The sequence below is a fragment of the Chitinophaga sp. CCNWYY40 genome (assembly GCF_037483205.1).
In the GTDB taxonomy this organism is placed as follows: domain Bacteria; phylum Bacteroidota; class Bacteroidia; order Chitinophagales; family Chitinophagaceae; genus Chitinophaga; species Chitinophaga ginsengisegetis.
Map to the genome: position 1 here is coordinate 695,458 of NZ_JBBHLF010000005.1, position 57,671 is coordinate 753,128.

The window sequence follows — 57,671 nt, forward strand, 5'->3', positions numbered from 1 at the left end:
AACACTTTTGTGGACTATGTAACATTCACAGGTTTTCCACATGACGGGCTTATTAACAACCTCTTCTTTTTCAAGGGCTAAATATTTTTAAACGTCGATTACAGCAGGTATTTCGCCTAAATTAAGTGTCAAAATCTAAAAAAAGGTTATTCACAAATGTTAAAAAAGCGGATTCTCTAATCCACATAAAATTGTGAATAAAACAGGGCTAATTTAAGCCTGTATGCATTTTGACCATTTTTCATCTCCAAGAGTTTCTTTTCCACAATTGATGTGTAAAAACCCCTGTAAAACGCAAAATAAGGTGGGAAAAGGTGCCTCTGCTCACAGGTAAAACTAATTTTGTTATTGTGGTTAAATTTACCCTTAAAAATCAAAGCGTGGAAATGTGGATAGCAAATGCCTTCTTTTAACATTTTCCTAATACACAGTTGACGAAAAAGATTTTCACCTAGAAGGATATCCACGTATGTGGATGAAAGTAGGAAAAGCCAGTATTGGCGCGGAAATGGCATGTTAATTTCGTGTGGAAAGCGTAATAAAAAGGAATAACAACTACATTTGTACGTGAGCCGGAAATTAAATTTCCACATATTCACAGCCCTAATAGTAGTGGGCTTTTCTTTTAAATATTTAAAGAAGTATATAGCTATGATTATGGAAATCGCTGACGCGAAAAAAAATTTGCAACGCAACGGATTTTTGGATATATCAGTCGATCCCTCCCTGGATTTGTTTGAAGCGATAGAAAATTTGAAAAAGAAGAAAAACGCTATCGTCCTGGCGCACTATTACCAGGAACCGGATATCCAGGATATCGCAGATTACATCGGAGACAGTTTGGGACTCAGTCAGCAGGCTGCCAAAACAGATGCGGACATGATTGTTTTTGCCGGCGTACATTTTATGGCTGAAACCGCAAAAATTCTCAGTCCCCAGAAGAAAGTGCTGTTACCCGACCTGAAGGCGGGTTGTTCCTTGGCCGACAGTGCCCCTCCGGAGCTGTTTAAGAAGTTCCGGGACCGTTACCCTGACCATATCGTGATTTCGTATATCAACTGCTCTGCGGGTATCAAGGCGCTCAGCGATATCATCTGCACGAGCTCCAATGCCGAGAAAATCATCGAAAGCGTTCCCCGCAACCAGCCGATCATATTTGCCCCCGACCGGAATTTAGGGGCCTATCTGATCAAAAAAACGGGTAGAGACATGGTTTTATGGAATGGCGCCTGCATGGTACACGAGATTTTCTCCCTGGAAAAGATTACAAAACTGAAGATTCGTCATCCCAAAGCCAAAGTGATTGCCCACCCGGAATGCGAACCGGCGGTTCTGGCCATTGCGGATTATATCGGATCCACCACAGGTTTACTGAAGTTTAGCCAAAAGGATGATGCGCAGGAATATATCGTTGTTACTGAAACGGGCATACTGCACCAGATGCAGAAAGAGAATCCCGGTAAAACATTTATTCCCGCTCCACCCAATAATGCGTGTGCTTGTAACGACTGTCCACACATGAAATTGAATACGCTTGAAAAATTGTATTTGTGTATGGAATATGAACAGCCGGAAATTACAATGGAAGAAAGCCTGAGAATAGCCGCTAAAAAGCCAATTGAACGCATGCTGGAAATTAGTGCACAGGCTGGACTTTAATATAACTGGTTGATTTACATAGCTATTTAGATTTTACTTTTTACATATAGGAAGTTGATAGTTTACGGAAGGCCGTGAGAATTTAATATTCTCACGGCCTTCGTATTTAGGTACGAATCAATTAATTCTCAGCGCGTTATGAAGGCCGTGAGAAACTTATATCCATGACGTAACTGTACCATTCTTCGTAAAAGCCAATGCAGCGCAGTATTTTTTGATGTTAGAAACCCTTTGAAATTGTTTTTTAGTGCCCTGAGAATTGAAAAAAAATAATCGGCATTGGGTAAGTGAAGGATTTAGAAGAATATTTAATTGTCAGCGCACTGATATTGGCCTGAGGATATGATATTTCTTTTTTATCACGCAATAGTGTGCGAAATTTTCTTCCAGGGAACTCTCCGTTGTTATTTTTTAAAGGCATTGACAATTCAATATTTTCTATAGTGATGGGGTTTCCCCATGCTTTCCATTTTCGTTACATTCTCAAGCCTTTTATTTTTTCACAAATAATTTAACGAAGGCTTTTCTCTCCTCTTTTAGTGGCTTCTTTTCGGAGTTGTTTGGAGATCTTTATCCATCTTTTTTGGGGCAAATGAGAGCTTTCCAACTGAGCAACCATTTGATTTTTAAAGAAGGCTATGAGGATTGAATATTTCTCTTTTTGCTGGGGTTACCCCGGGATTTTAAGTTTCATCCAATTCTCAGCTGACTTGTAGTTTGCTGAGAATGAAGTGTTGATTGGGCTACCCCGGATAGGTCTGATTTCATTCAATTCTCAGCGCGTTGTCAATGCGCTGAGAATTGGATATTTAACTTCGCTTTGCAGCTGTTCCTGCTTTCCTGAATTATATCGCAACTAGGCCGCACTGTAAGTGCGCTGAGAATTGAGTATTTAACTTTCCACTTTTAGAAATACGGAGAAATATTTTTCAGACGATTGTCAGCGTATAAGCAAGGCTCTGAGAATTTAATATTCAGAAAGGTTCGCGGATTTATCCTGGGATCAGATTTTTGAGCATACGTCAGCGGCTGACGGAGGCGCTGACAATTGAATTTTTTTATTTTTCCCGGAGACATCCTGGTTTTCTTGAGTGGCTGGATGCTCAGGTCACTGGGTATGCGCTGAGAATCGGACATTTTTTACTATGCCGGATAAATGTATGCTTGTGTTTAATTGTAAGCGCTTTGCCAGGGCGCTGAGATTTACATTTTCTTAGATTCTGCGGGGGAATGCTGGAAAAATTCAAAAGAATTCATTCTTAAAGCGCTCAAATTTTTACATCCAAAGCGGAATTTATTGGAAAAGTGAATGCCGGAAGAGGGGCTTTATTGAAAATTTGGTGAAAAAATTGAGAAAAAGGAGAAAAAAAGGAAAATTTGTTAACAAATCGGGGTAAAAAGCACCAAATGATGCTCCTGGAAATATGAAGAAAGATGGTTTGGAAGATTTGTTGATAAGTGAGGTGATCCGGTCAAAATTTCTTTTGAAAGGACTAAAAATCCCGGAAATATGTGGAAAAGTGGGGTTAAAAGTGTGTTTTTTCCGAAAAAACGCTCTTTTTTATAAAATTTTCTTGGTTTTTGGGGATAAAAAAATAGAGGAAAACTAAATTTCCTCTACCCAAATATGATCTGCTTCTGTTTTTCTAAGTGACAAGTTATAGCCGGCCACCATAATTGAAATTGGATCTCCTAAGGGAGCAATTTTTTCAATTTTTACTGTTTCACCTGGTACGCAGCCCATTTCCATCAGTTTAATATGAAGATCGTCTTTCGCAAATTCTATAATTACCGCACTTTTTCCTGTTGAGAGGGACGATAGTTTTATAATGCCTTTTTTCATTTCCTGCTTGTTAATCTGTTTAAACTTTGTACCAGCACAATGGGGATGCATACTTATGAATGATAAGCAAAGTTACCTCTGTATAGCCAATATGCAAAAAGAAAGGTCATCCAATCCAAAATTTCACTTTACTTTTACATCCACATAAATTTTTTGATTATAGATGGCTATTCAGTTTACATCGCATGAGGTGAAGGATTATTTAAAGGAAAAGAGGAAGTTGAAATTGTTTCTAAGTGATCTTTTCTCCGCAGAAGGGCAGGGTTTACGGAGTTTACATTATATTTTCTGTTCGGATGCTTACCTACTGGAGATTAACAAGCAGTTTTTGCAACACGACACCTATACGGATATCGTAACTTTTGAGATGGGAGAGGATCCGGCCATTACGGAGGGTGAAATATATATTAGCGTGGATAGGGTGTTGGAGAATGCAGACAAATTTAAGGTGCCTGTAGCACAGGAACTGCACAGGGTTATTTTTCACGGCGCGTTGCATTTATGCGGTTTCAAAGACAAAAGTAAAAAGGATGCCGCCCTGATGAGAAGTAAGGAAGATGAATACCTGGTAAAGTATTTTGGTAAATAAAATAGTCTGAGGATGTTCCACGTGGAACATTTCTTATTTAGGGATAGTTGATCTAAAAGACCAGGTGATTACAGGTTGAATTTATATCCTGGATACACTATTGTTACTTCTCGGATACTTCTCACATACTTGTCCGATACTTAGGACTCGTATATGCGTTGTACTCCCTATACTGTCCCTATATAGTTCCTATACCGTCCCCATACTCTCACAATACACTTACCATACAGTCCCTATACACTCCCCATACACTCACAATACACTTGGCATACACTCCCCATACACTATGCCCCTCATGAAAACGGGTAATTTGGGTGTAAGGTGGTGGGAAGCCCAAAGTTATGTAACCATTTTTTGGGTATTCGAAAGAATTTAATCATCTCTCGACAGAGACCTGTTTTATAGTACATATCAGGTTTTAGGACCTTATTATCCCAATGAATATATTGGGGGCATCTATAATGAAAGAGATTTAAAAGGTAAGAACTTATTTTTGGGTATAGATGTTCCACGTGAAACATTTGTACCATTTTGAGGGTGGTATTTTTCCTGGACTGCCTTTGAATATTTTTCCTGTTTAACGAGGATTGGCTGTTTTTAATCTTGCAGCAGTTTATTGTGCGTGCAAGCACGCGTATTGATCCTGTATGATTAGATTGATTGTAGCATGGCTCAATCTTTATTTTCTATCAGGTGGTTAACAATAGGGGATTTGTTTGTGCAATTAAGGGGAATAACCTTTTTAGAGGATATCCCTTGAAAGAGATACGATGTGATTGATTTCCTCTACAGCATGGCTACAAAAGCACTTCTGTGTCGAAGTAGGTGTAACAACATTTTCTTTCACCCGTCTATATCTAACCTTGAGGCAGCTGATAATCTGTTTTCCATATAGATTTAGTTTGGAGAAGATACACATGGCTCTTTAGAAGGTAGAGAATGCTTATGCAGTGTCCTCTTGGTTTGTCCTTCCTGATGCGCTAAATATTTATACCCGCGAAATAGCTGTGTTTGGGATTTGATTGGTATTTACCTGCTTTTATGTTAGGGTACTACAAATGAGAAGGGGAGCTGCCATATGCGTATTTAGGGACGACTTAATTAAACAGGTTCCTGGATTAAGGAAACCAGCATTAAAGAAATAGAAATTAACTGGTATTAATAGAGCTTTATAAGAAGTTGTTTTCCGCGTGGAAGAGAATCGATGAGTAATGTGTTATACTCGGAAGAATAAAAAGAGTTGAATGGTATTTATGGCTTTTGGATAACGTCTCTTTATGAAGACAAAGAATTAAGCTTAGGGGGCGGTTTCCGGAGCGCCACCAAACAATATCCAGTACTTGTAATGAAGAAACGTAGATGTATATAAAAGGGGAAAATGACGATCTTCAAAAGAACCACCTTCTTGTGTGACTTGAATCCTTTTTATTTGGAGAGTCTTGGTCAGAAATGAAAGGCATCAGCATGGCGATTTATTTACTTCTGTGAATGGAAGTACTTGAGGAAAATTGCTTGCAGGAAGGGATATAATGCAGGAAACTGATTGGCAATGAATGAATCAAATTTACCAACTTGTTTTCCGGTGTTTAATGTGAGTTTTGAGAGCGCCTGGCTCACATGCCGCCGGCTTTCTGATTTCAAGAAACCCTTAAGTCAGAAAAAGAGGGATTAGACTTTTGTCTGGATAGTTTATAATAAATGTTCCACGTGGAACATCCTTTCTTTAGTGAACAGTATATACGATCCTTGTAAAGGCGAGCATTAATTCTTCCTTATCAATGTTCCACGTGGAACATTCCACATTGGCAACCACATTCTCCTTACTTCTACGTAATTTTGCACTTTCTAAAGTTATTATGTTTCCATCATACGATATAATTGTTGTAGGCGCAGGACATGCAGGTTGCGAGGCCGCTGCCGCTGCTGCCAATATGGGGTCCAAAGTTTTATTGGTAACCATGAATATGCAAACCATAGCTCAAATGAGCTGTAACCCTGCTATGGGTGGTATTGCCAAAGGACAAATTGTAAGAGAGATAGATGCCCTCGGAGGATATTCCGGAATAGTAACGGATCAATCTATGATCCAGTTCCGTATGCTCAACCGTTCAAAAGGTCCTGCAATGTGGAGCCCCCGCACACAGAATGACCGCATGCTTTTCGCTGCAAAATGGAGGGAAGCACTGGAAAAAACACCGAATGTTGACTTTTACCAGGATATGGTAAAGGGCCTTTTAGTGAAGGATGGAAGATGCCACGGTGTTATCACCGGATTAGGGCATGAAATTCAGGCGAAGGCGGTAGTACTCACCAACGGAACATTCCTCAACGGGGTAATTCATATCGGGGACAAACAATTTGGCGGTGGCAGGGTAGCAGAGAAAGCGGCTACCGGTATTACAGAACAACTCGTTTCCCTGGGTTTTGAAAGCGATCGTTTAAAGACAGGTACCCCTCCACGTATTGATGGAAGGAGTCTCGATTATTCCAAAATGGAAGAACAGAAGGGGGATGAAGAAATTGTAGGATTCTCTTACCTGGATGTCGAAAAAATTAAACCGGCGCAACAAAGAAGTTGCTGGATCACTTACACCAGCGATGCCGTACACGAAATGCTGCGTACAGGTTTCGACAGATCACCTATGTTCCAGGGACGTATTCAGGGAACAGGACCCCGGTACTGCCCAAGCATTGAAGATAAAATAAACCGCTTCGCGGAAAGGGAACGCCACCAGTTATTTGTAGAACCGGAAGGTTGGGATACCGTGGAAATATATGTAAACGGGTTCTCTACCTCTTTGCCGGAAGATGTGCAAATGAAAGCACTTCGCCTGGTACCAGGGTTTGAAAACTGCCGGATGTTCCGTCCCGGATATGCCATTGAATACGATTTCTTTCCGCCAACACAGCTCCAGTTTTCCCTGGAAACAAAGCATGTTCAAAACCTCTTCTTTGCAGGCCAGATTAACGGCACTACCGGATATGAGGAAGCTGCATGCCAGGGTATTATGGCGGGCATAAATGCACACCTGAAGGCCCGGGAAGAGGCGCCTTTTGTATTGAAAAGGAGTGAAGCATATATTGGTGTGCTGATCGATGACCTGATCAATAAGGGTACCGAAGAGCCGTACCGTATGTTTACCTCCAGGGCAGAATTCAGAACCCTGTTACGCCAGGACAATGCCGACCTCCGCTTAACGGAAAGGAGCTATAAAATGGGACTGGCGTCTGAAGAAAGGATGCAGAAAGTGCAGGAAAAAAGACAAGGAGTTGAACAGATAAAACGTATCCTGAAAGAATTATCAGTAGAGCCGGATGAAATCAGCGGACTACTGGCTGAGAAATCTTCTGCTCCGTTAACGCAGAAACAAAAAGCACATCAGATTTTGTTACGCCCCGGACTCGACATTTTTGCCATGAAAGACCAGGTGGAAAAAATCGGACAGGCACTCTCCGGATTTAGTAAGGATATTCTGGAACAGGCAGAAATCCAGATTAAGTATGATGTATACATTGAAAAAGAAAATGAACTGGTTCAGAAAATGAGCCAATTGGAAGATCTCGTAATACCTTCCAATTTCGATTATGCTAAACTGGTTTCCTTGTCAAATGAAGCAAGACAGAAATTTAATAAAATCCGTCCGCATACTTTAGGTCAGGCAAGTCGTATAAGTGGAGTTAATCCAAGTGATGTACAAATCCTGATGGTTTATATGGGACGATAAAAATAAAAAGTTTTACAAAAGCGGGTAACGTTGTTTTTTACAATCTACCCGCTTTTTTATTTTTAACGGGCACAAACAGAAAAAAATGGCAAAAATGCCGCAAAATCGACCTCCAGAAATGGGGTAAATTTTAATTATCTCTAATGAGGTGGATGTAAGTGTTAAAAAAGGGTGAGAGGGGATAAAAGGGGCTAAAAACGCATATTTTTTGAGGAAAAGTTTATTTTTGTAGCGAAAGCAACCTTTTTTGATTGCCAAGCGTATCTATCTTCAGTTTGGAGTTTTTATTTAAACAATCATTTCCTGATAAGAAAATTATAACGCACCTAATACCAAAAAAGCAGGCAAGAATATTTTTGTGCATGAGCTGAATAATATTAATGAACTGATTGCTGGTTGCTGCAGAAAAGAACGCAGCAGTCAGGAAGCGTTATACCGGAACTTTTTCGGATATGGACTCAGCATTTGTTTGCGATATGCACAAAACAGAGATGAGGCAGTTGAAATCATGAATGACGGATTCCTTAAAATATTCCAACACATTGAAACATTTGATACCTCCCGGCCATTTAAAACATGGCTGGCAAAAATTATGGTAAATACTGCCATCGATTTTTTAAGAGGTAAAAAGAAACTGGTTTTTACGGATGATATCAACCAGGTACCAGAACCCGGAACAGATGAAAAAATAATTGATAAACTATCCTATGATGAATTGCTGAAGCATGTTCAGGCTTTGCCTCCGGCTTACAGAACTGTTTTCAATCTGTATGTGATGGAGGGCTTCCAACACCAGGAAATAGCAGGTATGTTGCGAATCTCAGAAGGAACTTCCAAATCAAATTTATTCAAAGCAAAGAAAATACTGAAAGACAGAATTATTAAAGCATCCATGAGTACTACTGATGGAATAGACATAAATATGCCCTTATACAAAAATGAATGACGCGTTTGAAAATAGTATCCGTAACAAGCTAAATGAAGCTGATATTCCTTTTGACCAGGATGCCTGGAAAAAAATGGAATCAAAGCTGGATGCAGGCGATAATAATAAACGCCCGGCCGGCTGGTGGTGGCTGTTATTATTGCCCGTTCTGGGCGGCTTAGGCTGGTGGATCATGCAACCATCAGCTACGGATAAAGCTGTTTCACGTGCAACAGTAGCTTCCCCACAACAACAGGACTCCGTTATAACAAACGGACAGCGCATGGCCACTCCGGATAGTAATGCGGCTCATTTAAGGGAAATACCTACGCCAACTAAAATACATCAGGGAAGTAATTCATCGTTAGAAAAACAACAGCCAGCTGCGAATACTACAACAGGAAATTCCTCCCAACAGCAAACGGTATCCCCGTCAGGAATCCATCTGTCAAAAACAAATGCGGCGGCCGTAAACACCGGCCGCCAGCAAACCTCTTCGCATGCAGATACCTATCTGCCGAAGGCAAATAAAACAACAGATCAATATATACCGGAAAAAAGAACGATACCAGATATTCCTGTTGAATCAGGAAAAACAACGGGCAATGATAATGGTGATGAGTCTACTATAAAATACTCCGTTTTCGATTTGCTGAAAACAAAGAATGCTAATAACTATAACGTATATACGAAAATAGGAATACCCCGCGAAATACCTATAAACAATGAGATACAGCCGGATCAGGAAAAAAAAGTTGCACGACGAAAGATTAACTCAAAAGGACTTTATGTCGGTGTAACATTCGGACCAGATCTGAATGTTGCGCCTTCGTTTAATTATGGAAAGATCGGTTTTAATGCTGGCGTACTGGCGCACTATTATTTTAACAAGCACTGGTTTGTTACAAGTGGAGTAGTATACAGTAAAAAATTATACGGTGCTACGAGCAGCGATTATAGAAATCCCAACTACACCAATCCGTATGATCTTGTGAAAGTGAATGCGAATTGTGATGTGCTCGATATACCCGTGAATATAAATTATACCTTCTTACAGGTAAAAAATAATACGGTGAGCGCCACACTCGGTATTTCCAACTATATTATGCTGAAAGAAAAATATCAGTATATCTACAAATACACTCCTGAAAAGGAAAGAACAGTAGAAAATGAAAATCAACATTATCTCGCCATCCTGAATGTAGGCGCCCTTTATCAGCATCCCGCCGGAAGAAGATTAATTGTTGGGGTACAACCATATGCAAAAATTCCCCTGCATGGGGTAGGATTGGGACAGGTGAAACTGTACTCTGCCGGCTTATCGCTGCAGTTAAACCTGGTAGGAAAAAAACGCTGATCAATCCTGTAAACAAACATTCTTCTGCTTTGTTATGTTCCTGATACAATGCCTGCTGCTTTATGTGGCACGGCATTTTCTGCTTTCGTATTTAATAAAAGGTTTGATTATGAGCAACAAGAAAAATAAAACCAACAAGGAAGACCAACAACTGCCAAAAAAAGAGGAAGATCAATTTCCGGGATACCCGGAATACCCTGCCAGCGAAGATATCATGAATAAAAAGAACCGGGATAAAGAAGTAGACCTGGATATCAACGAGGTAACCGGCTCTTTCCGCAGAAACAGTGAATTGCCACCGGATAAAAAGAGGTCCAGGGAAAACGATGAACAGGAAGAAACCTGGCGCCAGGATAAAGTAGGAGATGACCTCGATATTCCCGGTGCAGAACTGGACGATGAAGCAGAAGCCATTGGGGAGGAAGATGAGGAAAACAATATTTACAGCATAGGAGGCGACAGACACGAAGATCTGGAAGAAGACAACGGAGAGTTCCTCGATCTGGATGAAGACAAGGATTAGGGCTTATAACAATGGTGTAAGAAGACGACACACTGCGTCCATAAACCGTTTTACAACATTGCGCCTGTTCCAGCGGGTTTCCTGTACAGGAACGGAATATAAAAGGTCTTCTTCAAACACTTTATTAAGCCGGGTAGCCACCTCATTATCATAGATCAGAGCGCCTATTTCACAATTCAGGTAAAAGCTGCGGTTGTCGAAATTAACGGAGCTTACCCATGCAAGATTATCGTCTATTACCATCGTTTTAGCATGAATAAAACCACGGGTATAGAAGAATATTCTTACACCCGCAGCCAATAATGGTTTCAGGTAGGAGAGGGCAGCATGTTGTACAATATAGGAATCACCTTTCAGCGGTAATATCAGCTGTACGTCTTTCCCGGCGAGGGAAGCCATTTGCAGCGCCGTGAGCAGTTCTTCTGTGGGAATAAAATAAGGGTTAGTGATCCGGATCCTTCTCTTGGCAATGTTAATAGCCATGAGAATACTTTGCATGGCAACAGGCCATTCTGAATCGGGACCACTGGCAACAATATCCACAAAACAGGTACCCGTGAGATCAGACCGGTGAAAGAACGGCTCTGCAAAAGGGAATACTTCTTTACTGCAATAACGGTAACTCATCAGAAACTGCAACTGCAGGATGTTCACGGCATCGCCTTCGATTTTCAGATGGGTATCCCGCCAGAAAACAGGATGCTTGCCGTTGTTGATGTATCGTTCATCGAGATTGATGCCGCCGACAAAACCAATCCTGCCGTCTACCACAATAATTTTGCGGTGATTTCTATAATTGGCGTTCAGATAAAAATCTACCAGTACGGGAGAAAAAGGGTATACGCTGGCGCCATGTGCTTTTAAGCGATCAGGAATATCCCCGATCCGGTCGCTGCCCATATCATCATACAGAAAGCGCACCTGTACGCCCTGGTTTAGTTTTTCTATCAGGATGTCTGTCACTTCATTACCCACATCATCCGCTGAAATCATGTAGTATTCGATATGAATATGGTGTTTCGCGGCACGCAGCGCACTGAAAACGGCCGGGAATTTTTCTTCTCCGTTAATCAGTAGTTGTACGCGGTTATTTTTACTGAGGATAGACTGCCTGGTATTGAGCAACATGGCAGAAATCTCCTGTTTATTTCCTGCCAGTCGGCGTAATTCCACCTGCATTTGTTCTATCAGCGGTTTCTGGGACTCCCAGTACCTGGAAAATAACACCTCATCTTTACTGCCTTTCAGGGTAAACCGTCTTCTTTTGCGCAGATCACGTCCCAGGTAATAGTAAACAATCAAACCAACCACCGGAATAAACACCAGCACCAGGATGTAACCGATAGCCTTTACGGGGTTGCGGTTTTCCAGCAGAATAGTAGCAATCAAACCAATGAAAATAAGGATCAGTAAGACAATACTGCCTATTTTGATATAAATATGCCATTCAGCACCTGTTAGATAACCGATCAGTGTTGTCACCAGTAAAAGTTATTTAAGCTGTAAAACAAGGTATTAATATTAACATGTTTCCGTTAAAATAGTTATGGGTCGCTTTTTTATCAGCATAGGTAAATGAATCAGTATACCGACTGTTGCATTTAACAAAGAGAAAGCCGTCATCCGGCTATTTTCCCGGGAGAACCCACCCAGGAATAACCAAACCAGGAAATACACGTGGAACCATAATGGAACAATCCACGCTGCCAGCGGAAAATAATGATCGCTGATTTTATTTCTCCTGGCAAAGCCTGTTGCTACCATTAACGCCAGTAATATTATTAATGCAATAAGCCGGTGCATGCTGCTGCTGCCAAATGCCTGCTTCAGTAAATCGGCCAATGGGAACAAGGATACCCACAGGGCGGCCTGTGAAAGGATAATGGAAAGTAAAGGCAACACGGCTTTCCATAGCCGGGTAACCGCCACTTTTTCCAGCAGCCGGCCAAAGAGCGAATAAAAAAATACTACCAGCAGCCAGCCATAGAAATTAGCGTATGGCACACCAAACCACTGCCCCGTAAGTGTTTCTGACGGGTACCCCCTGCCCACCCAATCCCAATGCCACATATGCAGGCGATACGCCACTACGTCCATACTTCCGTCGATGTTTAAAGCCAGCAGGCTATCTAATGCAGCAGCGGCCCATAGCGGCAGCCCGAAATTATCTGTAAATAAACGCGATGAATAAATGATGACTGCCCAGCCACAGCCAATACAAAACGGAATATTATGAGGCGCCTCACCCAGCATAAGCCAGAACTGCCCGTATACATAACCGCTGCTGGTGGCAACGTTCACATATTCCAGGAGCAATCCGAAGCATAATGCCCCCAGCAACCATGCAATGTTTGCCATACCCTTTTTAAGGGCATGCCAGCCACAAATAAGCAGCAGGGCGTACATACAGATCTCCGTTAACGGAAAACAGTATCCGGGTGCATCACCGTAAGGCATATTGGCAAAAGGAAGCATATCCCTGTAGTTTGAAGTACTGAAGATAATAAATCAGCTGCGATTCGTTTTTCCTCAAAAGAAAATGCGCTGTTTCCCGTATTGTTGGAAACAGCGCATTTAAATATAACGTACTTATTCGGCTGTTATTTCAAGGATATTACTGCTCAGCGATCTGCCATTCCCGGCCACCAGCTGAATACCTTCTTTCATCAGGAAATCGCCACTGTAGAGCTTATCAAAGTGGTATGAAGAATGTGTTCCGGGAAAGAGATTTATTTCGTTGATGCGATAACGTTTTTGAGGATCCAGTCCCTGTAGTTTCACCATTGTGAATACGTCGTTTTTTGCGATGTTCATCAGGTAGCTGAAAACGATGCTTTTCTGCTGATCGTCGCTGGTATACTGGAATACCGCCCTGTTTTCTTTATAGGGAGAAATAAGCCGGTAAAGACTACCATACCACACTATATCACTGATACGCTTATACGTAGTTACGGCATCACGACTGAACTGTAATTCTTTCTCTGTAAAATCATCCACCTTGATATCGTATCCCAGTTTGCCCATCATGGCCACATCAGTGCGGAATTTCAGGGATTGGTTTCCCCAGTTGGTAACATGTGCTGCCATTGTATTGGCCGGGAAGAAGTGTGAATATCCGTACTGGATATAAATTCTTTCCAATCCGTCGGTATTGTCGCTGGGCCAGAATTCGGTGAAATATTTCATGGCGCCATAATCTGTACGTCCGCCACCGCCGGAGCAAAGCATGATCGGCAGGTGAGGATATTTTGCTCTTACCCTGTCGAGTACTTTATATAAGCTGCGGGTATAATCAATAAAAAGATTCGATTGTTTTTCTTTCAGATAAGGAGAATAAGTGTTGGTCAGCATCCGGTTACAGTCCCATTTGATATAAGCGATGCCCGGGTTTTCAGACATGGTTTTGTCTACCACACTATATACGAAATCCTGCACAGCAGGGTTGGTAAGGTCCAGCACCATCTGGTTGCGGTAATAGTTTTCCGCGCGGTTTGGCAGGCGAAGTACCCAATCCGGATGCTTCGTATATAATTCACTTTGTGGATTTACCATTTCCGGTTCCAGCCAGATGCCGAATTTAATGTTTTGTTTTTCTGCTTCCTGTACGAGGTAACCTAATCCATGCGGAAGTTTGGTGGTATTGTGTTCCCAGTCGCCCAGACCCGCATTGTCTGCATTGCGGGGAAATTTATTGGCAAACCAGCCGTCGTCGAGCAGGAACATATCTACGCCCAGTTTTTTAGCACCGCCGAAAAGACTGGTCAGCCGTTGTTCGTTGAAGTCCATCCCGGTTGCTTCCCAGTTATTGAGCAGGGTTAAACGTGGGGTATGTCCATCGAGGATACCGTAGTTGAGCGCCCAGTGATGAAAGTTTCTGCTGGCCTGCCCGGCTCCTTTGGCCGACAGGGTGAAGATGAATGCCGGCGTGGTAAAAACTTCATTGGGTTTTAGCGTATAGTCGCTCGCGTAAGGATTGATCCCGGAATTAACGTGCAGGGTATTATGTTCATCTACTTCAAAACCAAATTTGAAATTTCCGGTCCAGGCCAGTGTTCCGGCCAGTACTTCCCCGTTTTCTTCTTCTGCGGGATGATTCAATGACAGCAGGAACAGCGGGGATTGCAGCATGTTGGCTCTTACTCCCAGTTTACTGTCGAGGATCTTCATCCCGGTGGTAAGATATTGTTCCTGCATACCGGCTTCCTTTGCCCAATCGCCGTGGAATTGTGTTAACCAATATTTATCTGCTTTCAGGTGAAGCATAGAAGAGGCGTATGCGGTTAGTTGTACCGGTTTTTTCTCGTTATGTTTTACCTCTGTCCAGGCTTTGATAATATCTTCTTTATAATATGCTTCAAAATGGAGGATAACGGTTACCGGGTATACGGGATCTTTGAGTGTAATGGTAGTAGTAGTGATATCGTCATTTGTTTTTACTGAAGTATGGCTACTGTACTTTAGCTCCAGCGAAGGGTTTCCGTCGTTGTGTACAATACGGATAGCCGGATCCAGCAGGCTTTCCATTCCTGCGGTTACATAGGCTTCCTGTTTTCCCTGTGCAAGGGTGTCAGCTGTGGCTGGCTGTAATTGTTGCCCGAAGTATTGTTGTGTTAACCGGCCTTCGGGGTTAACGCCATAGAGGAGGCTGATGTTGCGGGTGGCAATGCGAATATTTTTCTCTTGTGCAGATACCCAGTGGGTTAACAGTATAAAGCTTATGCAAAACAGTTTTTTCATGCTAAAATATTTACTACGAGGAATAAGCGTACAAAATACAAATAAAAAGGAAGGATATACATGATAATTTACCGGAGAAAGGTACCTTTCCTGCAAAGGCGCTTTCGTGCAAAAGTGAACAAAAGTTGTCCGGTAGCGGACAAAAATTCTCCATAATGCTGTTGATCGTCAATATGTTGAGGTGCGGCATTTTTTTCGCGGGAAGAAGAAACCACTATCCATTCGTTTATGATAAAGAACTACTTTCTGATTGCCTGGAGAAATATGGCGAAGAACCGTTTTTTTGCTGTGGTGAATATCTGGGGATTAGCTATCGGGATCACCTTTGTATTGCTGATTGGTGCGTATACCTGGGGAGAGTACCAGGTGAACCATTTTGTGAAGAACAGCGATCGTATTTTTCTGTTGAGAAGCAAATGGGCAAACCCGGAAACAGGGGTGGAGTTTGCAACATTAGGACCACTAACAAAAGCATTGCAGGACAATTATCCTTCATTGGTAGAAAAGGCTTATGCCCATGATGGGATTAACGTTGTTATTTCAATAGGAGATAAACATTTCAGGGAAGGAGTACAACCAGGGGATTCTACTTTTTTTGAGATGTTTAATTTCCCGGTTGCCTATGGCGATCCGCGTACAGCAATGGATAAGCCTAATGCAGTGGTGCTCACGGAGAAAAAAGCAAAGCAGTATTTCGGTCAAACGGATGTAGTAGGGAAGTTACTAAGAATACAATCCTTCGATGGCAGGAATGATAATTTTGAAGTGACAGCAGTAATAAAAGATCTGCCTTTTAACACCATCACTAATTTTTTTAAACCTGGTAATGAAATATTTCTTTCACCTGCCAGTATCCGCTATTTCGGAAGGGAGTTTGGATTTACCAGCTGGTTGTCGCCCAATATTGTGGGTTATGTATTGCTAAAGCCAGGCGTTACTGCCGAACAGTTGCGGGGTCCGATAAAAACGCTGTTAGCCACCAATACCACCGCAGAGATTCAACGTACGCTGGAGGTAACGCCGGTGGCTTTGAAAGACTGGTACCTCATGATGAATAAAGGGTTGGCTGGAAAAATGATAGCCGTTTTTTCTTTAGTGGCATTATTCATTCTGCTGATGGCGATTATAAATTTTGTAAACATTTCTATCGGTAATTCTTTAACGAGATTAAAAGAAATAGGTGTACGAAAAGCGATGGGAGGAAAGCGGCTGCAGCTGGTGCTTCAGTTTATCACAGAGTCAGTGCTGATCGTTACGTTTTCTTTTATTGTATCGCTGGGTTTATATTTTATACTAAGACCATTATTTGGTGAGATGATCGGAAAAGATATTCCAGCATTATCTTCTTTTCCTGCCTGGTTTGCGGTGTTGCCATTGATCGTTATCCTGTTTACAGGCTTACTCGCAGGGATTTATCCTGCGTTTGTATTGTCTGCGCAACCTTCTGTAACGGCGTTGAAAGGAAAGCTGAAGGATGTAAAGGAGAAATTATTTTTCAGGCAGTCGCTGGTAACGGTACAATTTGTAACGGCTATCGTGGTGTTTATTGCCGCGATTGTAATAGACCGGCAGGTGGCTTTCTTTTTCAATTCAGATCTTGGGTATAACAAAGAGAAGGTGGTAACTGTTGCGGTGCCACGCGACTGGACCACAGCTGGTGTGTCGCATATGGAACGTATGAGGGATGAGTTTCGCGCCATGCCGGAAATAAAAGACGCCACCTTTGCTTATGTAATCCCGGATGGAGCAGCCAGCGGAGCCAGCAGGATTTACAGGCCGGAAAATGATTCCAGCACTGCTATTTCAGCTGTATCGCTTATTACAGACGAACGTTACCTGTCCACCTACGATATCAAACTGGATGCGGGAAATTTTTATAACGGTACTCCAGGGGATTCTGCAAAAATTGTTATCAATGAAGCAGCCGTAAAGGCATTGGGCTGGAAGAGTGCGGAAGAGGCCATCAATAAGCCGCTGCGGTTGTATAATTTTAGCCCGGTGGTGCATGTGAGTGGCGTTACCCGCGATTTTCATTTTGGCACCCTGCATGACGCTATTACCCCGGTTTATTTTCAACCTGTGCGTGGTGCGAATATATACCGGTATTTATCGTTCCGCTTTAGTGCGGGAAATACAACTGCGCAAATAGCAGCATTGCAGCGCAAATGGCAGCAGGTTTTCCCGGATGCTCCTTTTGATTTCAAATTCCTGGACGATAGTATAGCACAGCTATATGATACCGAAACACAGATGCAGAAGGCTGCAAAAGCGGCTACAGTAGTATCGCTGATGATTGTATTGCTGGGAGTACTGGGAATTGTTACTATGAGTATTGCAAAAAGGAATAAGGAGATGGGAATAAGAAAAGTACTCGGTGCATCGGGCTTAAACATACTGCTGCTTTTTATAAAAGAATTTTCAGGAATCATTGTTGTTTCCAACATCATTGCCTGGCCGTTATCATGGTATCTCTTACATGGCTGGCTGATGGATTATGCTTACCGGGTCAATATCGGCTTATTACCTTTCCTGGTGGTGGGTGTTACCCTTGCCATACTGGTAGGGGTGATCATTGTAGGGATGACCAGCCGGTTAGTGGCTGTTAATCCGGTAAAGAGCCTGAGAACAGAATAATGTTTATTTTAGTAATTGTTTAAAGAATTACTAAAATGGCCACTCAGATTATCATTGTACTTGTGCTTACGATGTTTATTAACGGGATGACAACCTTATCCTATGCCGTGAGATTGGTGGGCGTAAAAACGGGTAGAATTGCCATTACTTTTTCTTTATTTAATATCCTCGTTCTTTTATCCCGCACCGCCAATACTTTGCAGGCGCCGTTACTGGCCAAAACAGTAGAGCAGGATCTGAAACACGGAGTTTCATCCAATACAGGGATATTCAGGTATATTATCCTGTCGTGTACGATTGGTGCCATACTTGGCGCACTGCTGATCCCTACTTTTCAGCGGTTGCTATCTAAGGCGGTGTCGCATTTTAGTGTGCACAAATCTATTCCCAGGTTATTTTATGTTGGCTTGTCCGGCGCCGGTATGCAGTTTGTGAAAGAAAGTATGCGGATGCCAACAAAAGAGCAATTTCTGGAATTGCCGGCTCACAGGGATATTCCCTGGCGCATTTTTATTTATAATGTCTTGGCCAGCGCTATCATAACTATTTCAGTTTTATCGTGCGTTTATGCTGCGTATCTGAACCCGGAGTACAGAACAACCGCCAGTAATTTATCCGGTGTTATAAACGGGTTGGCCACGGTATTGATGGTGTTGTTTATTGATCCGCATTTATCTATTCTTACGGATGATGTGGTATTGGGCAAGCTTTCAGAGGGTACTTTCAGGAGATTTGTTTCCTATATGGTAATTGCCCGTATCAGCGGAACCTTGCTTGCACAGCTGTTACTATTGCCGTGTGCGCAACTAATTGCATGGCTGGCAGAAAAAGTATAGTCTGTTTACAATTGATTAACAAATTTTTGAAATTTTCCGTGTTTTTTTGAAGATGAATTTTAACCCACGGAGATTATTTGTCATTGTTGGTGAACCACATTCAGGCAAAACAAGAACCATTCAATACTTGTTTCAGAGAAAGCAATTTTATCTCTTTAAACAGCCCATAAAACTGGATGCGTTGTGGAACAAAAAATTTATTGTTGTAAATACGCCGGACCCTTACTGCCGGGCAGATGACCAGCTTAACCGCATTAAATCTGTTATACAGTACCATACTGCATCTGATACTTCTTTTCTTTTTAGCCTCAACCTGGTATTGGATAACAGTGCATTTGATATCAGGAAGATCCTGTTATATTTTAATCAGTCTGCTTTTGAGGTTTATTATTTTGTTTTATACTCGAGCTGGTTTGATAAGAAAGTGATAAGAGAGGAGCATATATTTCAACTGCAACAGCTGGCAGAAAATGGCAGTATTCACTTGTTTGATAGGTTAGTTACCCAATCAGGACTGCGGTTTAACGAGAGGGTGGAAGAAGTGAAAGAGGCTATAGGAAAGATACTGGGAATAGCGATCAATGTAGATCCGCAATGAAAGGGCCGATGGGCGCGACGGTCATGCGGAAAAGCGTTGTTGTATAATCAGGGTGGGCCCCGGCTATTGTTAATTGTTTAAAAGCAGTCGGATATTTCAGATATTTGTACCAGTAAAGCATTTGAATATGTTCAAGGTGCAATCTTTCCGGCCACACAGGTTGTTACAGGATTTTGTACTTACTTACCTGATCCTGGAAAGTGATTTCCAGGAGGAAGGCTGCCGGAAGATGACCATACTGCCGCATCTTATTCAAAGCATTGTATTTAATATAGGCCCGCCGGATAAGGTTTATGATGTTACCAATAAGGAATATGTGGCATCAGACAGTATTACAGGCCCTAATGATATTGCTTGTGAACGCTGCATATATGCCGGAATGAAAAGCCTGGTGGTAAATCTTAAACCTGGCGCCTGGTTTAAACTCTTTCATATTCCGGCAACAAACTTCACAAATAAAAGCATTGATCTGTCGGTTGCCGGTTCTCATATACATGAACTGGGAGAGTTGCTAAGGGAATGCAATAATGGCCAGGAACAGGTTGCTATGCTGGAAGCATTTCTTCTCCGGCAGTTATTAAGCGAAAAAAAATATTCCAGAAGTTTAAATGAAGCGATACGGCTGATATATGCAGCAGACGGTAATATTACCATCCGCCAACTGGAGTTGGGAACCTATTTTACCAAACGTACGTTAGAAAGAAACTTCCTGGAACAAACGGGGCTTCGCCTGAAAACATTTTGTCGTATTGTGCGTTTCCGGCGAACGATTGAATACATAGAAAAGGAAAGAAAAACTCAATGGTGTTTATTGGCCAGCAGGTTCGGGTACAGCGACCAAACTCATTTTATCAAAGAGTTCAGGCATTTCGCGGGATGTTTACCACATGAATATCCTGGTTTCCGCAGCAGCCTGGAGCAGGCGTTGGGGATTTAAATTTTGTCACTTTTATCCGATAGTTCCCTTTCTTATTTTCCTAAATTAGCATCACTTGTAATTCCCCGTGTTAGTACGGTTAATCAATGATAACATTGGTTGACGAAGTTGGCCGTATTAATTATGTCGAAAATACATCTTCTGATATTTTTGACCGTCTCCTCGAAATTCCCCGCATTCCTTTAAAGCTGGTTTTATTGACTGCCTGGTATTAGCACTGGCTGATGTTACAGGTAAATATTGCATTCATCAAAACAGCAATCATATGAGTTATACTGAAAATGAAGCAACCAACCGCCGTGATTTTCTCGGGAAAATCATCGCAGGGGCAACGGTGCTTACTATGCCGTCCTTTGTTCCTTTGGACCTGCAGGCGGCGTTCGCTCCCGAAAAAATGAATATCGTTCCCGAAGACGCCGAAGCATGGGTGAATAAAATTAAGGGCAAACACAAAATGGTGCTGGATGTGGTTCGTCCGCACGACATACTGCCTTTTGCGTGGCCAAAAGTGTTTTTACTGACCAATGCCGCTACGGGTACGCCTGAAAAAGAATGCTGTGTGGTAGTGGTATTGCGTCACGACGCGATTCCATATGCCATGAAGAGTGAGCTATGGGAGAAGTATAAATTTGGAGAAGTATTTAAAGCAGATGATCCTGCCACAAAGGCGCCGGCAGTAAGAAACCCGTTCTGGCAGCCGAAGCCGGGAGATTTTAAAGTTCCGGGCGTTGGCGACGTGGCTATCGGGATCAATGAACTGCAGGCCAGCGGCGTATTATTCTGTGTATGTAACATGGCGATAACAGTGTACAGCGCAGTGGTGGCGCAAAACATGTCGCTCGACGCTGCGGAGGTCAAGAAAGAATGGATCGAAGGAATCTTACCGGGAATACAATTGGTGCCTTCCGGTGTATGGGCTGTAGGTCGCGCCCAGGAACGGAATTGCGGCTACTGTTTTGCGGGATGAAACAGATTTCTTTCCGGGTGTTGTGGAGCATGGTGTTGCTGGGATTGATACTGGTTGTTATTAAAGTGTTTTTCAGCAACCAGGTTAAACACGAAAAGAAGTCAACAGAAGCGCTATGGTTGGCTCCCGATACGGGTATGATTCCGCATACGCCAAATGGGGCAATGATCCGGTATGGCCGGGATCTTATTGCGCATACTTCCGTATATCTGGGACCAAAGGGAAAAATTGCGGTCATCAGCAATGGCATGAACTGCCAGAATTGCCACCTGGAAGCCGGTACCAGGCGCTGGGGAAACAATTATGGAGGCACGGCATCTACATACCCGAAATTCAGGGAAAGGAGCGGCATGGTTGAATCGATTGCCAAAAGGGTGAATGATTGTCTGATCCGCAGTCTTAATGGGAACGCGCTCGACAGTAACAGCCAGGAACTCAGGGCTATTATCGCTTACATACAATGGCTCGGGAAGGATGTGCCTAAAGGATACAAACCTCCCGGAAGCGGAATAAAAGAGCTGCCGTACCTCGAAAGAGAGGCCGACACGATAAAGGGCAAGCTGGTATATGTGCAGAAATGCAGTAAATGTCATGGAGAGAATGGCATGGGTAAGCTATCAGCAAGTGCTGTTGAGTATGAGTATCCGCCTTTGTGGGGAGAGCACTCTTATAATACGGGCGCCGGCATTTACCGGATATCAAGATTTGCCGGGTATGTAAAAAACAATATGCCGTTTGGCACCGACTATAGTAAAACACAATTAACGGACGAGGAAGCTTGGGATGTGGCTGCCTTTGTAAATTCACAACCACGTCCAGTTAAAAGATTCCCGGAAGACTGGCCAGTAATAAGCACCAAGCCGGCAGATCATCCTTTCGGGCCGTTCAGCGATACCTTTTCTGAACAACAGCATAAATACGGTCCATTTGGTCCTATTCTGCATCAGAGAGACAAGCAGCACATTAAATAATTCCTCATTCAAATAAAAATATGATCATGAAAAAGTTGTTTGTACTTGTTGGATGTTTGCTGGGATATATTGCATCTTATGCCCAGGCTGATTACAAGGTAATATTTGATATTACCAGTAAATCGGTAGAGGATCATAACACGGTGATGCGGCAGGTAAACGGTATCCTGAAAGGTAGTCCGGATGCACAACTGGAGGTGGCTGTTTACGGCGATGCATTGGATATGGTGTTAAAAGATAAATCAAAAATAACACCAGCCCTCACAGAGTTGCTGAACAATAAAAAAGTGAGCGTAAAAGTATGTGGCGCTACCATGAAGCGGAATAATAAAAATGCCAGTGAATTGATCCCGGGAGTTGAAGTAGTACCGGATGCTATTTATGAAATAATCACTAAACAGAGAGAAGGGTGGGGGTATATCAAAGTGGCGCATTAATAAAACAGGATACGCCTGTGGAGGTCAGAGCTCCTGGGCATAGATTGAGCCGATATGTAAGGGCAAAGAAAGGTCATCTTAACAATGGCCTTTTTTCGTGGGGTATCAGGTTACAGACAGGTAGCCCATTATATATCTTCTAAAAGATGAATCCTTTTTCCATCCGCATATTGCTTTCCCCAATCGCACAGGGTTTGTAAAATGGGTACAAGAGCGATCCCCTTACTAGTTAATTGGTAACTTATGCCGGCAGGTACTGTGTCCGGAATGGGTATTTTGACCAATATGGCATGTGTTTCTAATTCCTTCAGTTGCCGGCTTAGCACTTGTTCAGAAATAGCGGAGAGTTCCCGTTTCAGTAAACTAAAATGATCATTTCCGGACCAGATAGAATAAACGATCTGCGCTTTCCAGCGACCACTTATCATGTTTAAAGCGGAGTTCAACTCGCAGTTTAGGAACAAGAACTGCTCGTTCAAGCTATTGCTTGATGTTTCTTTTTTCATTGTACTCACAATTTTGAGCGTTATTGACGGTTGGCCAAAACTTCATGTTTTTTGTGCCGTCTAACTCAAATGTAAAATGAAAACAACGATTAAATTAGCCTTTATCACAGTTTTTACGCTGGCATTATATAAAGCAAATGCACAGCAGCGATGGATCATCAAATCCGCTAATTTAGCCAGGCCAGACACGGTATTGATATTTAAACCGGTTGACTATGACGCAAGGAAGGCGTATCCTTTGACTTACCTGTTGCATGGCTATAGCGAAAATTATCGTCAGTGGGCAAGAACCATAGATTGTCAAAAGATCGCTGACCAGTATCATATGATCATTGTGTTACCTGATGCATTTGTATCCTGGTATGTGAACAGCCCCTATCAAAAAGATTCCCGGATGGAAGACTTCTTTTTTAAAGAACTTGTGCCCAAAGTTCATTCTGCTTTCAAAATAGATAGGCGGAATGTTTTCATTACAGGTTTGAGCATGGGAGGGTATGGAGCCCTTCGGTATTTCATCAAACATCAGGACTATTTTAATACAGCCGGCAGTACCAGCGGCGCATTGATCGTTGATGCTCAGATTTTGCAGAAGGCAAGCTTGTTGTTTTTTAACAACAACAGGATAATCAGTGATCTTACCTGCTTATTGGGGGATCCCGGTGTGAATGACTGGCATCAATACAGCATTACGGATCTGCTCAAAAGTCAAAAGCATATAAAACCTTTTATTATTGATTGCGGTACAGAAGATATTTTGTACCCAGGCACTTTAGAGTTGAGAATGGTGGCGGATAGTTTGGCGATTCCTGTAACTTATATAGTACAACCCGGTAATCACAATACCGCGTATTGGCAGCAAGCAATACTTCACCATTTTGTGTATTTTAAAAGTAAGCTGATCAATTAATACTAATCTTTTTTATTCGCCTATTGTGCAGCAACTGCAATTGTGGATCTTCCACCGAAAGGGACATTATTTAAATTTAACAGGAAAAATGACCAGTGTAGAACCCCGCGGGTGAATGAAGTATTCCGCCAAATGACGGGCCTGGTCCGGGGTATAGGGGAAATAAAAAACGGGAACAAAACCTTTTACAGTTATGTTCCCGTTGCTGTGGTGTGAGCCGGGATCGAACCGGCGACACAAGGATTTTCAGTCCTTTGCTCTACCAACTGAGCTACCGCACCATCCGTTTTTTGTTGCCCTCTCTCGTGAGGGGATTGCAAAAGTAATACATTCTTTTGAATTGCAAAATTTTTTTGAGAAAATTTTACGAAATCACTTTTTCACTGAGAATACTGCTCCAAAGTTCATGCCGCCAATGCAGCGACTGGCGGGCATATTCAGCAGCTTCGTCCCATTTATTTTTGTCCGTGCCACATAATTCATTGACCATTTGCATGGCCAGTTGACTATGGTGATCACCGTCTACTTCTATGTGTCTTTCCAGGTAATAAATGAAGGTATCCAGCTTGCCCGGAAACTTCTGACCGAGGTCTTTTACCAGTGCGAGGAACATGTCAGGAATCAGGTCTTCCCTGCCGAAGGTAAATACGGCCGCCATAATATGTGCCTTACCGGTAGCAATCACCTCAAATGTGAAGCTAAGAAAGCCTTTTACGGCCTCAGGAAGGGCAGCTGTAGCTAGAATGCTTTGAATGGACTTTCCGGCTTTTATATCGGCTATAATCGCTTCTATGGGGCTGGTGTCGGCACCGGCCTGTTGCATGGCGCGTTCATACAGTTCAAAGTGGCTGCAACGGTTTCCTTCTTTATCCACGTCGCTTTCTTCACCGGTAACAATTTCATTGATCAGATAACGGGTTGCAGCATTGCCCACGGGCACCCAGGGTACATTTACACAGGTGAGTTGTTGCTGCAGTCCTTTCAGTAAAGACATAAAATCCCATACAGCATATACATGGTACTGCATAAAGGTGCGAACATCATCTAATGTTTGCAATTCAGCGTATAACGGGTGTGTTACTACTTTCTCCCTGGTGGAGGCGATGGTTTCCTGTATTTGTTTGATACTCATTCGTTGTAAATATTGTACTGGCAGCCGGCATTAATTGCCGTATACTACCAGGAATTTTATACGCATCAGCTTCAGTTGCTCCAGCGAATAATCATTTTCAATCAGTTCTTCCCTGGCAAGGGCGAGACTGGACGTTTCGCAGCCTTTGAAATACTCCATGATTTCATCCTGTGCATAGTCATCCAGTTCTTCATCCAGGCAGTAATCGATATTCAGTTTGGTGCCACTGGCTACAATGGTTTCCATTTCATCGAGTAACTGGGAGAGGGAAAGCTCTTTATTTTTTGCAATGGTTTCGAGCGGTATTTTCTTATCGATATTCTGGATAATAAATACTTTCATCCCGCTTTTATTCACCACGCTTTTCATAACGAAATCGTCCGGCTTGGTGATGTTATTTTCCTCTACGTATTTAGTGATTACATCCACAAACTGTTTGCCGTAGCGAATTGCTTTGCCTTTGCTCACGCCCTGGATTTTTTCCAGTTCCTGAACGGTGGTAGGGTATTGCGTCGCCATGTCTTCCAAAGAAGTTTCCAGGAAGATAACAAACGGTGGAAGGTTCTTTTCTTTGGATACTTTCTTGCGCAGTTCTTTCAACATTTCAAACAATGCAGGATCTGCAGATGCCTGTGCTTCTGCTGCAGCCTCTTCTTCTTCATCCAGGGTATCTTCATCAAACTGGTGATTCAGCGCTACCATGATGGAGTATGGCTTTTTGAGGAATTTGGCGCCCTTGTCGGTTACTTTGAGCAGGCCGTATTCTTCAATATCTTTTTCTATGAGCCCTTCCAGCATCATCTGGCGCATCAGGGAGTTCCAGAAGTGCGCATCAAATTCTTTTCCTTCTCCAAACACATCCAGTTTATCGTGGCGGTAGGTGCTGATCTGGGGGCTGGTTTTCCCGGTGATGATATTGATCACATACTCACTGCCAAAGCGCTCTTCGAGAGCACGGATGGCCTTCAGCATGATCACTACCCGGTTCTTGACCTCTATTTTTTCTTTCGGGTTGCGGCAGTTGTCGCACTGTCCGCAGTTTTCCGTTTCGTAATGTTCTCCGAAATAGTGCAGGATAACCCTGCGGCGGCATACGGCGCTTTCAGCATATGCCACGGTTTCGTTAATGAGCTGTGCGCCCATTTCACGTTCGCTGAGCGATTTGTCGCGCATAAGGTGTTCCAGTTTCTGCACATCCTTATGGGAATAGTAGCAGATACAATGCCCTTCCAGTCCGTCCCTTCCTGCACGACCGGTTTCCTGGTAGTAGTTTTCGAGACTCTTCGGAATGTTGTAGTGGATCACAAATCGTACGTCGGGTTTGTCGATGCCCATTCCAAATGCAATGGTGGCCACAATTACCTCTGTATCCTCATGAAGGAACATATCCTGGCGCTGTGCCCTGGTGGTGGGATCCAGGCCGGCGTGGTAGGCTACCGCCTTAACGCCGTTGGCTACCAGCATGTCTGCCAGTTCCTCGGTGGTTTTACGGTTCAGCGTGTAAATAATACCGCTTTTGCCTTTATGCTGATGAATGAACTTAACAATATCCTTGATGGTTTGTTCCTTTTTGCGTTTTGGTCTGATTTCATAATACAGGTTTGGACGGTTAAAGGAGGAAATAAAGATATTGGCCTTATTCAGACACAGGTTCTTTACGATATCGCTCTGTACTTTGGGGGTAGCAGTAGCGGTCAGGGCAATAATGGGCAGGTTATCACTGATCTGGTCGATCATTTCCTTCAGGCGACGGTATTCCGGCCTGAAGTCATGTCCCCATTCAGAAATACAGTGTGCCTCATCTACTGCAATAAAGGAGATCTCCAGTTCCTTGAAGAAATCCAGGTTTTCCTGTTTGGTGAGCGTTTCCGGAGCTACGTAGAGCAGCTTGGTTTTTCCCGCCGTCAGGTCGGCCCGCACTTTCTTGATCTGCGCCTTGGACAAGGTGGAGTTTAGAAAGTGTGCCACATTATCCTTACTGCTGTAGCCTCGTACCAGGTCTACCTGGTTTTTCATCAGCGCAATAAGGGGTGAAACGATCAGCGCACAACCCGGCCTCATCAGCGCCGGTAGTTGATAGCATAATGATTTACCTCCGCCGGTTGGCATTATCACAAAAGTATCTTTGCCTGAGAGGATGCTATTTATAATTTTTTCCTGATTTCCCTTAAAGGAATCGAACCCGAAGTGTTCGCGTAATGCATCCATCAAACGTTCCTTAACAACAGCCATTGCATTCAAATTTTAACTCTAAAGAACCATCAAATGACGAAATATATTTATATGTTTTTTAGGGGACACGAAGTTACTTAAAAAAGCGCGGAGTATCAATATAAATTACTTAACCGCTCCAGTGCTGGTTAAAAAATGATAAATTTGTAAATCGTCATGAAAAGGAATCAAACTATCAATATAGGACAGGTAGCCAGGCGCACAATTGCGATGGAGGCATCAGCTATTAATGATTTGCAGCATTTTATAGATGCAGATTTTGAAAAAGTTGTTGAAAGGATCGCTCAATGCCAGGGGAGACTCGTGGTAACCGGCATTGGTAAAAGCGCCATTATTGCCCAGAAAATAGTGGCGACATTTAATTCTACTGGTACGCCTGCCCTTTTCATGCATGCGGCAGATGCCATCCACGGGGATCTGGGGATGATCAGAGAGGAAGATGTAGTGATGTGCATCTCTAAAAGCGGCACTTCCGCCGAAATAAAGGTACTTGTTCCCCTGGTGAAGAATTTTGGCAACACTTTAATTGCGATGGTGGGGAATACCAGCTCGTTTTTAGCCCAGGAAGCTGATTTTGTACTCAATACCACCGTTAGTAAGGAAGCCTGCCCTAATAACCTCGCACCCACTACCAGCACCACCGCCCAGCTGGTGATGGGAGACGCATTGGCCGTTTGCCTCATAGAATGGCACGGATTTACTGCAGCAGACTTTGCAAAGTTCCATCCCGGAGGCGCTTTAGGAAAGAAATTGTACCTTAAGGTCGGGGATCTCAGCAAACAGCATAAAGCCCCACAGGTATTATCAAACAGCTCATTAAGAGAGGTGATTGTGGAAATTTCATCTAAAATGCTGGGCGTTACTGCCGTAGTGGATGAAAATGGATTACTTCAGGGTATCATTACAGATGGTGACCTGCGCAGAATGCTGGAGAAAGATGTTCCTACAGCAGCTGTAACGGCAAAAGATATAATGTCGCTTCACCCGAAATTGATCCAGCAGGATCAACTGGCCATCAACGCTTTAGAGATGATGCGCCAGCATGATATTACCCAACTGCTGGTAATGGACGGTGAACGGTATCAAGGTATTATTCACTTACATGATTTAATCAGAGAAGGAATTATTTAGAAATGACACAGCTGAACAGCCATTTTTATGTGGCAATAATGGCAGGGGGGATAGGCAGCCGGTTCTGGCCCCACAGCCGCACAGACAATCCCAAGCAGTTCCTGGATATCCTGAACACAGGAAAAACCCTGCTCCAATGGACTTATGAACGCTTCGCGCAGTTCATCCCAAAGGAAAATATATTCGTGGTAACCCACCACCAATATACCAGCAAGGTGAGTGATCAGTTACCTGAACTGCCCACAGCCAATATTGTGAGCGAACCATCCCGTAAAAATACAGCTCCCTGTGTTGCCTATATTTCCCACAAAATCCATAAACAGGACCCGCTGGCCAACATTATCTGTGCGCCGGCAGATCACCTTATCATGGATGGGCCGGCGTTTACCAATGCCTGTTTAAATGCGTTGCTGTTTGTACAGAAAAACAGCGCCCTGGTTACCCTGGGGATCAAGCCTACCCGGCCCGACACCGGTTACGGCTACATCCAGTTTGAACCACAGCACGTGGCAGATAATGTATACCAGGTAAAAACGTTTACAGAAAAGCCTAATCTGGAACTGGCCAAAACGTTCCTGCAAAGCGGTGATTTCCTCTGGAACGCCGGCATCTTTGTATGGAATGTAAAAACTATCCTGGCAGCTTTTAAACAATATCTTCCGGAGATAGATGAACTATTTGAACAGGCTACTCCCGCACTCAATACCCCACAGGAAAAAGAGGTAATGGAGAAAGTGTACCCGCAGTGCACCAACATCTCTATTGATTACGGTATTATGGAAAAGGCCAGCAACGTGTATGTGATCCCGTCCAATTTTGGATGGAGTGACCTGGGCACCTGGGCTTCCGCCTATGAGAACCTGGAAAAAGATTACCTCGGCAATGCAGTACAGGGCAAAAACGTAGTAGTGATCGATGCTACCAAATGCATGGTGAAAGTGCCCAACGAAAAGCTGGTACTCCTGCAGGGGCTGGATGAGTTTATCGTAATAGATACAAACGATGTGCTACTCATCTGCAAAAAAGAAAATGAACAACAGATCAAGGAATATGTAGGAGAAATCAAGCGCAACAAAGGCGAGAAGTTCCTGTAAATATTTTTGTGATTTTTGATATTGAAATTCAGATATTTAGTGGCTGAAAAGATTTTCTTACCAGCAGATGTCTGAATTTCAATATTTAAAAATCCGGTGATGATCTCAAAACTGCCCAATGTAGGCACTACTATATTTACCGTCATGTCTGCCCTGGCTGCCTCCCACCAGGCAATTAACCTCTCCCAGGGATTTCCTGATTACGACTGCAGCGACGAACTGAAAGCAATGGTAAATGAAGCCATGCAGCAGGGGCATAACCAATATGCTCCCATGCCGGGACTCCCGCAGCTACGCAATGCCATTGCCGCAAAAATCAGTAGTCTTTACCACCAGCAGGTACATCCTGATACAGAGATTACCATTACGCCCGGAGGTACTTACGCTATTTTTACCGCTATTGCTACGTGTATACATCCCGGTGATGAAGTGATTATTTTTGAACCGGCATACGACAGCTATATTCCAAATGTATTGGTAAACGGGGGAATACCCGTATTGATTTCCCTATCGTTTCCTGGCTACCGGATTAACTGGGACGAAGTAAGAAGTAAAATCACATCCCGCACCAGGATGATTATGCTGAATACCCCGCATAATCCCACGGGAAGCATCTTACAGGAAAATGATATGCAGGAACTGGAAAAACTGGTGGACGAATTTAACCTGATTGTACTGTCGGACGAAGTATATGAGCACCTGATTTTCGATGGCGCGCAGCACCACAGCGTATTGCGGTATCCTGCTATTTTCAGGAACAGCTTTGTTACCTTTTCTTTTGGAAAAGTATTTCATAATACCGGTTGGAAAATGGGTTATTGTGTAGCGCCCGAACACCTGATGAAGGAGTACCGGAAGGTGCATCAATACCTTTGCTTTTCGGTAAATACGCCTATGCAGTATGGACTGGCCAAATTCCTGGAAACACCGTCCCATTACCTGGAGCTGCCCGCATTTTACCAGCAGAAAAGAGATTATTTCCTTGAGTTAATGAAAGACACCCGGTTTACCCCGTTGGCCAGCCAGGGAAGTTATTTCCAACTGATGAAATACGACCGGATATCGGATGAAGGAGACAAGGATTTTGCAATCCGTATGACCAAAGAGTTTGGTGTGGCGGTTATCCCGGTATCAGCTTTTTACCAGGATGGAAAAGATGATCATGTGATCCGTTTTTGCTTTGCCAAAAAGCAGGCTACATTAGAACAGGCTGCGGCGCGATTGCAACAGATATAAAAAAAGGAGGCTGCTGATAACAGTTTGATCAATGCCTTTAAATAATTGATCAAACGTGTCGTCAGAGCCTCCCTCTTTTTTATGAAAAAGCAAATTTATTCTCTTCTATAAAAAGCAGGACGGATTAAACAGCTACAGCTGTTGCTCCTTCCGGTCTGTTATTTTCCAGGATCAGGGTATGCTCCATAAAGCTCACGATCCCTGTTTCTACGTCGTAAATAGCACCAATAATACCCACTTCTCCTTTCTGGATCATTTCACGAAGAATATTGCTTTGTTCCATAATGGCCTGAACAGAGCGTTGCACATGGATAGCATTTACGGCTTCCACAAATTCGCCGTTATGAGAGTTACGATCCTGTTTAACAGTTTTCTCTGCAAATACAGCCGGGGCTATTTTATTTAACAGCCCGGTAAGGTTACCCATTTCAACCGAGTCGCAGGCGCCCTTGATAGCGCCGCATTTGGTGTGACCCAATACCACGATGAATTTGGAACCTGCTATTTTGCAGGCATATTCGAGGCTGCCCAGTACGTTATCAGAAATAACGGCGCCGGCTAAACGGATACTGAAAATGTCGCCCAATCCCTGATCAAAAATCAGCTCTGCAGAGGTGCGGGAGTCCATGCAGCTAACGATGGCAGCCATCGGCCACTGTCCGTCGGATGTATCGTTCACCATTTGCAGCAGGTTACGGTTCAGGCGGAGGTTGTCCACAAACCGGGTGTTACCGGCCTGTAGCAGTTCCAGCGCTTTTTTAGGAGATATATTGGCTTGAGATATTTTATTCAGTGTCTTCATTATTGTCATTTTTTGAGATTGAAAAATGAACGGATTTCAAGCATGGTATTCCGTTCCGTTTTTTTATTAAAGGCATAGATGCCTTTAATTTAACTGTAGTTCTTTCAGCAACTCTTTATGGTTACCGGAAGAAATAGTGTGTACCTGCGGAGAGTTCAGTCTTGACTGTTCTTCAACAGAAAGGTCTGGCGTATTTTGAATGTTGTACACGGTTTTAAACCCCGTCAGGATTACTTTGATATTTTTTTGTGGCGCTTTGATGTCTTTGAATTCGCGGATAGTCTGTAATACATCAAAATCGATGTAGGCAGTTTTGTGCGCATCAATCACCAGTGTGATATTTTCCGGCATATGATCCAGCGTAAGCAGGATGCTGGCTTTGTTCAGGAAGGAAACTTCCTGCGCCAGTTCCAGGCGGATGCTGTCGCCGGTATGGTATTTTTCTTTGCGGAAATAGTAAGAACTCTTCATGTTACCACGTAAAATGGCGAGCACGCTTACTACCATACCCAGCGCGATACCAATCAGCAGGTCGGTAAACACAATGGCTACTACGGTTACAACGAAAGGCACCCATTGGTACTTACCGTTTTTGAACATTTCCTTAAAAATGGAAATTTTGCACAGTTTGTAACCAGTTACCAGCAATACTGCCGCCAGGGTAGCCAGCGGAATTTTATTTAACAAAACCGGGATCAGTGCAGTACAAATCAGTAACAATGCACCGTGCGTCATAGATGCCAGTTTGGTTTTACCACCCGCATTGATGTTAGCGCTGGAACGTACGATTACAGACGTGATTGGCAAACCGCCAATTAAGCCACTGACCATGTTACCAATACCCTGTGCTTTCAATTCCCGGTTAGGAGAGGTGTAGCGTTTCAGTGGATCCAGTTTATCGGTGGCTTCCACATTCAGCAGGGTTTCCACGGAAGCTACTATAGCAATAGTAATACCGGTGATCCATACATCCTTGTTCGTGATGGCGCTGAAATTCGGGAGCGTGAACTGGTTTACGAAATCACCAAAACTACCAGCTACAGGTAAAGATACCAGGTGATTAGATCCCAGTGCCAGCAACTCACTGCCGGAAAATGCTGTATTCAGCAATATGCCGGTAATTACTGCTACCAGTGGCGCTGGCACTACATTGAGCTTCGGGATCTTGCTCCAGTACAGAATAATGAAAATGGAGATAATGGTGATCAGAGTTGCGCCAAGACTAATGTGATTAATCGTGGAAAGCAGTGCACTGAAAGTATTTTCGCCATCTACCTGAATAAAGTTGAAATCACCTTCCGAATTGGCATCATAGCCAAATGCGTGTGGTAATTGTTTCAGGATAATGATGATACCAATGGCGGTAAGCATTCCTGTGATTACGTTGGAAGGGAAGTAGTTGGCTACTGTTCCTGCTTTAATTAATCCCAGGATCAGCTGAATGGCGCCGCCTATTACCACGCTCAGGAGGAATACATCGAACGCACCCAGTTTGGTAATAGCCACCAGTACAACAGCGGTAAGACCCGCTGCAGGGCCGCTTACACTCAATTGCGAGCCGCTTAAAAAGCCAATCACCAGGCCACCGATGATACCGGAAATCATACCGGCAAACAAAGGAGCCCCGGAGGCCAGGGCTATACCCAGGCACAACGGCACCGCAATGAGGAAAACAACAAGGCCGGCTGAAAAATCGCCTTTTATATTAGAGAATAATGATGTCTGCTTGTTCATAAAATTTGCTTTTCCGTTGAGGGATCGCACTTCCGGATAGCAGCCAATGCTGCAACCGTGGAAGCTACAATGATAGAATAGTACTCCCGTTAACGGCTTAAATACGGATATCGCCTTAATGGATACACGTAGCCCGGGCAGTGTTTGAAAAAATCAGTAATAAATAAATAGAAAACACAGCTGTTGTAATTACAACTGCAAAACGAAATTATGCGATGTGCATATTGGGAGGAGGGGCATGTATTTCCTGAGCAGGGTTGCTGGGAATATCTTCCATCAAATGATATTGTAAAATACCAAGAATGAGCAATGGGTTAAACTGAATTTCATCAAACTGTTTACAGAATTTCAGCTCTTTCGCAATCTTTATATGATCGCCACCACAATCAACCGGGTGTTCTTCCACAATCTGATTATTAAACAGCAGCTTCCCTACTTCCTTGATTGGAAGTAGTTGTGACACCATCAGTGCCAGGAGGAATATGCCGATTAATTTCTTCATGTGTATAATACGCTTAATGCAAATGTAATAGAGGATAACCATAAATGGTAAATATTCCCAATTAAAAAAATGTTAAAGGACTTTAACATAAAAAGGCCGTGCCGGCTGTAGTTTTCCGTTTATCATGGCTCAAAACCGGTCATCATTATCCTGTCACATCCGTTATAACTTTTTTTTTCCGGAAGAAGCGCATCTGTATTGGATTTTATAGGCTTTACCGGGTAACGTTCTAAACAAGTTATTTTGCTTTCTATGGTATTGTGTATTGCATAGTAGTAAAAGTTTCCTATTTTTGTATCGTAAAGTTGAAAGAATAGCTATCAAATACTTTAATAACTGATCAGAAACCACCATTAGAAAAAAAACATTAAAGCTCACTTGCCATGAACATTGATAACACACAATCGCAGATGAGGAAGGGAGTGCTGGAGTTTTGCATATTGTCCGTCATTAAGCAAGGAGAAGCTTACCCTTCAGACATCATCGAAAAGATGAAGGAAGCAAAGCTGGATATCCTGGAGGGCACTCTTTATCCTTTATTAACAAGGTTGAAAAATGCGGAATTGCTCACTTACCGTTGGGTTGAAAGCAGCTCAGGTCCCCCACGGAAATATTTTTCCATGACAGATAAAGGCGAAACCTTTTATAAAGAACTGGAAAGCACCTGGAACGAACTGGCTAATGCCGTGCATCAATTAACACAAAACAGTACACCCCTGTAAAGGAAGACTAACCTAAAACCTAAAATCAACTGGTAATGAAAAAGATAATCAACATAAACCTTTCGGGCCGCCTTATCCCCATCGAGGATAGCGCGTATGAGATACTGAACCAGTATCTCGGGAGCCTGAAGAAGTATTTCTCGAAAGAGGAAGGCGGGGATGAAATCGTGTCTGATATTGAAAGCCGCATTGCTGAAATATTCCAGGATAAATTGAAAAAGGGCGCTCATTGTATTACTGATGAAGATGTGATTGCGGTGAAAGCCTCTATGGGTACGCCTGAGCAGTTCGACGATGCTGCCGGCGAAAGCACCCAACAGCAAAAAGAAGACGATCCCTTTGCAGGATATATTCCCCGCCCACGCAAACGCCTGTACCGCGATCCGGAAAATAAAGTGCTGAGTGGCGTATGTAGCGGTTTAGGCGCTTATTTCAACATCGATCCGGTGATCTTCCGTATCATATTCGCCCTGTTGGCGATTGGTGGCTTCGGTACCGGTATCCTTGTATACTTCATCCTCTGGATAGCTACTCCGTCTGCCGACACGGCAGCGGAGAAGCTGGAAATGAGAGGAGAGAAGGTGGATCTGAACACCATCAAATCTACCATCCAGGAGGAATTAAATCATATGAAAGGCCAGGTGAAAAATGTAGGGGATGATATCCGAAATTTTTCTCAGGGCCGCGGCAAGCAGGTAGGTAGCGATATCGAACGCTTTTTTGTGAGCCTGGCAAGTGGATTAGGTAAAGTGTTGGTAGCTGTTACCAAAGGGTTCTTTTACTTCTTCGCTGTAGTGATGCTGATCTGCCTGATAGTGGCAGGAATAGCCATTGCAGCCACTTCCGCGGCCCTTTTTCCCATCAAGGATCTGTTACTCGGCGCCCCGGTGCAAAGCGCATTGTTGTGGCCTGCAGTTGGATTGCTCATAGGCATCCCGATTGTTGCGCTGGTTATATTCATCATCCGTAAACTCACCGGCGTAAAAGAAGGCAACCGCTATGCAGGTTATACCTTAACCTTCCTGTGGCTACTCGGACTGACTTTCGCCGCCATCATTGCTACATCTTTTGTAAAAGATTTCAGAAGACCGGCAACTGAAACTGAAACCGTGGCTATTCAACAGCCATCGAAAGGTAAGCTGATACTGAAAAGAACACCAGGTATCCTGTCTGAAATCAATGGCGATGACATCAGCTTCTTTGACGATCACTTACTGATCGCAGATGATACCGTGTTGATTAACTACATCCGGATACGGGTTGAAAAAAGCCTGACCGACAGTTTTTCTGTAGATGTATCCCGCTTTTCCAGGGGCCGTACTGTTCAACAGGCAAAAATGCTGGCTCATGATATAGCGTTCCACCTGAACCAACAGGACTCTGTACTGTACCTGCCGGAAGGGTTTTCCCTGCCGCCGCACTCCAAATACCGCGGTCAGCGTGTTACTGTAACCATTAAAGTACCGGTAGGAAAGAATATTGAAATAGACCGGGAAGTATACCGTAACTATGACTTCAGCCGGTACGACCGGAGTGACGATGGCGACTGGGATAACGATTTCGACAATGACCAGCCCGGACCATTGAACCTGAAAATGACCCCCGATGGTACCGACGACATCAACGAAAAGAAACCAGCTCCGGAAAAGGCGAATACCGACTCTTCCAATGAAGGCTACCGTTACAAGGGACCTGCCGCTGAAAACGCAGTGAAAGCGGTAAAAAAGAACCAGCCCATCGAAGGGGATGTATCTTTCCTGGCTTACTCCCTCATTAACATGTTTCACAGTTAATCTATATAAATAATTAATTTTTAAAAAGATAAAGCGAAAACAAGCCCTTGTTTTCGCTTTATCTTTTCCAGCAGATTACCTTTCTGAGATTTTCCCGATCGGATCATTCCACCGGCCGATTAATGTTTAACTTTGCATCTTCAGCAATTAATATTAATAAATAGGATAAGATAAGGAATGCAGGCACCCATAAACATCGCGCTGGTAGGTAATCCGAATAGTGGTAAAAGTTCCCTTTTTAATGCGCTCACCGGTTTAAACCAGAAGGTGGGTAATTTTCCGGGTGTAACGGTAGATAAAAAAACCGGGATAGCTCAGATAGTATCCGGCGTAACCGCCAATATTATCGACCTGCCGGGAACTTACAGCCTGTACCCGAAAAGCGCCGATGAATATGTTACCTATGACGTGCTGATCAACCAGCAAAATGAAGACTCCCCCCGTCTCGTGATCATTGTGGCGGATGCCTCGAACCTGAAACGCAACTTATTATTCTGTTCCCAGATCATAGATCTCAAAATCCCGGTCATCATTGCCCTCACCATGATGGACATTGCCCGTAGGAAAGGAGTGGAGATAGACCTGGATGGATTAGAAAGAGAACTGGGCGTGCCCGTAGTATCCATCAATCCAAGAAAGAACAAAGGCGTTACGGAAATCAAGAAAGTAATAGACCTGGCGATGCGCTCCCATTACAGCACGCCGCCGAGGGATTTTATTAACAACAATGCACTGGCCAAAGACGTGATTGATGAGGTACGTAAAACAGTACCGGTGAAAAGTGACTATGGCGCTTTACATATAGCCGTTAACGTAGACGACCTTCCTTTTGTAGACAAAGCACAGAAAAAGGTCATCCACAGCTCGCTGGAAAAACACCAGTTTAATAAAACAAAGATCCAGGCCGAAGAGATCATGCAGCGATACAGCCGGATCAAACATATCATGAAAGCCACCGTAGTGGAAAATGATCCACTGCAGAAGCAATTGCGGTCTGAAAAAATAGACGACCTCCTGCTGCACCGCTTCTGGGGATACGTGATTTTACTGGTGGTGATGTTCCTCCTGTTCCAAAGCATTTTCTGGCTGGCCTCTTACCCGATGGACTGGATCGAAGGCGGCTTTGGGGCGCTGAGCGGATGGCTGAGCAGTACCCTGCCCGATAATAAAGTCACCGACTTCTTCATCAACGGAATCGTTGCCGGTATCAGCGGCTTTGCCGTGTTTATCCCCCAGATCATGATCCTGTTTGGGTTGATCACGATACTGGAAGATACCGGCTATATGGCCCGTATCAGTTTTCTGACCGACCGCCTGATGCGGCAGGTTGGATTAAACGGAAAATCTGTGATGCCCTTGATCAGCGGAGTAGCCTGCGCCGTACCTGCTATCATGGCTACCCGTACCATCGAGAATAAAAAAGAACGGCTTATCACAATCATGGTAACGCCTTTAATGAGTTGTTCTGCAAGGTTGCCTATTTATACTATGATGATTGCGCTGATCATTCCCGACAAACGGATCTTTGGCATACTCGGTTTGCAGGGACTGATCATGATGGGGCTTTACCTGTTGGGCTTCTTCATGGCTATCTTTATTGCGGCCATCATGAAACTGTTTGTGCGCATTAAGGAAAAGAGCTACTTCATCATGGAATTGCCGGTTTACCGCTCCCCGCGTTGGGCCAACGTGGGAACCACGATGGTGGAGAAAGCGAAAATATTTGTGAAAGATGCAGGTAAAGTGATTGTGGTAATATCTGTGATCCTTTGGTTCCTGGCCTCTTATGGCCCTGCCAGCAGAATGGAGCCGGTACATGCAAAATATGAACAACTCCTGGCGAAAGTGCCGGCAGAATCGCCCGAAGCTGCAGTGCTCAATAAAGAATTTCAATCTGCCAAATTATCCAACTCCTATGCGGGAGTGCTTGGTCACGCAATTGAGCCGGCCATTCGTCCGCTGGGCTTTGACTGGAAAATAGGTATTGCACTGATCACCTCTTTTGCCGCCCGTGAAGTATTTGTGGGTACTATGGCTACCCTTTATAGTGTGGGAGAAGATCCTGATAATAATAACGCCACCCTCCGGGAAAAACTGTCGTCGGCTACCTGGCCTGATGGGGCACCGGTATACACGCTGGCTTCCGGGTTGTCCTTAATGATTTTTTATGCATTCGCCATGCAGTGTATGAGTACGATGGCCATTGTAAAACGTGAAACAAAATCATGGAAATACCCGCTGATACAGCTTGTTTATATGACCGCGCTGGCCTATGTATGCAGTTTGATCATCTTTAATATCTTCAAATAATATCTTGTACATTGCAGGTATAGTTAACCATAAATGCAATGTTTATGAAATGGCTTTGTTACAGCTTTTGCCTGCTTTTTGCGCTGCCTGTGATGGCGCAAACTTCTGTTGATTCAACGCAATTGATGAAGGATGTTAAAACGTTATCAGCGGATAAAATGGAAGGCCGGAAAACCGGTTCCCGCGGCAGCCGTATGGCCCAGTTCTATCTCCTCGACCGCTTCAAAAAAATAGGCTTATCCGCTTATCACGATACCTACGAATATTCCTTCTATTTCCAGGAAGGAGATAAAAAAATTATGGGTACTAACCTGTACGGCTATATCCCCGGTAAGCTGAGCACAGTGATTGTTATTTCTGCCCATTATGATCATCTTGGTATTACCTCTAAAGGCAATGGTGCAGACACTGTATATAACGGTGCAGATGACAATGCTTCCGGCATTGGTGGATTACTGGCTATGGCCACCTATTTTAAAAAGCACCCGCCCCGTTATACCCTCATTTTTGCCGCTTTTGATGGAGAAGAAGAAGGTCTGCAGGGTGCTAAAGCCTTTGTAGCACAGCCGCCGGTACCGCTTACACAGATCCGGCAGAATATTAACATGGATATGATTGCCCATAACAACAAAAACGAACTGTATGTATGTGGCACTTTCCAGTTTCCTGATCTGAAGAAGTATACAGATGATGTGGCTGCCCGCAGCAGCGTGAAGCTGATCGCCGGCCATGATAAACCGGAAAGCGGTGCCGACGACTGGACGAAGCAGAGCGATCAGTATGAATTTTTTAAACAGAAGATCCCGTTCCTGTACTTTGGCGTGGAAGATCACCCCGATTACCATCGTCTTTCCGATGAATATTCCCGCATTAATCATTCTTTCTATTACAGGGCGGTACAGGCAGTGCTGGAAGTTGTGAAGAAGCTGGACAGCGATATGCCGGAGAACAAATACAGCGGTGCGAAAACAATGTAGAGAAGAAGGCCGGTAGCTTTTTCCCGAACTACCGGCCGTAAATATTATTGCCGGACGGTTTGTATCATCCCTTTGAATTTAGTGGATTCCAGCCTGTTGGCGGGTGTTACAGCCAGCCTGTTTCCGTTTAATTTTGCAGTGCGGCCCAGTGAACCGGCATCAACACCCATATCAGTAAGTGCAGCGCGTAACAACGGATCACTAAGGGAGCCCCAGTCGAGAGAAAAGTTATCAGTTACTTTTATATCCGCCGGAAGGCCGCTGAAATAATCGCCTTCGTTAGCCGAATTTTTTGTCTGGAAGTTTACCGCATACATATCGTATTTACCAAAAGAGATGTTGATAAAACCAACCGGTTTGCCATAAGTGTTACTTCCTACCAGTTTGGTAGTCATCACCGGTTTCAGCACATTGTACAGCAGTTCGCTGGCAGATACGGTGTTACGTGTTCCGAGGAAAGTGACCTTGTTTAAAGCAAGGGCGCCGCTTTTCTGGAACTTCGCTGTTTTATAAGTGGTGGCTTCGCTGTAGAAGATATCCGACCAGTTTACGCTGGGGTAATAAGGTACGGCCTTCATGTATTTGAAATAGGGGCCGTAATTATTGGTATTCACGTTATTATTGAAATACTGGGAATACATGGTGGTATTGGTTTTGGCCGCAGGTACCAGTATGTTGGCAAGATATTCTGCCGTTTCAATGAGCCCACCGCCATTATACCGCAGATCGATGATTACCTGCTTTACGCCGGCCTTTGTATAAGCATCGAATGTTGAGTCGATCTGCGCTTTAACATCAGATAATGCTACAAAGTTATTAAAGACGAAGTAGCCGATTTTATTGCCGTTGAAGTCATATAAATGAGAATAAAGAATAGGGTTTAACTTATAATCTACACGGCTTAAATTATACTGTTGGGTAGTGTTGTCTGGTTTGCGGAAATTCCAGGAGGTGCTGGCGCTGCCGAAGGCAGCATTCAGCATATCATTTGTAGCATCATCATTTCTGAAGCGGGTAACCCCATTTACGGCAATTAATTCCCAACCTCTTTTGATGCCGGCTTTGTCGGCCGGAGAGCCGGGATATGCGTATACCACAAATAAGGTTGAATCTGTTTGATAACCGACTTCAAAGCCCATATCGCCCGCAATTCCTTGCTGCAGGGCCCTGGACGTGCCGCCATTATCTACAAAGCTGTACCTGTCGAGGTCATTGCCGGAAGCATCTTTTTTATAAGTTCTCAGTGCATTAAACAGCACGATCGGGTTTGCATATTGATTGGGCTTGAACGTTGCAGAGTCGGGTAGCACGTCGTTCCAGAGGTAAATATCTTTTGCGATAAAAAAGACGCTGTCGTTGACGGAGCCGGTTACGCCGTTATCTCCCCGGTTTCGTGGAGTGTTACTATCTTTTTTATTACAGGCAGACATCAAAAAAATGAGCGCTAAGCCAGTGAGCAGTGAATGGTAGAAATTATTTGGTTGCATAGATCCTTTTTTATGCTGCATAACCGCTATGAATAAACGTTAAAACGGGTTGTTATTGTATGGGTGTAAAGTTAATGCCTTCAATACCCAGTTCTTCCGGAAGCACGCCGTTATTTTTCAGCCCTACATTTACTCTATCCCGCCAGCGGATCTGTTCCACGGCGTTTAGTCCGTGGTGGGTTTCCTGGTCGAAACGGTATTGGAGGCGGTTCATTTCCCGGAAAGACTGAAGGTACTGATATTGTATGATACTATCGTAGTCATCGCGGTTTAACGCGGTTTGCCGGAGCTTCTGTTTAAACCGTTCCACTACCAGGCGGGTAATATCGAAATGAAGCTGTTCATGTGCCAGGGCATAGCTGTTTCTTGCTTCCGGTCTTACCCAGGATGCACTTTTTATAAAGAACACCTGCAGCCGTAATGTGATCCGGAGGGTATCGTTTACCAGGTTACTATTGCCTTCATAGGCGAAGCTGGTGTAGGAAACTGCAGCGCTGGGACCATTGGGCGATGGTTTTGCCAGAAAATCCTCCCATTGCAGTTTTCTTTCGAAGTCATAGTAAATAGTATCGGATCCGGGTGGCGCCGGGGCTTGTTTTTCTTCAAAATTCAGCTGAATGACGGTAAAATGCCGGGTCTCCGGGCACGGTTTTTTATGCCCGTGGGACAATAACAGAAAGCTCAGTATGGTAGCAGCAGACAGCATTATCGGTTAGAAGTTAATAAAATTAAGGGAATGCCCGGCTATCTGTTTCATGCCGGGAAAATTTGGCGATTCTATAACATTTGAGTACCGGTGTTTTAACAATCTATTCCTGCTGAAACGATGTTTTTTCCGTAATTTACTACCGACCAAAACAATCGCACTATGTACGGCGGTGGATATATTTTCGATGAACCCAACAGAAATCAGTTGCGGGAAGAACAACAGCATGATGAGCCGGAAAAGCTCGCTGCTTTTGAGGAACGTATTGCCAAAGGGGAAAAGATAGAACCTGGCGACTGGATGCCGGTAGAATACCGGCGGCAGTTAATACGCCTTATTGAACAACATGCTCACTCAGAAATTATCGGCGCATTACCGGAAGGCACCTGGATTACGAGGGCGCCTGGTTTTAAGCGCAAGCTGGCCCTGATCGCCAAAGTACAGGATGAAATAGGCCACGGGCAATTACTCTATAATGCGGCCGAAACACTTGGCAAATCGAGGGAGGCCATGATCAACGACCTGCTCAGCGGCAAATCCAAATACTCCAACGTATTTAATTACCCCGCTGAAACCTGGGCAGATGTGGCTGTTATCGGATTCCTGATTGATGCCGCAGCAATTGTAAACCAGGTTGCCAATGCCAAAGGATCCTACGGTCCTTACTGCAGGGCGCTGGAACGTATTTGTTACGAAGAAAGTTTCCATCTCAAACAAGGCCATGATGCTTTTATTGAACTGGCAACGGGCACGCCGGCGCAGAAGGAAATGCTGCAGGATGCCCTTAACCGTTGGTGGCAGCCGATCATGCATTTCTTTGGCCCCCCGGATAAAAGTTCCAGTCACAGCGAAAAACTGATGCAGTGGAAAGTGAAAATGGCGAGTAATGATGATATGCGGAATCAATTCCTGGAGTCCTATGTGCCCAAGATCTGGGAACTGGGGCTTACCCTGCCGGATCCGGCGCTGCGCAAGAATGCGGAAACCGGCCGTTGGGAATATACAGATCCCGACTGGGACGAGTTTTTCAGGGTGATCAACGGCGGTGGTCCCTGTAATATGGAACGTTTGCAGGTGCGCAAGTGGGCGGAAGAAAAAGGGCGCTGGGTACGTAAAGCGCTCATGAAACCAACAGAAAAACGGGTATTGCCCGTGGCATAGGATGCGCCGGTTTACCGGCGGTATTGTGTGCGTCAAAACTTTATCATTAAAACTATTCAAATATTCATGTCTAACGATTCTTTAGATCCCCGTGTAAACAGGCTGAAACTTGGCCCGGCCGGGGAAGTAGTGAAAGTGGAGGAGGGCGAGAACTGGAATATATACGAGGTGTTTCACCAGGAGAAAAGAGGCGCTCACCATGAGCATGTGGGTTGCGTTCATGCCCCGGACCCTCAGCTGGCGCTGGTATTTGCGAAGGAGCAATTTGCCCGGCGGAAAAAATGCGTAAACCTGTGGGTAGTGAAAAGCGCGGACATCCTGGCTTTTGATGTGGAAGATGAAGATATGTTTGCCAACAACATGGAGAAAACTTACCGGGATGCCAGTGGCTTTAAAGTGATGGAGAAGATCAATAAATTCAAACAATCCAAATGATGAACAACGCAGCACTAACAGATCTGATTATAAAAATGGCAGACGATGAGCTGATTCAGGGGCATCGTAATTCTGAGTGGACCGGGTTGGGGCCTGTGATGGAAGAAGATATCGCTTTTTCTTCTATGGCACAGGACAAAATAGGCCATGCGTGGGCGTTGTATCGCATCCTTCATGAAGATCTCGGAGGAAAACATCCGGATACATTTGCCTTTCTGCGGCCGGAGAAAGAATTCAAATCATCACACCTGGTGGAAATGCCTAATGGCGAATATGATTTCAGCCTGATGCGGCATTTTTTATTCGATCTGGCGGAGGCCATCCGGTATGAAAGTTTACAGGACAGCAGCTATGAGCCTTTCCGGCTGCTGAGTAAAAAAGTAAAGGGGGAGTTGAAATATCATACGCTGCATGCGAATGCCTGGATCATGCAACTGAGCAAGGCCGGAGAAGAGAGTTACGACCGGATGCAGCAGGCGCTGAACCAGACCATTGCACTGGCAGCAGGAATTTTTGAACCATCACAGCACTATGAAGAAGCGTTGATTGACGATAAAGTGTATCCTGGTGAAAAGGAGTTGTATCATCGTTGGCTGGATCGTATTTACCCGGTGTTGGTGAAGGCTTCCCTGAACCTGCCGGAGATGAGTGCTATTGTGCCGGTGTATGGTGGTCGTCATGGACTTCATACGCCGCACCTGCAGCCGTTGCTGAAAGAAATGAGTGAAGTGTTTAACCTGGATGCGGAGGCCAGTTGGTAAATGATGTCTTCCCAAACAATTACGATAGCCGCAGTATATGCGTCACTGGAACATGTGATGGACCCGGAAATCCCGGTATTGAGCGTGGTGGACCTGGGCATGATCACGGGGGTGGAACTGGGTGAAGCGGCGGTGCATATTAAAATGATCCCCACCTTTGCGGCATGCCCGGCAGTGAGTTATATCCGGCATAATATTAAAACGGTGCTGGAAAGTGAACTTGGTATAGCCGTTAGCGTTGAAGTAGACAAACAGGAACACTGGCATAGCAACCGGATGACGCCGGCGGCCAAGGAAAAGCTGAAAGCCTTTGGCATAGCCCCTCCTAAGGTATTGTCCGGCGAGGTAAGCACAGAAATTATGATGGAAGTTCCCTGCCCGCATTGTGGCAGCGAACAAACTTATTTACGTTCTCCCTTTGGCTCTACGTTGTGCCGTGCTATTCATTTTTGCAAGGCCTGCGGTCAGGTGTTTGAGCAATTCAAACCACTGGAATAAGCCTTATTTCCATGTTCCCGCTATAAATACCTATTTTTACACGCATTATGAAGTAGCCATTGGCAATTTATACGATGAAAACATGAGAATAGGCTTGTATTTTGGGTCTTTTAATCCTATACACACGGGGCATTTGATCATTGCCAATTACGTAGCGTACAATACTGATCTTGATAAAGTATGGCTGGTGGTTTCGCCGCATAACCCGCTGAAACCACAGTCGGCCTTACTGAATGAGCACGACCGATTTCACCTGGTGGAGCTGGCCATCAAGGACGAGGTGCGGCTGCGCGCCAGTAACATTGAGTTTTCGTTACCCCGGCCTTCCTATACAGTGGACACGCTCACTTATTTACAGGAGAAATTTCCTACGCAGGAATTTGCCATCATTATGGGAAGCGACAGCTTTCAGAATTTACCGCGCTGGAAAAACTATGAGCAGATTGTGAAAAACTATCCGATCTATGTTTACCGCCGGCCGGGACACGAAATAACAGACACCTTTGGCGCCCAGATTGAAATACTGGATGCGCCTATGCTGGACATCTCTGCTACTGATATCCGCAAATGGCTGAAAGAAGGCAAATCTGTACGTTTTATGGTACCTGATAATGTGATTAATTATATCTCTGAAAATAATTATTACCGCTGATCACCTTGTTCCGGGCGTGTCACGGATATCTGTATCAGGGGAGGATTTTTTCTGGGCGATATCCCTTCTTTTTATCACAAATTCATTCCCATAGATATCCAGCAAAAGGATAAACATGGAGATAAGTAACGGGCCGAAAATAAGACCGATGAAGCCAAAGAGACTAACGCCAATGATTACACCGAATATAGTGATGAGAGGATGTACGTCTGCAATTCGTTTAGCCAGCAGCATCCGCGCGATGTTATCGGAGGTGCCTACAACACCGAATCCATACGCCAGTACAGCAATGCCCTGCCAGGTACTGCCGGAAGCCAGTAAATAAACACCCAGGGGCACATATACCGCGGCGGCGCCTATTACCGGCAGCATTGCTGTGAAACAGGTAATTACAAACCAGAAGAATGGCTGGGGGATTCCAAAAATTAAATAGCCGATCAAAGAAATAATACCCTGTACCACTGCAATGAGGGGGATACCTACGGCGTTGGCAATTACCAAAGTGTTGAACTCTTTACCCAGTCTTTCCACATTTTTATCTTTCAGGGGAATATATTCATACAGGGTCTCTTCCATTTTCCGGCCGCTTACCAGCATAAAATACAGCATAAAGTACATGAGGGCAATAGTGGTAAGCGTATTAAAGGTGGCGCCCAGGAATCCGGGCAGAAAACCAGTGATACCTTCCTGTATTTTTTGCAGCCTTTCTGCAGTGAGCAGGCCAAATCCCAGGCTGTTTTCCAGCCGGGCATTGGTTTGTTTCAGGCTGTTGATGAGCTCTGTAGAGTGGTTTGCGGCATATGCGGCTTTAGCCCCGAGCATGTTTATCAGCATGCCTATTGGCAGCAGGATTACGAGAAAGGACAGCACCATCAGCAAGGCAGCAGCGAGGCTCTTCCTCCACTTGCGTTGTTCTACAAGTTTGAACATCCATTTCCGGCAGATCACATACAGGGTAACGGCCCCGAGAAAGCCGGGAAAAAAGGTAAACATCTCCATAAACAGGAGCACAGCAAGAAAAAGGATCAGGAGTAAAAAGCCAATTTGTTTAAGGCGGTCGTTGTCAAGATAGCTCATAGTACATAATATCGTGTAATTATCTGGAATGTCAAAAAGCAGACCGACAGCCCTGTGATACTTTTATAAAGCCTAAACAAAATTGCAGAGAGCTTGTTCTTATTTGGCGGAGGTTTAACACAGCTTTTTATTCAATTGTTATTTATGGAATAATGTTTGTTGCACCTCTGTTACCAAAAAAGAAAACCTAATTTATAACATCTTAAAAACCTTTAGTTATGAGTACAAGTTCCAAAGCCGTGGTTTCATTTATTGTAGGTGCAGCCGTAGGCGTTGCGGTAGGGTATTTCCTCAATTCAGATAAAAAAGATGAACTGGTAGAAAAATTAAGAGATCAGTCTGAAAAGCTGAAAGAAAAATGGAGAAAGAAAAAAGATCAATTCCAGGATGAGTTAGAAAATGAGTTGGCATAACCCCATTTGAATAAATTGATTTGCATGGAAGATAATTTCAGCAACTATTTTACCCAAACGGGTAAAGTAGCCAGGGAATACCTGGAAACCAGACTGGACCTGATTAAGCTCCAGGCAGCAGGAAAGCTGTCAAAAGCGTTGGGATTGTTTTTCTCGCTTTTGATGGCTTTCCTGCTGTTCTTTTTTGTGATTGTGTTCCTGGGCATGGTAGTAGGCTTCTGGATCGGTGAAATGACCAATAGTTTTACGATTGGTTTCAGCTGTGCCGCGGGATTATTTATTTTGTTATTTCTTGTTATTTTGTTGTTCCGTAAACAGCTGATACAGCGGCCGCTGGCTAAATTGCTGATTACTGAGCTGGTAGATGAAATCACTGAGCAGGATGAGCATTCCAATCATATTCATAATCAGCGGACGAAGGAATATCCTGAGCAACCTGTGGATCCCGGGTATGTTCCGGATGAAGAAGCCACTGAAAACACCATGAAAGGATAAACAATGATAAATGTTTACACATGAGTAAGAAAATAAACAGCTTCGAATCACTGGAGCTGGAAATTGAACGGTTAAAAATGAAGTCCAGGCGGCTGGAAAATGAGATGGGTAACAGGGTAGATTATTTCAGGGACAACTATAAAAAGATGGCCCTGAATGCTGTTATCCCCGGTAGCGCAAAACATAGCGGTGCCCTGAACGTAGCCATGAACGTGGCTAAGATTGCCTGGGGAAGTGGTAAATTTAAGAATTTTGCTACCGGGGCATTAATGACAGCACTTGAGTTTATAGGAGTTCAGTTAGGCATCAACCTGTTTAACAAGGTGACGAAGGGTCGTCGAAAAAAGAAAGAGCCAGTGGCTGAATAAAGGAAATAGGTTTTGGTAAAAATCCCATCACTATTACATCTGCATTGTCTGCATCGGGTCCTTTGATATATCCTCCTGCGCCGTTATCCAGCATAAATGATATGCGCAGGGAAACGGTAACAGTTTTACCGGAAGGATCCGCGGCAAAAGTGGGAAGCAATCCTGTAACGCGTTTTACCTCATCACCCAATGCTTTATCCGGTGTTTGCAGCACCTCTATATCATTGATAGTTCCGTTGGGTTGAATTTTATATTGTAGCATAACTACACCAGCTGCTTTGCTTTGCTGGCTTGCCCTTGGATAGCGGACGTTTTTTGCAAACGTTTTGCGGTATGCACTTTCCCCGCCGGGAAAACGATTCAAAAAGGTAGAGTCGGTAGTAATTCCCTTAACTGCACCATTGCTTTCAGCCAATGCCAGGTCCAGCAGCTGTTGCGGGCAACTTTTCACAGGAAAAGCTCCTATACCGCCTTCCTTTGGAAAACAATAGAAGAAATAAGTGCCAAACGGATTTCCCGATGTTTCCTTCATTGACCACCTTTCTGCTGTCAGTTTGAACTCAATATCTGTGATTTCCCCGTTCTCATTACGTTTGAGGGTTGGGATGTGCAGCGTTATTCCTTTTTTCAGCAGCACTTTCTTCATCACTGCAAAATCTTCATCGGTAGTTAGGCGCGTAACAACTCCATAAAGTTGATCTTTTTCTGTGGCCAGGTATTTACTACCTGCATCATTTTTCGCGGACGAAGGGGCGGTAGCCGCCAAAAGGCCGGCTGCCAGCGCCAATACCGGCAGCAACAGCAGGTACCGCCAGGTACGTAACCGGGGTGATTGGGTTTTGTTCATCATGAGTATTCTGTTTTTAATGAATGACTTACTAAAATGATTCACGATTGTTACCCGGCTTCCCGCCAGGCCAATCTTCAGTAAACTGTACTGGTAGGCATCCGGCGCATCTGTAGTTTGGATAACGGCTTCATCTGCCAGGAATTCCAGGTTCAGCTGCAGGGCCCTTTTGCAACGCCATGCAAAAGGATTGATCCAGCAAATGCAGCAGTAAAAGGCAGACAGCAGCATATCGGCAGAGTGGTATTGCTGTACATGCGCTTCTTCATGTTTGAGAACATGTTGCAGTTCCGTGTGTGCGTGGGCGTTAGGGTCGAAGAAGATGGTTCTCAGGAAAGAGAAGGGCGCCGTTATTCCGGGGAGTTGCACATAGCGTATGTTGTTGCGCGTATACACGTTGCCTGCCCGCACCAGCCGCCTGATTTTTAAGAGCTGTAGCAGATGCAGCAACAGTAACAGGACGACTACCGCTGTGTATACGGTAACCAGTATGGTGGCGGCATGTTGTGTCAATGGATCCCACCAGTGGCTTACTATTGCCGAGGTGGTTGTTTGCGTAGATGCGTGCGCGTTATCGCTGAAGTAAACGTTTACCGGGGAGGCACTTTCTGTTGGCTTTTGCGTCCAGCGTAGTGCCGGAAGCGGAAGCAGTGGTAATGCTGCGGAGAAGATGAAAGCACTCAGCAGAACTATCCTGTTATACCTGTAAAATGTTTCTTTTTTAAAACAGCTGATATACAGGAGATAAAAAAGCGTCATCGCGCAGGATGCTTGCAGAATATATATAAACAGGGTAGGCATACGTTATTTTTTATCTTTTTCAATCATCTTTACCAGCGTCTGCATTTCTTCCGCACTTATTTTTTCTTCCTTGGCGAAATAGGCCAGCATGTTGAGATAGGAGTTATCAAAGAAAGTATTGAGTACTTTTTTCATAAAAGTATCTTTATAACTTTCCTTTGCAATGGTGGGATAATACTCGAAGGAGCCACCATATTCATGATGGGCGAGATATCCTTTTTCTTCCAGTCGCTTCATGAGCGTGGCGATGGTGTTGTAATGAGGTTTTGGGTCGGGGAGCTGCTCTATCGCATCCTTTACAAATGCTTTTTCGAGATCCCACATTACCTGCATTAATTCTTCTTCTTTACGGGATAGCTTTTTCATAACACGAATATATAACTATTTTTGTAGTTTAAAAACTATTTTTGTAGTATTAAACGACAAATGTAGTTAATGGATTGAATGTCAATGAGAAAAAAATCAGCGGGAGGGAATTATCCCCAGACTTTAGTGCCTTCGCTGCAATTGGCGCAGATATCTATGTTTTTGCGGGTTTCGAGGATTTCACTACGGAAACGGATATACTCTTTATTATGCCATAGTGCCTTAAAGGATTCTTTCTTCAGATCGCCCAGCCGGTGCTGTGCGTCTTTGTCGAAGCAGCAGGGCACTACGAGCCCGTCCCAGGTAACTACCGGGGAGTGCCACAGGCGCCAGCAATGGTTGCTCAGCTTGTTTTTTATGGCGTAGGTCCCGTCTTCATTGCGGTGGTAGCGCGAGTATTTATCAATGGTAGGGATTAAGCGGTTGCCTTCTTCATAATCATATACCTGTGCTGTTTTAAACCGCACCTGGTCTACGCCTATTTCCTTAGCCAGCCGTTTAATATCTTCTATCTGGTGTTCATTGGGTTTTACTACGAGGAACTGAAAGAAAACAAAGGGTTTAGATGAATTCAGCTCTTTTTTCCATTTTACGATGTTTTTTGCACCTTGTATCACTTTATCGAGATGGCCGCCCACACGATACTGCGTATATACGTCCTGGGTAGTGCCGTCGATAGAGATGATGAGCCTGTCCAACCCACTTTCCACCGTTTTCTTTGCATTGGCGTCTGTAAGGTAGTGAGCGTTGGTAGAGGTAGCGGTATATATTCCTTTGTCTGCCGCATATTTCACCATGTCCAGGAAACCGGTATTGAGATAAGGTTCTCCCTGGAAGTAAAAGATCAGGTATAACAGTTCTTTGGAAATTTCATCGATCGTTTTCCTGAAAAAATCCTGTTCCAGCATGCCGGTAGGGCGGGTAAACGCCCGGAGTCCACTGGGACATTCAGGGCAACGGAGATTGCAGGAGGTGGTGGGTTCAAAAGATATAGAAATAGGATAGCCCCACTGAACCGGCTTACCGGTCCACTTGCTCATAAAATAGCTTCCAAGTACTTTGCCGGCATTCAAACCGCGGCGCAACGTGAACTTGGAAAACAAATTAAGGGTATCCTTCAGGTTAAAATCGGGCATAAAAAATCACTTGACCATTGTAAAAGTAGCTCCTTTAAACAAATTATAACCTATACTTGCTGTAAAAAATAGGACTGCCGGCAATTATTACAGCATCCTTACCCAATTACCCTGCAACTAACAGAAGCAAAAGTGAAAAGCATCCGGATCCGATTATTATTAATATTACTGGTAGTATTAGCCGCAGTGGCTTATTTATGGTGGCGCGAGCGGGAAAAGCAAGTGAAATTTGTGCGGTATGAAGAATTTGGAATTGACATGCCGGTGAATTATAAGATACACGGTATAGATGTTTCTAAATTCCAGAAAGACATCAACTGGGCAGCAGTAAAGCAAATGCAGGTGGATAAAATTCGTATATCCTTTGCGTTTATAAAAGCAACAGAGGGTATTACACGGCAGGACGCCGCCTTCAAACAAAACTGGGACAAGGCCGGAAAGGCTGGCTTAATCCGGGGCGCTTACCATTTCTTCTATGCCACCCGGGATCCGCTGAAACAGGCTATTAACTTTCACAATGTGGCCGACCTGCAAACCGGCGACCTTCCGCCGGTGCTGGATATAGAAACCAGCAATAACCAGCCTGCGGCGGTAATCCGCAGCACCGCAAAGATCTGGCTGGAAGAAATGGAGAAAGTATACAAAGTAAAACCCATCATCTACACCAATATTCATTTTTACGAAACGTATCTTGGCAGCGAATTTGACCGTTATCCTTTATGGATTGCACATTACTATCAGAAAGAGCGGCCGCGTTCCGACAGGGCCTGGTTGTTCTGGCAGCACAGCGATATCGGCCGGGTAAATGGTATCCGGACCACCGTTGATTTTAATGTATTTAAGGGTGACAGTACAGACCTTGCCAAACTGTGCATACCTTAGTATTGCTGATATAAAAGATTATGGAAGAAGAACAGGAAAAACCGGCGCCGGATCCCAATAAGATGGATTATGAATTGTTTCATTTCCTCATAAAAATTATGCGGACCATCTTTATTGGCTTTTTCTGGTTAATGATCAATGTATTCCTGGGGTTGTACCTGGGATTTGCCGTGCCGGAGGAGTCTACCCCCGGCAGGATGATCTTTTTCTATAGCTGGTTTGGGATTTCCATGGCAGCGTATCTTTATTTTGTATGGCGCATGTGGCGCAAAAAGATGAGCGCTCCCTGATTAGTTAGCAATGGATCTTCTGCCCAATTCCATTGTCCAGTCGTTGTTATAGCGGCCGATGCCGATCTCTGTAAATTTAGCATCCATCATATTATGACAATGTTTCGGGCTGTTTAGCCAGCCGAGTATCACGGCCTGTTCATCCAGGCTGCCGGCGGCAATATTTTCCCCGTAGTAGTTCCATTTGTACCCGGCGGCATCCAGACGGGCGCCAGGCGTAGAGCCATTGAGCCCGGTATGATCGAAATATTTATTCAGTACCATGTCTTTGCTGTGATCATAGGCTGCTCTTTCCAGCAGGCCGTTCCAGGTAACAGGGCTCACGGCGGGCATCTGTTCTGTACCACAGTTACAGCCGCGGCTGCGTAATCCGTTTACCAGCAGCAACAGGGCGTTGCGGTCCACTTTATTTTCGGGTACCACCGACGTATCTGCAGGAGGTGTTTTTCCCGGCTCATCCAGGGCAAGATCTGTCTTTTTAGTACAACTGCAATAAATAACAACAGCCATCAGTGCGGTGGCAATACGCATAATTTTCCCGGGCATAACCAGTAATAAGTTATAGTAAATAGATACCGGGTTCTAAACAGGACTTGGATTAAAACTAAAAATCGGCTTTAGGAGGAACTTGATTAAAACTACTCGTGGTTGATCAGAGGTTACGGGTTAAAACTCGTTTGAGGCATCGAAGATATGAGATAATGATCATAGTTTTTGTAAATCTAATGTTAATCATAACTGCAATATTTCCGCACCCGTTATGTTGTTATTCTTTCTCACTGTGCATCAGGGTTTTGTGGAACTGATACCCCGGACACAGTTCGCTAAGTGCCCAAAACGGCCTGTTTTGCAGGTGGAATAGTGTTTGTGATCCTTCTGTGTATCTCCATATTTTCATCTTCAAAAAAGAACGTATGAAAAAGAAGGAAACAGATCATACCGGTGAATATCATGACAGGAAGAAAAAACCGGTAGATATACTGGATCAGGATAAAGGCACTACTACCCGTAATCCCTTACATGGCGATTTGTCTGATAAACCTGAGAAGGAGAACAAAGCCGTTAGGGATAGTGAAGCCGGTAAAAAATCAAAGCATTGAACTTTTTACCATATCATATGAAAACTTTCAAACTTTATTTCTAAAGATAAAGAAGTCCAGAACTTCTTTAATGTTGTGGTGTATAGCGGCCATCCTATTCCTGGGATGGTTTTTTTTAGCTGCTATGGTCGGCAATAATTTTCCATTGTCCTTTTATTTTTTGTAAGATGAGGCTGAAGTGGCCCTGTAGGTCTCCTATAGTCCTTTCCAGGTGCCATTTCCCGATTAAGAGGTAGGTATCTGAAGCCAGGGGTTTGAATTCCAGCAGTTTAAAATCCAGTTTACCCATTGCAGCGGCATCCGGATATGTTTTCTTATAGCGGTCCAGCGTGGCCTGCCAGCCATAGGTTACCCCGTTTTTGCCAATAAACAGCAGGGAATCGGAATGCCAGTAGGTAGTCATGAAGCCCTCGATATCCCCCTTATTCCAGGCAGATGTTTGTGTGGCCATGAGTGCAGCAATCTGCTGCTGATCGGCGGCCCGGGCTTTCTGTGCGTGGGTGGGCATTCCGGCTAAAACCCCCAACAGGGTAAGGAACAGTATAAAACGCATGGTGAATTTTTAGCAAAAGATAAACAGTTTTTCCGATGTAACGCAATGCCTATTATAGTAACTTTGCAGCACTATTTAAAAAGCACTCATTCAAATTATATTTTAAAATCAACAGTTTATGCCCGGATATGAACTATTTGGAGCCGAGGAAAGGAAAGAAGTAAACGACGTACTGGAAACAGGAATAATGATGCGTTACGGATTCGACGGTCCGCGTAAAGGCATCTGGAAAGCAAAGGAGCTGGAACAGGCTATTTGCGATAAACTGAATGTACAGTATACCCAGCTGGCCTCCAGTGGTACAGCCGCGTTGACCACCGCTATGGCAGCCCTGGGATTGGGCGCCGGCGATGAAATCATTATGCCCACCTTTACTTTTGTGGCCAGCTTTGAATCGGTATTTTCCGTAGGCGCTACACCGGTACTGGTAGATGTGGATGATACCCTTACCCTGGACCCCAAAGCAGTGGAAGCTGCCATCACTCCCCGTACTAAGGCAGTAATGCCGGTGCATATGTGTGGTGCAATGGCGGATCTGGATGCGTTACAGGCCATTTGCAAAAAGCATAACCTGTTCCTGCTGGAAGATGCCTGCCAGAGCTTCGGTGCTTCCTATAAAGGGAAAGCGCTGGGTTCTATCGGTGATGCCGGTACGTTTTCTTTTGATTTCGTAAAAACAATCACCTGCGCAGAAGGCGGCGCCATCATTACCAATAATAAAGACATTTATACTAAATGTGACGGCTATACGGATCATGGTCATGATCATCTCGGAGTAGACCGTGGTGCTGATCTTCATCCGTTTATCGGTTACAATTACCGTATTTCTGAACTGCATGCTGCAGTAGGACTGGCGCAGATCCGCAAACTGGATACCTTCCTGGAAATACAGCGTAAAACCAAGAAAATATTCAAAGATGCACTGGCTACTGTGCCGGGTGTAACCTTCCGCCGTTTGCCGGATGAAGCCGGCGACAGCGCTACCTTCCTGTCGTTTTTCCTGCCGGAAACAGCCCAGGCAGCCAAAGCGGCTGCTGCGATGAAAGCCGCAGGACTGGCCGCCTTCCATTACTATGATAACAACTGGCACTACATCCGCCAGTGGCAGCATTTTAAGGAAGGAAGTGTATTGACTCCTTTTGCAAAAGAACTGAAACAGGCCATGGAAGTTTACAAAACCAAAGAATTCCCTGCTTCAGATGCTATTATCGGCAGAAACATTTCCACCCCGATCAACCTGGGCTGGAGCGATGAGGAAATCCGCGAAAGAGCAGATAAACTCGTGAAGGCGGTTAAAAGCGCATTATAATTGATCTGACAAAGGCGTCCGGCAGCAATGTATATTTGTTGTCTGCGCCTTTGCAGTTAAACCAATACTACATGAGAAAAATAGCGTTGATACCTGCCCGTTATGGAGCATCCCGCTTTCCAGGTAAGATGATGGCTAAGCTGGGTGATAAAACGGTGATACTCAGAACCTATGAATCTGCTGTAAACACCGGGGTTTTTGACGATGTAATGGTAGTGACAGACAGTGATCTTATCTATAATGAAATTGTAAATAACGGAGGCAAGGCCGTTATGAGCAAAAAGGAACATGAATGCGGTACCGATCGTATAGCCGAAGCCGTTGTAGATATGGATGTGGATATTGTGGTGAATGTGCAGGGAGATGAGCCTTTTACACAGAAAGCGCCGCTGGAAAAGCTGTTGAAAGTATTTGAAGGAGAAGAAGGAAAGAAAGTACAGGTGGCTTCGCTGATGCAGGAACTGAAAGACCCGGCGTCCATTGAAGATCCTAATTACGTGAAAGTGGCGGTAGATAAGAATTTCAACGCATTATTCTTCTCCCGTTCCGTTATTCCCTATCCACGGAATAAAGATATCAAAAGCATCTACTACGAGCATATCGGTATTTACGCTTTCCGCAAACAAACCCTGCTGGATTTCACACAGCTGGCGGTGACTCCACTGGAGGCCGCCGAAAAAATTGAATGTTTGCGTTACCTGGAGAATGGCATTCCCATGAAGATGGTAGTGACTTCCTACATGGGCGTGGAAATAGATACTCCGGAAGACCTGGAAAAGGCAGCAAAACTTTTATAATACCTAACTAACACGGATATATGAAATTCAGGAATTTTAAAATGGTGGACTACGTAGTTTACGGCAGCGGATGTTTTGATCAGCTGGGTGAAATACTGGCCCCCAGGCGCATAGGTGATGCTCCCATGATATTCTTCGTGGATGAGTACTTCCAGGATAAGAATGAATTTTTGGCCCGTCTTCCGTTGGAAGGGAAGGACAAAATTGTGGTGATTGATGTGACCGATGAGCCTAAAACCAAAACAGTAGATAAGATCCGTGATGAGCTAAAAGCGGAATTCGGCACAGTATCCGGTATCATTGGTATTGGCGGCGGTTCTGTGATGGATATGGCTAAAGCGGTATCCCTGATGATGACCAATCCGGGTTCTTCTGCTGATTACCAGGGATGGGATCTTGTGAAAGTAGCCGGTGTATATAAAGTGGGTATTCCTACTATTTCCGGTACAGGAGCGGAAGTAAGCCGTACCTGTGTGTTAACAGGGCCTACCCGTAAGCTGGGTATGAACTCAGACTTTACGCCGTTTGACCAGATTGTGCTGGACCCCTCGCTGACCAGAACTGTGGAGGCAAACCAGCGTTTTTATACTGCTATGGACTGCTTTATTCACTGTGTGGAATCGCTGGAAGGCACTTACCTGAACGCATTCAGTAAATCATATGGTGAAAAGGCGCAGGAGCTGTGTGAAGAAATTTTCCTGCAAAAGGATCAGTGGGATGATGATGCCGACGAAAAGCTGATGATGGCTTCTTATGCAGGCGGGATGAGCATTGCGTATTCCCAGGTAGGAGTGGCACATGCTGTGAGTTATGGCCTGGCGTACCTGCTTGGTACCAAGCATGGTATTGGTAACTGTATAGTGTTTGATAAGCTGGAAGAATTTTATCCCGAAGGCGTGATAAAGTTTAAGCAAATGGTGAAAAAGCACAAGATTGATATCCCGCAGGGTATCACCAAAGGCTTAACAGATGAGCAGTTTGAAACGATGATTAATGTGTCGCTGGGTATGGCGCCGTTGTGGGAAAATGCGTTGGGGAAAGACTGGCAGCAGATTATGACCCGCGAAAGACTGCGTAAGCTATACGAGCGTTTATAACAGGGTTAACTATATTGAAAGCAGGAACGGGCGGAACAATTTCCGGTTGTTCCTGCTTTTTTAATGATTTTTGAAGAAGTTTATCTATCCACCGCAACGCAGATTCAGTGCGTAGTAATAAGTTATTTTGCTTTCAGAGGAAATTATCATGATTACACTAATCGTCATTTCGGGAATTGTGATACTGGTGCTCGGCTACCTTTTGTTCGCTGCTAAACAACAACAGCGTGCCCAGGAGGCGGTGCTGACGCAGCAGCAGGGTATTTGGCAGGCCAGCCAGGCGGCCCTGCAGGAAAAGTATAATCTGCTGGAGGCCCGGCAGCAATACCTGCAGAATATGCTGGATGATAAAGGGGCATTGGTGAAAGAGAAGCAGGAGCAACTGGAACGGATAAACGAAGAGTTTTCGGTGCTGATGTCTGAACAGGGCCGCATCATGGAGCAGAATAAGTATCTCCAGTTGCAGTTGAGCGGGGAGAAGGAGCGGTTGCAACAGGTGCAGCAGGATTTTAAAATCCAGTTTGAGAATATTGCCCAGCAACTGTTACAGCGTATTTCCGGTACGTTCATGGAGCAGAACAAGGTGAAAATGGATGATGTACTGAAGCCGCTGGCCGAGAAGAT

At 44.2% G+C, this 57,671-nt stretch carries 54 protein-coding genes and 1 tRNA gene (1 of these 55 running past the window's edge); 36 read left to right on the plus strand and 19 right to left on the minus strand.

Features of this window, described 5'->3' with window-relative positions; genetic code table 11:
- The first annotated feature begins 657 nt into the window (after positions 1-657).
- Positions 658-1,659: a quinolinate synthase NadA gene (nadA, locus tag V7S65_RS21880; protein WP_079471781.1), complete on the plus strand. Its 1,002-nt coding sequence runs from the start codon at positions 658-660 to the stop codon at positions 1,657-1,659.
- A 1,606-nt stretch (positions 1,660-3,265) separates the two neighbouring features.
- On the opposite strand, the gene V7S65_RS21885 is transcribed toward nadA, so the two are convergent.
- Positions 3,266-3,502 carry a FeoA family protein gene (locus V7S65_RS21885; protein ID WP_079471780.1) on the minus strand — a complete coding sequence of 79 codons (237 nt, stop codon included), beginning with the start codon at positions 3,500-3,502 and terminating at the stop codon, positions 3,266-3,268.
- Positions 3,503-3,665: 163 nt separating this feature from the next.
- Between V7S65_RS21885 and ybeY the strand changes: the two genes are divergently transcribed.
- The 5 genes from ybeY (at position 3,666) to V7S65_RS21910 (ending at position 10,621) form a co-directional block, all read left to right on the plus strand.
- Entirely contained in the window at positions 3,666-4,091 is a 426-nt protein-coding gene (ybeY, locus tag V7S65_RS21890) for an rRNA maturation RNase YbeY (protein WP_336387644.1), read from the plus strand.
- Positions 4,092-5,947: 1,856 nt separating this feature from the next.
- Complete coding sequence (gene mnmG / locus V7S65_RS21895; RefSeq protein ID WP_111577213.1) at positions 5,948-7,816, plus strand: tRNA uridine-5-carboxymethylaminomethyl(34) synthesis enzyme MnmG; 1,869 nt, start codon at positions 5,948-5,950, stop codon at positions 7,814-7,816.
- Between the two features lie 358 nt (positions 7,817-8,174).
- On the plus strand, positions 8,175-8,762 hold the full coding sequence (locus V7S65_RS21900) for an RNA polymerase sigma factor (RefSeq protein ID WP_079471485.1): 588 nt from the start codon (positions 8,175-8,177) through the stop codon (positions 8,760-8,762).
- A complete protein-coding gene (locus V7S65_RS21905) occupies positions 8,755-10,098 on the plus strand; it encodes an outer membrane beta-barrel protein (RefSeq protein ID WP_336387643.1) in 1,344 nt (447 codons plus the stop codon). The genes V7S65_RS21900 and V7S65_RS21905 overlap by 8 nt, the downstream gene beginning before the upstream one ends.
- A gap of 109 nt (positions 10,099-10,207) precedes the next feature.
- On the plus strand, positions 10,208-10,621 hold the full coding sequence (locus tag V7S65_RS21910) for a hypothetical protein (protein ID WP_111577215.1): 414 nt from the start codon (positions 10,208-10,210) through the stop codon (positions 10,619-10,621).
- 3 nt (positions 10,622-10,624) lie between these two features.
- Here the strand turns inward: V7S65_RS21910 and cls are convergent, their stop codons facing one another.
- The 3 genes from cls to V7S65_RS21925 all read right to left on the minus strand — a co-directional run bounded on the left by cls (position 10,625) and on the right by V7S65_RS21925 (position 15,358).
- A complete protein-coding gene (gene cls / locus V7S65_RS21915; RefSeq protein WP_336387642.1) occupies positions 10,625-12,103 on the minus strand; it encodes a cardiolipin synthase in 1,479 nt (492 codons plus the stop codon).
- Between the two features lie 39 nt (positions 12,104-12,142).
- On the minus strand, positions 12,143-13,096 hold the full coding sequence (locus V7S65_RS21920) for a carotenoid biosynthesis protein (protein WP_336387641.1): 954 nt from the start codon (positions 13,094-13,096) through the stop codon (positions 12,143-12,145).
- A 114-nt stretch (positions 13,097-13,210) separates the two neighbouring features.
- Positions 13,211-15,358, minus strand: a complete 2,148-nt coding sequence (locus V7S65_RS21925) for an alpha-galactosidase (RefSeq protein WP_336387640.1) — start codon at positions 15,356-15,358, stop codon at positions 13,211-13,213.
- Between the two features lie 228 nt (positions 15,359-15,586).
- On the opposite strand from V7S65_RS21925, the gene V7S65_RS21930 reads away from it, so the two are divergent.
- The 7 genes from V7S65_RS21930 (at position 15,587) to V7S65_RS21960 (ending at position 22,738) form a co-directional block, all read left to right on the plus strand.
- Positions 15,587-17,992, plus strand: a complete 2,406-nt coding sequence (locus V7S65_RS21930) for an ABC transporter permease (RefSeq protein WP_336387639.1) — start codon at positions 15,587-15,589, stop codon at positions 17,990-17,992.
- 35 nt (positions 17,993-18,027) lie between these two features.
- Positions 18,028-18,828, plus strand: coding sequence for a lipid II flippase Amj family protein (locus V7S65_RS21935; RefSeq protein ID WP_336387638.1), 801 nt, complete (start codon positions 18,028-18,030; stop codon positions 18,826-18,828).
- A 181-nt stretch (positions 18,829-19,009) separates the two neighbouring features.
- The gene (locus V7S65_RS21940) at positions 19,010-19,426 is read left to right on the plus strand and encodes a hypothetical protein (protein WP_133256128.1); all 417 of its coding nucleotides are present in this window, start codon (positions 19,010-19,012) and stop codon (positions 19,424-19,426) included.
- Between the two features lie 127 nt (positions 19,427-19,553).
- Positions 19,554-20,363, plus strand: a complete 810-nt coding sequence (locus V7S65_RS21945; RefSeq protein WP_336387636.1) for a helix-turn-helix domain-containing protein — start codon at positions 19,554-19,556, stop codon at positions 20,361-20,363.
- Positions 20,364-20,628: 265 nt separating this feature from the next.
- Positions 20,629-21,330, plus strand: coding sequence for a hypothetical protein (locus V7S65_RS21950; protein ID WP_111577222.1), 702 nt, complete (start codon positions 20,629-20,631; stop codon positions 21,328-21,330).
- On the plus strand, positions 21,327-22,301 hold the full coding sequence (locus V7S65_RS21955) for a c-type cytochrome (protein ID WP_336387635.1): 975 nt from the start codon (positions 21,327-21,329) through the stop codon (positions 22,299-22,301). The genes V7S65_RS21950 and V7S65_RS21955 overlap by 4 nt, the downstream gene beginning before the upstream one ends.
- 26 nt (positions 22,302-22,327) lie before the next feature.
- On the plus strand, positions 22,328-22,738 hold the full coding sequence (locus tag V7S65_RS21960) for a DsrE family protein (protein WP_227024449.1): 411 nt from the start codon (positions 22,328-22,330) through the stop codon (positions 22,736-22,738).
- 128 nt (positions 22,739-22,866) lie between these two features.
- On the opposite strand, the gene V7S65_RS21965 is transcribed toward V7S65_RS21960, so the two are convergent.
- Positions 22,867-23,244 (minus strand): winged helix-turn-helix transcriptional regulator, encoded by a 378-nt coding sequence (locus V7S65_RS21965; RefSeq protein WP_336387634.1) that lies wholly within the window; start codon positions 23,242-23,244, stop codon positions 22,867-22,869.
- Between the two features lie 76 nt (positions 23,245-23,320).
- Here V7S65_RS21965 and V7S65_RS21970 point away from each other — a divergent pair, with 76 nt between their 5' ends.
- Positions 23,321-24,151, plus strand: coding sequence for an alpha/beta hydrolase (locus V7S65_RS21970; RefSeq protein ID WP_336387633.1), 831 nt, complete (start codon positions 23,321-23,323; stop codon positions 24,149-24,151).
- 208 nt (positions 24,152-24,359) lie between these two features.
- Here the strand turns inward: V7S65_RS21970 and V7S65_RS21975 are convergent.
- The 3 genes from V7S65_RS21975 to recQ all read right to left on the minus strand — a co-directional run bounded on the left by V7S65_RS21975 (position 24,360) and on the right by recQ (position 27,515).
- Positions 24,360-24,432 (minus strand) — tRNA-Phe (locus V7S65_RS21975).
- 83 nt (positions 24,433-24,515) lie between these two features.
- Entirely contained in the window at positions 24,516-25,283 is a 768-nt protein-coding gene (locus tag V7S65_RS21980; protein ID WP_336387632.1) for a DUF3050 domain-containing protein, read from the minus strand.
- Positions 25,284-25,313: 30 nt separating this feature from the next.
- Positions 25,314-27,515, minus strand: coding sequence for a DNA helicase RecQ (gene recQ / locus V7S65_RS21985; RefSeq protein WP_079471469.1), 2,202 nt, complete (start codon positions 27,513-27,515; stop codon positions 25,314-25,316).
- 156 nt (positions 27,516-27,671) lie between these two features.
- On the opposite strand from recQ, the gene V7S65_RS21990 reads away from it, so the two are divergent.
- The 3 genes from V7S65_RS21990 (at position 27,672) to V7S65_RS22000 (ending at position 30,976) form a co-directional block, all read left to right on the plus strand.
- A complete protein-coding gene (locus V7S65_RS21990; RefSeq protein ID WP_079471468.1) occupies positions 27,672-28,646 on the plus strand; it encodes a KpsF/GutQ family sugar-phosphate isomerase in 975 nt (324 codons plus the stop codon).
- A gap of 2 nt (positions 28,647-28,648) precedes the next feature.
- The gene (locus tag V7S65_RS21995; protein ID WP_079471467.1) at positions 28,649-29,740 is read left to right on the plus strand and encodes a mannose-1-phosphate guanylyltransferase; all 1,092 of its coding nucleotides are present in this window, start codon (positions 28,649-28,651) and stop codon (positions 29,738-29,740) included.
- Positions 29,741-29,839: 99 nt separating this feature from the next.
- Positions 29,840-30,976, plus strand: a complete 1,137-nt coding sequence (locus V7S65_RS22000) for a methionine aminotransferase (protein WP_336387631.1) — start codon at positions 29,840-29,842, stop codon at positions 30,974-30,976.
- Between the two features lie 124 nt (positions 30,977-31,100).
- Here the strand turns inward: V7S65_RS22000 and V7S65_RS22005 are convergent, their stop codons facing one another.
- The 3 genes from V7S65_RS22005 to V7S65_RS22015 form a co-directional block, all read right to left on the minus strand.
- The gene (locus V7S65_RS22005; protein WP_079471465.1) at positions 31,101-31,778 is read right to left on the minus strand and encodes a carbonic anhydrase family protein; all 678 of its coding nucleotides are present in this window, start codon (positions 31,776-31,778) and stop codon (positions 31,101-31,103) included.
- 84 nt (positions 31,779-31,862) lie between these two features.
- Positions 31,863-33,512 carry a SulP family inorganic anion transporter gene (locus V7S65_RS22010; RefSeq protein ID WP_336387630.1) on the minus strand — a complete coding sequence of 550 codons (1,650 nt, stop codon included), beginning with the start codon at positions 33,510-33,512 and terminating at the stop codon, positions 31,863-31,865.
- 208 nt (positions 33,513-33,720) lie between these two features.
- Positions 33,721-34,014, minus strand: coding sequence for a hypothetical protein (locus V7S65_RS22015; RefSeq protein WP_133256129.1), 294 nt, complete (start codon positions 34,012-34,014; stop codon positions 33,721-33,723).
- Between the two features lie 383 nt (positions 34,015-34,397).
- Here V7S65_RS22015 and V7S65_RS22020 point away from each other — a divergent pair, with 383 nt between their 5' ends.
- The 4 genes from V7S65_RS22020 to V7S65_RS22035 all read left to right on the plus strand — a co-directional run bounded on the left by V7S65_RS22020 (position 34,398) and on the right by V7S65_RS22035 (position 39,816).
- On the plus strand, positions 34,398-34,736 hold the full coding sequence (locus tag V7S65_RS22020) for a PadR family transcriptional regulator (protein WP_079471462.1): 339 nt from the start codon (positions 34,398-34,400) through the stop codon (positions 34,734-34,736).
- A gap of 35 nt (positions 34,737-34,771) precedes the next feature.
- Entirely contained in the window at positions 34,772-36,529 is a 1,758-nt protein-coding gene (locus V7S65_RS22025) for a PspC domain-containing protein (protein ID WP_336387629.1), read from the plus strand.
- Between the two features lie 177 nt (positions 36,530-36,706).
- Positions 36,707-38,839 carry a ferrous iron transport protein B gene (feoB, locus tag V7S65_RS22030; RefSeq protein WP_079471460.1) on the plus strand — a complete coding sequence of 711 codons (2,133 nt, stop codon included), beginning with the start codon at positions 36,707-36,709 and terminating at the stop codon, positions 38,837-38,839.
- A gap of 44 nt (positions 38,840-38,883) precedes the next feature.
- Positions 38,884-39,816, plus strand: a complete 933-nt coding sequence (locus V7S65_RS22035) for a M28 family peptidase (RefSeq protein ID WP_336387628.1) — start codon at positions 38,884-38,886, stop codon at positions 39,814-39,816.
- 44 nt (positions 39,817-39,860) lie between these two features.
- Here the strand turns inward: V7S65_RS22035 and V7S65_RS22040 are convergent, their stop codons facing one another.
- Together V7S65_RS22040 and V7S65_RS22045 are read right to left on the minus strand one after the other, a co-directional pair.
- Positions 39,861-41,303 carry a S41 family peptidase gene (locus V7S65_RS22040; protein ID WP_336387627.1) on the minus strand — a complete coding sequence of 481 codons (1,443 nt, stop codon included), beginning with the start codon at positions 41,301-41,303 and terminating at the stop codon, positions 39,861-39,863.
- Between the two features lie 52 nt (positions 41,304-41,355).
- Positions 41,356-42,009: a hypothetical protein gene (locus tag V7S65_RS22045; protein ID WP_079471458.1), complete on the minus strand. Its 654-nt coding sequence runs from the start codon at positions 42,007-42,009 to the stop codon at positions 41,356-41,358.
- A 162-nt stretch (positions 42,010-42,171) separates the two neighbouring features.
- On the opposite strand from V7S65_RS22045, the gene paaA reads away from it, so the two are divergent.
- The 5 genes from paaA to nadD all read left to right on the plus strand — a co-directional run bounded on the left by paaA (position 42,172) and on the right by nadD (position 45,516).
- On the plus strand, positions 42,172-43,170 hold the full coding sequence (gene paaA, locus V7S65_RS22050) for a 1,2-phenylacetyl-CoA epoxidase subunit PaaA (protein WP_079471457.1): 999 nt from the start codon (positions 42,172-42,174) through the stop codon (positions 43,168-43,170).
- A gap of 66 nt (positions 43,171-43,236) precedes the next feature.
- The gene (locus tag V7S65_RS22055) at positions 43,237-43,605 is read left to right on the plus strand and encodes a 1,2-phenylacetyl-CoA epoxidase subunit B (RefSeq protein ID WP_079471456.1); all 369 of its coding nucleotides are present in this window, start codon (positions 43,237-43,239) and stop codon (positions 43,603-43,605) included.
- Positions 43,602-44,366: a 1,2-phenylacetyl-CoA epoxidase subunit PaaC gene (gene paaC / locus V7S65_RS22060; RefSeq protein WP_336387626.1), complete on the plus strand. Its 765-nt coding sequence runs from the start codon at positions 43,602-43,604 to the stop codon at positions 44,364-44,366. Before V7S65_RS22055 ends, paaC begins: the two co-directional genes overlap by 4 nt.
- A gap of 3 nt (positions 44,367-44,369) precedes the next feature.
- Positions 44,370-44,864 (plus strand): 1,2-phenylacetyl-CoA epoxidase subunit PaaD, encoded by a 495-nt coding sequence (paaD, locus tag V7S65_RS22065; protein WP_159454377.1) that lies wholly within the window; start codon positions 44,370-44,372, stop codon positions 44,862-44,864.
- Positions 44,839-45,516 (plus strand): nicotinate (nicotinamide) nucleotide adenylyltransferase, encoded by a 678-nt coding sequence (nadD, locus tag V7S65_RS22070; protein WP_227024452.1) that lies wholly within the window; start codon positions 44,839-44,841, stop codon positions 45,514-45,516. Before paaD ends, nadD begins: the two co-directional genes overlap by 26 nt.
- On the opposite strand, the gene V7S65_RS22075 is transcribed toward nadD, so the two are convergent.
- Positions 45,517-46,593 carry an AI-2E family transporter gene (locus V7S65_RS22075; protein ID WP_079471453.1) on the minus strand — a complete coding sequence of 359 codons (1,077 nt, stop codon included), beginning with the start codon at positions 46,591-46,593 and terminating at the stop codon, positions 45,517-45,519. It abuts the gene before it with no gap.
- Between the two features lie 218 nt (positions 46,594-46,811).
- Between V7S65_RS22075 and V7S65_RS22080 the strand changes: the two genes are divergently transcribed.
- From V7S65_RS22080 to V7S65_RS22090, 3 genes are read left to right on the plus strand one after another with little or no spacing between them, the layout of a single operon-like run.
- Entirely contained in the window at positions 46,812-47,006 is a 195-nt protein-coding gene (locus V7S65_RS22080; RefSeq protein ID WP_079471452.1) for a YtxH domain-containing protein, read from the plus strand.
- Positions 47,007-47,030: 24 nt separating this feature from the next.
- Entirely contained in the window at positions 47,031-47,501 is a 471-nt protein-coding gene (locus V7S65_RS22085) for a hypothetical protein (protein ID WP_336387625.1), read from the plus strand.
- A 20-nt stretch (positions 47,502-47,521) separates the two neighbouring features.
- On the plus strand, positions 47,522-47,869 hold the full coding sequence (locus V7S65_RS22090) for a hypothetical protein (RefSeq protein ID WP_079471450.1): 348 nt from the start codon (positions 47,522-47,524) through the stop codon (positions 47,867-47,869).
- On the opposite strand, the gene V7S65_RS22095 is transcribed toward V7S65_RS22090, so the two are convergent.
- The 3 genes from V7S65_RS22095 to V7S65_RS22105 all read right to left on the minus strand — a co-directional run bounded on the left by V7S65_RS22095 (position 47,817) and on the right by V7S65_RS22105 (position 51,019).
- Positions 47,817-49,517 (minus strand): TonB family protein, encoded by a 1,701-nt coding sequence (locus tag V7S65_RS22095; protein ID WP_336387624.1) that lies wholly within the window; start codon positions 49,515-49,517, stop codon positions 47,817-47,819. The genes V7S65_RS22090 and V7S65_RS22095 overlap by 53 nt on opposite strands.
- Before the next feature lie 3 nt (positions 49,518-49,520).
- On the minus strand, positions 49,521-49,883 hold the full coding sequence (locus V7S65_RS22100; protein WP_336387623.1) for a BlaI/MecI/CopY family transcriptional regulator: 363 nt from the start codon (positions 49,881-49,883) through the stop codon (positions 49,521-49,523).
- Between the two features lie 110 nt (positions 49,884-49,993).
- Positions 49,994-51,019 carry an SPASM domain-containing protein gene (locus tag V7S65_RS22105; RefSeq protein ID WP_079471447.1) on the minus strand — a complete coding sequence of 342 codons (1,026 nt, stop codon included), beginning with the start codon at positions 51,017-51,019 and terminating at the stop codon, positions 49,994-49,996.
- A 132-nt stretch (positions 51,020-51,151) separates the two neighbouring features.
- Here V7S65_RS22105 and V7S65_RS22110 point away from each other — a divergent pair, with 132 nt between their 5' ends.
- A complete protein-coding gene (locus tag V7S65_RS22110) occupies positions 51,152-51,901 on the plus strand; it encodes a glycoside hydrolase family 25 protein (protein ID WP_336387622.1) in 750 nt (249 codons plus the stop codon).
- A gap of 20 nt (positions 51,902-51,921) precedes the next feature.
- The gene (locus V7S65_RS22115) at positions 51,922-52,191 is read left to right on the plus strand and encodes a hypothetical protein (protein ID WP_079471445.1); all 270 of its coding nucleotides are present in this window, start codon (positions 51,922-51,924) and stop codon (positions 52,189-52,191) included.
- On the opposite strand, the gene V7S65_RS22120 is transcribed toward V7S65_RS22115, so the two are convergent.
- Positions 52,192-52,737 carry a CAP domain-containing protein gene (locus tag V7S65_RS22120; RefSeq protein ID WP_336387621.1) on the minus strand — a complete coding sequence of 182 codons (546 nt, stop codon included), beginning with the start codon at positions 52,735-52,737 and terminating at the stop codon, positions 52,192-52,194.
- A 368-nt stretch (positions 52,738-53,105) separates the two neighbouring features.
- Here V7S65_RS22120 and V7S65_RS22125 point away from each other — a divergent pair, with 368 nt between their 5' ends.
- Complete coding sequence (locus V7S65_RS22125; RefSeq protein ID WP_079471443.1) at positions 53,106-53,291, plus strand: hypothetical protein; 186 nt, start codon at positions 53,106-53,108, stop codon at positions 53,289-53,291.
- A 115-nt stretch (positions 53,292-53,406) separates the two neighbouring features.
- On the opposite strand, the gene V7S65_RS22130 is transcribed toward V7S65_RS22125, so the two are convergent.
- On the minus strand, positions 53,407-53,844 hold the full coding sequence (locus V7S65_RS22130) for a YybH family protein (RefSeq protein WP_336387620.1): 438 nt from the start codon (positions 53,842-53,844) through the stop codon (positions 53,407-53,409).
- Positions 53,845-53,962: 118 nt separating this feature from the next.
- Between V7S65_RS22130 and V7S65_RS22135 the strand changes: the two genes are divergently transcribed.
- The 4 genes from V7S65_RS22135 to rmuC form a co-directional block, all read left to right on the plus strand.
- Positions 53,963-55,153: a DegT/DnrJ/EryC1/StrS family aminotransferase gene (locus V7S65_RS22135; RefSeq protein ID WP_336387619.1), complete on the plus strand. Its 1,191-nt coding sequence runs from the start codon at positions 53,963-53,965 to the stop codon at positions 55,151-55,153.
- Between the two features lie 71 nt (positions 55,154-55,224).
- Positions 55,225-55,950, plus strand: a complete 726-nt coding sequence (kdsB, locus tag V7S65_RS22140) for a 3-deoxy-manno-octulosonate cytidylyltransferase (RefSeq protein ID WP_079471440.1) — start codon at positions 55,225-55,227, stop codon at positions 55,948-55,950.
- A 20-nt stretch (positions 55,951-55,970) separates the two neighbouring features.
- Positions 55,971-57,047 (plus strand): iron-containing alcohol dehydrogenase family protein, encoded by a 1,077-nt coding sequence (locus tag V7S65_RS22145; RefSeq protein WP_079471439.1) that lies wholly within the window; start codon positions 55,971-55,973, stop codon positions 57,045-57,047.
- A 148-nt stretch (positions 57,048-57,195) separates the two neighbouring features.
- A protein-coding gene (gene rmuC, locus V7S65_RS22150; RefSeq protein ID WP_336387618.1) for a DNA recombination protein RmuC crosses the window boundary here: on the plus strand, positions 57,196-57,671 show its 5' end (the start). It continues 967 nt past the right edge of the window; only the first 476 of its 1,443 coding nucleotides appear in the window; the start codon lies at positions 57,196-57,198; its stop codon lies off the right edge, out of view.

Bases quoted from the DNA above. Each gene is read 5' to 3' on its own strand.
- V7S65_RS21905 (WP_336387643.1), top strand. From the start codon at position 8,755: ATGAATGACGCGTTTGAAAATAGTATCCGTAACAAGCTAAATGAAGCT.
- V7S65_RS22130 (WP_336387620.1), bottom strand. From the start codon at position 53,844: ATGCGTTTTATACTGTTCCTTACCCTGTTGGGGGTTTTAGCCGGAATG.
- V7S65_RS22120 (WP_336387621.1), bottom strand. From the start codon at position 52,737: ATGCCCGGGAAAATTATGCGTATTGCCACCGCACTGATGGCTGTTGTT.
- V7S65_RS22100 (WP_336387623.1), bottom strand. From the start codon at position 49,883: ATGAAAAAGCTATCCCGTAAAGAAGAAGAATTAATGCAGGTAATGTGG.
- V7S65_RS21995 (WP_079471467.1), top strand. From the start codon at position 28,649: ATGACACAGCTGAACAGCCATTTTTATGTGGCAATAATGGCAGGGGGG.
- paaA (WP_079471457.1), top strand. From the start codon at position 42,172: ATGTACGGCGGTGGATATATTTTCGATGAACCCAACAGAAATCAGTTG.
- V7S65_RS21885 (WP_079471780.1), bottom strand. From the start codon at position 3,502: ATGAAAAAAGGCATTATAAAACTATCGTCCCTCTCAACAGGAAAAAGT.
- feoB (WP_079471460.1), top strand. From the start codon at position 36,707: ATGCAGGCACCCATAAACATCGCGCTGGTAGGTAATCCGAATAGTGGT.
- V7S65_RS21960 (WP_227024449.1), top strand. From the start codon at position 22,328: ATGAAAAAGTTGTTTGTACTTGTTGGATGTTTGCTGGGATATATTGCA.
- V7S65_RS22090 (WP_079471450.1), top strand. From the start codon at position 47,522: ATGAGTAAGAAAATAAACAGCTTCGAATCACTGGAGCTGGAAATTGAA.
- V7S65_RS22125 (WP_079471443.1), top strand. From the start codon at position 53,106: ATGAAAAAGAAGGAAACAGATCATACCGGTGAATATCATGACAGGAAG.
- V7S65_RS22015 (WP_133256129.1), bottom strand. From the start codon at position 34,014: ATGAAGAAATTAATCGGCATATTCCTCCTGGCACTGATGGTGTCACAA.
- V7S65_RS22000 (WP_336387631.1), top strand. From the start codon at position 29,840: ATGATCTCAAAACTGCCCAATGTAGGCACTACTATATTTACCGTCATG.
- V7S65_RS22040 (WP_336387627.1), bottom strand. From the start codon at position 41,303: ATGCAACCAAATAATTTCTACCATTCACTGCTCACTGGCTTAGCGCTC.
- nadA (WP_079471781.1), top strand. From the start codon at position 658: ATGGAAATCGCTGACGCGAAAAAAAATTTGCAACGCAACGGATTTTTG.
- V7S65_RS21930 (WP_336387639.1), top strand. From the start codon at position 15,587: ATGATAAAGAACTACTTTCTGATTGCCTGGAGAAATATGGCGAAGAAC.
- V7S65_RS22055 (WP_079471456.1), top strand. From the start codon at position 43,237: ATGTCTAACGATTCTTTAGATCCCCGTGTAAACAGGCTGAAACTTGGC.
- V7S65_RS22010 (WP_336387630.1), bottom strand. From the start codon at position 33,512: ATGAACAAGCAGACATCATTATTCTCTAATATAAAAGGCGATTTTTCA.
- V7S65_RS22135 (WP_336387619.1), top strand. From the start codon at position 53,963: ATGCCCGGATATGAACTATTTGGAGCCGAGGAAAGGAAAGAAGTAAAC.
- V7S65_RS21990 (WP_079471468.1), top strand. From the start codon at position 27,672: ATGAAAAGGAATCAAACTATCAATATAGGACAGGTAGCCAGGCGCACA.
- V7S65_RS22075 (WP_079471453.1), bottom strand. From the start codon at position 46,593: ATGAGCTATCTTGACAACGACCGCCTTAAACAAATTGGCTTTTTACTC.
- V7S65_RS21980 (WP_336387632.1), bottom strand. From the start codon at position 25,283: ATGAGTATCAAACAAATACAGGAAACCATCGCCTCCACCAGGGAGAAA.
- V7S65_RS21965 (WP_336387634.1), bottom strand. From the start codon at position 23,244: ATGAAAAAAGAAACATCAAGCAATAGCTTGAACGAGCAGTTCTTGTTC.
- V7S65_RS22105 (WP_079471447.1), bottom strand. From the start codon at position 51,019: ATGCCCGATTTTAACCTGAAGGATACCCTTAATTTGTTTTCCAAGTTC.
- recQ (WP_079471469.1), bottom strand. From the start codon at position 27,515: ATGGCTGTTGTTAAGGAACGTTTGATGGATGCATTACGCGAACACTTC.
- V7S65_RS21935 (WP_336387638.1), top strand. From the start codon at position 18,028: ATGGCCACTCAGATTATCATTGTACTTGTGCTTACGATGTTTATTAAC.
- V7S65_RS22020 (WP_079471462.1), top strand. From the start codon at position 34,398: ATGAACATTGATAACACACAATCGCAGATGAGGAAGGGAGTGCTGGAG.
- V7S65_RS22145 (WP_079471439.1), top strand. From the start codon at position 55,971: ATGAAATTCAGGAATTTTAAAATGGTGGACTACGTAGTTTACGGCAGC.
- V7S65_RS22025 (WP_336387629.1), top strand. From the start codon at position 34,772: ATGAAAAAGATAATCAACATAAACCTTTCGGGCCGCCTTATCCCCATC.
- V7S65_RS22115 (WP_079471445.1), top strand. From the start codon at position 51,922: ATGGAAGAAGAACAGGAAAAACCGGCGCCGGATCCCAATAAGATGGAT.
- V7S65_RS21970 (WP_336387633.1), top strand. From the start codon at position 23,321: ATGAAAACAACGATTAAATTAGCCTTTATCACAGTTTTTACGCTGGCA.
- ybeY (WP_336387644.1), top strand. From the start codon at position 3,666: ATGGCTATTCAGTTTACATCGCATGAGGTGAAGGATTATTTAAAGGAA.
- V7S65_RS21925 (WP_336387640.1), bottom strand. From the start codon at position 15,358: ATGAAAAAACTGTTTTGCATAAGCTTTATACTGTTAACCCACTGGGTA.
- V7S65_RS21945 (WP_336387636.1), top strand. From the start codon at position 19,554: ATGTTCAAGGTGCAATCTTTCCGGCCACACAGGTTGTTACAGGATTTT.
- V7S65_RS22045 (WP_079471458.1), bottom strand. From the start codon at position 42,009: ATGCTGTCTGCTGCTACCATACTGAGCTTTCTGTTATTGTCCCACGGG.
- V7S65_RS22080 (WP_079471452.1), top strand. From the start codon at position 46,812: ATGAGTACAAGTTCCAAAGCCGTGGTTTCATTTATTGTAGGTGCAGCC.
- V7S65_RS21920 (WP_336387641.1), bottom strand. From the start codon at position 13,096: ATGCTTCCTTTTGCCAATATGCCTTACGGTGATGCACCCGGATACTGT.
- V7S65_RS21955 (WP_336387635.1), top strand. From the start codon at position 21,327: ATGAAACAGATTTCTTTCCGGGTGTTGTGGAGCATGGTGTTGCTGGGA.
- V7S65_RS21910 (WP_111577215.1), top strand. From the start codon at position 10,208: ATGAGCAACAAGAAAAATAAAACCAACAAGGAAGACCAACAACTGCCA.
- paaD (WP_159454377.1), top strand. From the start codon at position 44,370: ATGTCTTCCCAAACAATTACGATAGCCGCAGTATATGCGTCACTGGAA.
- V7S65_RS22085 (WP_336387625.1), top strand. From the start codon at position 47,031: ATGGAAGATAATTTCAGCAACTATTTTACCCAAACGGGTAAAGTAGCC.
- kdsB (WP_079471440.1), top strand. From the start codon at position 55,225: ATGAGAAAAATAGCGTTGATACCTGCCCGTTATGGAGCATCCCGCTTT.
- V7S65_RS22035 (WP_336387628.1), top strand. From the start codon at position 38,884: ATGAAATGGCTTTGTTACAGCTTTTGCCTGCTTTTTGCGCTGCCTGTG.
- V7S65_RS22095 (WP_336387624.1), bottom strand. From the start codon at position 49,517: ATGCCTACCCTGTTTATATATATTCTGCAAGCATCCTGCGCGATGACG.
- V7S65_RS21950 (WP_111577222.1), top strand. From the start codon at position 20,629: ATGAGTTATACTGAAAATGAAGCAACCAACCGCCGTGATTTTCTCGGG.
- V7S65_RS22005 (WP_079471465.1), bottom strand. From the start codon at position 31,778: ATGAAGACACTGAATAAAATATCTCAAGCCAATATATCTCCTAAAAAA.
- paaC (WP_336387626.1), top strand. From the start codon at position 43,602: ATGATGAACAACGCAGCACTAACAGATCTGATTATAAAAATGGCAGAC.
- mnmG (WP_111577213.1), top strand. From the start codon at position 5,948: ATGTTTCCATCATACGATATAATTGTTGTAGGCGCAGGACATGCAGGT.